This window comes from Streptomyces sp. NPDC056161 (assembly GCF_042268025.1).
Taxonomy (GTDB): Bacteria; Actinomycetota; Actinomycetes; order Streptomycetales; family Streptomycetaceae; genus Streptomyces.
Genome location: NZ_JBHJUV010000014.1, coordinates 111,603 through 168,517 on the forward strand (window position 1 = coordinate 111,603; position 56,915 = coordinate 168,517).

The 56,915-nt window shown below is 71.3% G+C and carries 57 protein-coding genes, 1 tRNA gene and 1 riboswitch (2 of these 59 cut by a window edge); of the genes, 53 read left to right on the forward strand and 5 right to left on the reverse strand.

Annotation, left to right across the window (positions count from 1 at the left end):
- From ACFC09_RS15535 to ACFC09_RS15680, 30 genes are all read left to right on the forward strand, one after another.
- Positions 1 to 156: the final stretch of a phage minor head protein gene (locus tag ACFC09_RS15535; protein ID WP_376527835.1), read on the forward strand. It extends 3,222 nt beyond the left edge of the window; only the last 156 of its 3,378 coding nucleotides appear in the window; its start codon lies off the left edge, out of view; its stop codon occupies positions 154 to 156.
- A 27-nt stretch (positions 157 to 183) separates the two neighbouring features.
- The gene (locus ACFC09_RS15540; RefSeq protein ID WP_376527838.1) at positions 184 to 603 is read left to right on the forward strand and encodes a hypothetical protein; all 420 of its coding nucleotides are present in this window, start codon (positions 184 to 186) and stop codon (positions 601 to 603) included.
- A gap of 99 nt (positions 604 to 702) precedes the next feature.
- Complete coding sequence (locus ACFC09_RS15545) at positions 703 to 2,409, forward strand: major capsid protein (protein ID WP_376527841.1); 1,707 nt, start codon at positions 703 to 705, stop codon at positions 2,407 to 2,409.
- Positions 2,410 to 2,489: 80 nt separating this feature from the next.
- A complete protein-coding gene (locus ACFC09_RS15550; protein WP_376527843.1) occupies positions 2,490 to 3,332 on the forward strand; it encodes a cupin in 843 nt (280 codons plus the stop codon).
- Positions 3,323 to 3,973 carry a hypothetical protein gene (locus tag ACFC09_RS15555; protein ID WP_376527845.1) on the forward strand — a complete coding sequence of 217 codons (651 nt, stop codon included), beginning with the start codon at positions 3,323 to 3,325 and terminating at the stop codon, positions 3,971 to 3,973. The genes ACFC09_RS15550 and ACFC09_RS15555 overlap by 10 nt, the downstream gene beginning before the upstream one ends.
- Before the next feature lie 54 nt (positions 3,974 to 4,027).
- The gene (locus ACFC09_RS15560) at positions 4,028 to 8,890 is read left to right on the forward strand and encodes a hypothetical protein (protein ID WP_376527847.1); all 4,863 of its coding nucleotides are present in this window, start codon (positions 4,028 to 4,030) and stop codon (positions 8,888 to 8,890) included.
- A gap of 59 nt (positions 8,891 to 8,949) precedes the next feature.
- Complete coding sequence (locus tag ACFC09_RS15565; RefSeq protein ID WP_376527850.1) at positions 8,950 to 11,040, forward strand: hypothetical protein; 2,091 nt, start codon at positions 8,950 to 8,952, stop codon at positions 11,038 to 11,040.
- An 8-nt stretch (positions 11,041 to 11,048) separates the two neighbouring features.
- Positions 11,049 to 11,699 carry a hypothetical protein gene (locus ACFC09_RS15570; RefSeq protein WP_376527852.1) on the forward strand — a complete coding sequence of 217 codons (651 nt, stop codon included), beginning with the start codon at positions 11,049 to 11,051 and terminating at the stop codon, positions 11,697 to 11,699.
- Between the two features lie 10 nt (positions 11,700 to 11,709).
- Complete coding sequence (locus ACFC09_RS15575; RefSeq protein ID WP_376527855.1) at positions 11,710 to 11,886, forward strand: hypothetical protein; 177 nt, start codon at positions 11,710 to 11,712, stop codon at positions 11,884 to 11,886.
- A 269-nt stretch (positions 11,887 to 12,155) separates the two neighbouring features.
- Positions 12,156 to 13,028 (forward strand): glycosyltransferase family 4 protein, encoded by an 873-nt coding sequence (locus ACFC09_RS15580; RefSeq protein ID WP_376527857.1) that lies wholly within the window; start codon positions 12,156 to 12,158, stop codon positions 13,026 to 13,028.
- 115 nt (positions 13,029 to 13,143) lie between these two features.
- Complete coding sequence (locus ACFC09_RS15585) at positions 13,144 to 13,845, forward strand: hypothetical protein (RefSeq protein ID WP_376527859.1); 702 nt, start codon at positions 13,144 to 13,146, stop codon at positions 13,843 to 13,845.
- Positions 13,845 to 14,555, forward strand: a complete 711-nt coding sequence (locus ACFC09_RS15590; RefSeq protein ID WP_376527862.1) for a hypothetical protein — start codon at positions 13,845 to 13,847, stop codon at positions 14,553 to 14,555. The genes ACFC09_RS15585 and ACFC09_RS15590 overlap by 1 nt, the downstream gene beginning before the upstream one ends.
- A complete protein-coding gene (locus ACFC09_RS15595; RefSeq protein WP_376527865.1) occupies positions 14,552 to 15,364 on the forward strand; it encodes a hypothetical protein in 813 nt (270 codons plus the stop codon). Before ACFC09_RS15590 ends, ACFC09_RS15595 begins: the two co-directional genes overlap by 4 nt.
- An 11-nt stretch (positions 15,365 to 15,375) precedes the next feature.
- Entirely contained in the window at positions 15,376 to 15,987 is a 612-nt protein-coding gene (locus ACFC09_RS15600; RefSeq protein WP_376527867.1) for a hypothetical protein, read from the forward strand.
- Positions 15,984 to 16,367, forward strand: coding sequence for a hypothetical protein (locus ACFC09_RS15605; RefSeq protein WP_376527869.1), 384 nt, complete (start codon positions 15,984 to 15,986; stop codon positions 16,365 to 16,367). The genes ACFC09_RS15600 and ACFC09_RS15605 overlap by 4 nt, the downstream gene beginning before the upstream one ends.
- A 229-nt stretch (positions 16,368 to 16,596) precedes the next feature.
- Positions 16,597 to 17,148 carry a hypothetical protein gene (locus ACFC09_RS15610; RefSeq protein ID WP_376527871.1) on the forward strand — a complete coding sequence of 184 codons (552 nt, stop codon included), beginning with the start codon at positions 16,597 to 16,599 and terminating at the stop codon, positions 17,146 to 17,148.
- Between the two features lie 408 nt (positions 17,149 to 17,556).
- A complete protein-coding gene (locus tag ACFC09_RS15615) occupies positions 17,557 to 20,931 on the forward strand; it encodes a phage tail tape measure protein (protein ID WP_376527874.1) in 3,375 nt (1,124 codons plus the stop codon).
- On the forward strand, positions 20,932 to 22,245 hold the full coding sequence (locus ACFC09_RS15620; protein ID WP_376527876.1) for a hypothetical protein: 1,314 nt from the start codon (positions 20,932 to 20,934) through the stop codon (positions 22,243 to 22,245).
- Between the two features lies 1 nt (position 22,246).
- Entirely contained in the window at positions 22,247 to 23,290 is a 1,044-nt protein-coding gene (locus tag ACFC09_RS15625) for a hypothetical protein (RefSeq protein WP_376527878.1), read from the forward strand.
- Between the two features lie 143 nt (positions 23,291 to 23,433).
- Positions 23,434 to 23,757, forward strand: a complete 324-nt coding sequence (locus ACFC09_RS15630) for a hypothetical protein (protein WP_376527880.1) — start codon at positions 23,434 to 23,436, stop codon at positions 23,755 to 23,757.
- A gap of 161 nt (positions 23,758 to 23,918) precedes the next feature.
- Positions 23,919 to 24,551 (forward strand): hypothetical protein, encoded by a 633-nt coding sequence (locus ACFC09_RS15635; RefSeq protein ID WP_376527883.1) that lies wholly within the window; start codon positions 23,919 to 23,921, stop codon positions 24,549 to 24,551.
- 326 nt (positions 24,552 to 24,877) lie between these two features.
- On the forward strand, positions 24,878 to 25,483 hold the full coding sequence (locus ACFC09_RS15640) for a hypothetical protein (protein ID WP_376527885.1): 606 nt from the start codon (positions 24,878 to 24,880) through the stop codon (positions 25,481 to 25,483).
- A gap of 9 nt (positions 25,484 to 25,492) precedes the next feature.
- Positions 25,493 to 25,837: a hypothetical protein gene (locus tag ACFC09_RS15645; RefSeq protein WP_376527888.1), complete on the forward strand. Its 345-nt coding sequence runs from the start codon at positions 25,493 to 25,495 to the stop codon at positions 25,835 to 25,837.
- Between the two features lie 63 nt (positions 25,838 to 25,900).
- A complete protein-coding gene (locus tag ACFC09_RS15650) occupies positions 25,901 to 26,737 on the forward strand; it encodes a hypothetical protein (RefSeq protein WP_376527890.1) in 837 nt (278 codons plus the stop codon).
- A gap of 8 nt (positions 26,738 to 26,745) precedes the next feature.
- Positions 26,746 to 27,027 (forward strand): hypothetical protein, encoded by a 282-nt coding sequence (locus tag ACFC09_RS15655; RefSeq protein WP_376527892.1) that lies wholly within the window; start codon positions 26,746 to 26,748, stop codon positions 27,025 to 27,027.
- A gap of 68 nt (positions 27,028 to 27,095) precedes the next feature.
- Entirely contained in the window at positions 27,096 to 28,004 is a 909-nt protein-coding gene (locus tag ACFC09_RS15660) for a hypothetical protein (RefSeq protein ID WP_376527894.1), read from the forward strand.
- 20 nt (positions 28,005 to 28,024) lie between these two features.
- Entirely contained in the window at positions 28,025 to 28,279 is a 255-nt protein-coding gene (locus ACFC09_RS15665) for a hypothetical protein (RefSeq protein ID WP_376527896.1), read from the forward strand.
- Positions 28,280 to 28,548: 269 nt separating this feature from the next.
- On the forward strand, positions 28,549 to 29,478 hold the full coding sequence (locus ACFC09_RS15670) for a LysM peptidoglycan-binding domain-containing protein (protein WP_376527899.1): 930 nt from the start codon (positions 28,549 to 28,551) through the stop codon (positions 29,476 to 29,478).
- 14 nt (positions 29,479 to 29,492) lie between these two features.
- Complete coding sequence (locus ACFC09_RS15675) at positions 29,493 to 29,723, forward strand: hypothetical protein (RefSeq protein ID WP_376527901.1); 231 nt, start codon at positions 29,493 to 29,495, stop codon at positions 29,721 to 29,723.
- A 3-nt stretch (positions 29,724 to 29,726) separates the two neighbouring features.
- The gene (locus ACFC09_RS15680) at positions 29,727 to 30,275 is read left to right on the forward strand and encodes a hypothetical protein (protein ID WP_376527903.1); all 549 of its coding nucleotides are present in this window, start codon (positions 29,727 to 29,729) and stop codon (positions 30,273 to 30,275) included.
- A 633-nt stretch (positions 30,276 to 30,908) separates the two neighbouring features.
- Here the strand turns inward: ACFC09_RS15680 and ACFC09_RS15685 are convergent.
- Both ACFC09_RS15685 and ACFC09_RS15690 read right to left on the reverse strand, forming a co-directional pair.
- Entirely contained in the window at positions 30,909 to 31,463 is a 555-nt protein-coding gene (locus ACFC09_RS15685) for a GNAT family N-acetyltransferase (protein ID WP_376527906.1), read from the reverse strand.
- Positions 31,460 to 32,467 carry a hypothetical protein gene (locus tag ACFC09_RS15690; RefSeq protein WP_376527908.1) on the reverse strand — a complete coding sequence of 336 codons (1,008 nt, stop codon included), beginning with the start codon at positions 32,465 to 32,467 and terminating at the stop codon, positions 31,460 to 31,462. Before ACFC09_RS15690 ends, ACFC09_RS15685 begins: the two co-directional genes overlap by 4 nt.
- 517 nt (positions 32,468 to 32,984) lie before the next feature.
- Between ACFC09_RS15690 and ACFC09_RS15695 the strand changes: the two genes are divergently transcribed.
- Together ACFC09_RS15695 and ACFC09_RS15700 are read left to right on the forward strand one after the other, a co-directional pair.
- Complete coding sequence (locus ACFC09_RS15695) at positions 32,985 to 33,524, forward strand: hypothetical protein (protein WP_376527911.1); 540 nt, start codon at positions 32,985 to 32,987, stop codon at positions 33,522 to 33,524.
- 1,232 nt (positions 33,525 to 34,756) lie between these two features.
- A complete protein-coding gene (locus tag ACFC09_RS15700; protein WP_376527914.1) occupies positions 34,757 to 34,969 on the forward strand; it encodes a hypothetical protein in 213 nt (70 codons plus the stop codon).
- A 304-nt stretch (positions 34,970 to 35,273) separates the two neighbouring features.
- Here the strand turns inward: ACFC09_RS15700 and ACFC09_RS15705 are convergent, their stop codons facing one another.
- The gene (locus ACFC09_RS15705; protein ID WP_376528010.1) at positions 35,274 to 36,386 is read right to left on the reverse strand and encodes a tetratricopeptide repeat protein; all 1,113 of its coding nucleotides are present in this window, start codon (positions 36,384 to 36,386) and stop codon (positions 35,274 to 35,276) included.
- Between the two features lie 310 nt (positions 36,387 to 36,696).
- Here ACFC09_RS15705 and ACFC09_RS15710 point away from each other — a divergent pair, with 310 nt between their 5' ends.
- The 6 genes from ACFC09_RS15710 (at position 36,697) to ACFC09_RS15735 (ending at position 41,199) form a co-directional block, all read left to right on the forward strand.
- Entirely contained in the window at positions 36,697 to 36,822 is a 126-nt protein-coding gene (locus ACFC09_RS15710) for a hypothetical protein (protein ID WP_344345829.1), read from the forward strand.
- A 155-nt stretch (positions 36,823 to 36,977) separates the two neighbouring features.
- Positions 36,978 to 38,816: an albusnodin/ikarugamycin family macrolactam cyclase gene (locus ACFC09_RS15715; RefSeq protein WP_376527918.1), complete on the forward strand. Its 1,839-nt coding sequence runs from the start codon at positions 36,978 to 36,980 to the stop codon at positions 38,814 to 38,816.
- Positions 38,800 to 39,096, forward strand: a complete 297-nt coding sequence (locus ACFC09_RS15720; RefSeq protein WP_376527921.1) for a PqqD family protein — start codon at positions 38,800 to 38,802, stop codon at positions 39,094 to 39,096. Before ACFC09_RS15715 ends, ACFC09_RS15720 begins: the two co-directional genes overlap by 17 nt.
- Positions 39,093 to 39,515, forward strand: a complete 423-nt coding sequence (locus ACFC09_RS15725; protein ID WP_376527924.1) for a lasso peptide biosynthesis B2 protein — start codon at positions 39,093 to 39,095, stop codon at positions 39,513 to 39,515. Before ACFC09_RS15720 ends, ACFC09_RS15725 begins: the two co-directional genes overlap by 4 nt.
- 88 nt (positions 39,516 to 39,603) lie before the next feature.
- On the forward strand, positions 39,604 to 40,614 hold the full coding sequence (locus tag ACFC09_RS15730) for a protein-L-isoaspartate O-methyltransferase (protein WP_376527926.1): 1,011 nt from the start codon (positions 39,604 to 39,606) through the stop codon (positions 40,612 to 40,614).
- 258 nt (positions 40,615 to 40,872) lie between these two features.
- Positions 40,873 to 41,199 (forward strand): MazG-like family protein, encoded by a 327-nt coding sequence (locus ACFC09_RS15735; RefSeq protein ID WP_376527929.1) that lies wholly within the window; start codon positions 40,873 to 40,875, stop codon positions 41,197 to 41,199.
- A gap of 204 nt (positions 41,200 to 41,403) precedes the next feature.
- Here the strand turns inward: ACFC09_RS15735 and ACFC09_RS15740 are convergent, their stop codons facing one another.
- The gene (locus ACFC09_RS15740) at positions 41,404 to 41,673 is read right to left on the reverse strand and encodes a helix-turn-helix transcriptional regulator (RefSeq protein ID WP_376527931.1); all 270 of its coding nucleotides are present in this window, start codon (positions 41,671 to 41,673) and stop codon (positions 41,404 to 41,406) included.
- A gap of 123 nt (positions 41,674 to 41,796) precedes the next feature.
- On the opposite strand from ACFC09_RS15740, the gene ACFC09_RS15745 reads away from it, so the two are divergent.
- The 10 genes from ACFC09_RS15745 (at position 41,797) to ACFC09_RS15790 (ending at position 50,956) form a co-directional block, all read left to right on the forward strand.
- On the forward strand, positions 41,797 to 42,357 hold the full coding sequence (locus tag ACFC09_RS15745) for a helix-turn-helix transcriptional regulator (RefSeq protein WP_376528013.1): 561 nt from the start codon (positions 41,797 to 41,799) through the stop codon (positions 42,355 to 42,357).
- A gap of 14 nt (positions 42,358 to 42,371) precedes the next feature.
- The gene (locus ACFC09_RS15750) at positions 42,372 to 42,530 is read left to right on the forward strand and encodes a hypothetical protein (protein ID WP_376527933.1); all 159 of its coding nucleotides are present in this window, start codon (positions 42,372 to 42,374) and stop codon (positions 42,528 to 42,530) included.
- A gap of 26 nt (positions 42,531 to 42,556) precedes the next feature.
- Positions 42,557 to 44,095: a tyrosine-type recombinase/integrase gene (locus ACFC09_RS15755; protein WP_376527936.1), complete on the forward strand. Its 1,539-nt coding sequence runs from the start codon at positions 42,557 to 42,559 to the stop codon at positions 44,093 to 44,095.
- Positions 44,096 to 44,776: 681 nt separating this feature from the next.
- A complete protein-coding gene (locus ACFC09_RS15760; RefSeq protein ID WP_376527938.1) occupies positions 44,777 to 45,973 on the forward strand; it encodes an ATP-binding protein in 1,197 nt (398 codons plus the stop codon).
- On the forward strand, positions 45,970 to 46,371 hold the full coding sequence (locus ACFC09_RS15765) for a roadblock/LC7 domain-containing protein (RefSeq protein WP_376527941.1): 402 nt from the start codon (positions 45,970 to 45,972) through the stop codon (positions 46,369 to 46,371). The genes ACFC09_RS15760 and ACFC09_RS15765 overlap by 4 nt, the downstream gene beginning before the upstream one ends.
- Entirely contained in the window at positions 46,368 to 46,742 is a 375-nt protein-coding gene (locus ACFC09_RS15770; RefSeq protein ID WP_376527944.1) for a DUF742 domain-containing protein, read from the forward strand. The genes ACFC09_RS15765 and ACFC09_RS15770 overlap by 4 nt, the downstream gene beginning before the upstream one ends.
- On the forward strand, positions 46,717 to 47,322 hold the full coding sequence (locus ACFC09_RS15775) for an ATP/GTP-binding protein (RefSeq protein WP_376527947.1): 606 nt from the start codon (positions 46,717 to 46,719) through the stop codon (positions 47,320 to 47,322). Before ACFC09_RS15770 ends, ACFC09_RS15775 begins: the two co-directional genes overlap by 26 nt.
- A 93-nt stretch (positions 47,323 to 47,415) precedes the next feature.
- Entirely contained in the window at positions 47,416 to 48,714 is a 1,299-nt protein-coding gene (locus ACFC09_RS15780) for a cytochrome P450 (RefSeq protein WP_376528016.1), read from the forward strand.
- Positions 48,715 to 48,821: 107 nt separating this feature from the next.
- Positions 48,822 to 50,087: a cytochrome P450 gene (locus tag ACFC09_RS15785; protein WP_376527949.1), complete on the forward strand. Its 1,266-nt coding sequence runs from the start codon at positions 48,822 to 48,824 to the stop codon at positions 50,085 to 50,087.
- On the forward strand, positions 50,084 to 50,956 hold the full coding sequence (locus tag ACFC09_RS15790) for an enoyl-CoA hydratase/isomerase family protein (protein WP_376527952.1): 873 nt from the start codon (positions 50,084 to 50,086) through the stop codon (positions 50,954 to 50,956). The genes ACFC09_RS15785 and ACFC09_RS15790 overlap by 4 nt, the downstream gene beginning before the upstream one ends.
- A gap of 363 nt (positions 50,957 to 51,319) precedes the next feature.
- On the opposite strand, the gene ACFC09_RS15795 is transcribed toward ACFC09_RS15790, so the two are convergent.
- Positions 51,320 to 52,006, reverse strand: a complete 687-nt coding sequence (locus ACFC09_RS15795; RefSeq protein WP_376527955.1) for a TetR/AcrR family transcriptional regulator — start codon at positions 52,004 to 52,006, stop codon at positions 51,320 to 51,322.
- A gap of 164 nt (positions 52,007 to 52,170) precedes the next feature.
- On the opposite strand from ACFC09_RS15795, the gene ACFC09_RS15800 reads away from it, so the two are divergent.
- From ACFC09_RS15800 to ACFC09_RS15820, 5 genes are all read left to right on the forward strand, one after another.
- Positions 52,171 to 52,815 carry an NADPH-dependent FMN reductase gene (locus tag ACFC09_RS15800; protein ID WP_376527958.1) on the forward strand — a complete coding sequence of 215 codons (645 nt, stop codon included), beginning with the start codon at positions 52,171 to 52,173 and terminating at the stop codon, positions 52,813 to 52,815.
- Between the two features lie 12 nt (positions 52,816 to 52,827).
- Complete coding sequence (locus tag ACFC09_RS15805) at positions 52,828 to 54,246, forward strand: DHA2 family efflux MFS transporter permease subunit (RefSeq protein ID WP_376527960.1); 1,419 nt, start codon at positions 52,828 to 52,830, stop codon at positions 54,244 to 54,246.
- Positions 54,247 to 54,597: 351 nt separating this feature from the next.
- Positions 54,598 to 55,728: a dihydrofolate reductase family protein gene (locus ACFC09_RS15810; RefSeq protein WP_376527963.1), complete on the forward strand. Its 1,131-nt coding sequence runs from the start codon at positions 54,598 to 54,600 to the stop codon at positions 55,726 to 55,728.
- A gap of 158 nt (positions 55,729 to 55,886) precedes the next feature.
- Positions 55,887 to 55,960: transfer RNA gene (locus ACFC09_RS15815), tRNA-Met, on the forward strand.
- Between the two features lie 323 nt (positions 55,961 to 56,283).
- A riboswitch (cyclic di-AMP (ydaO/yuaA leader) is annotated at positions 56,284 to 56,443 on the forward strand.
- A gap of 7 nt (positions 56,444 to 56,450) precedes the next feature.
- A protein-coding gene (locus ACFC09_RS15820) for a M23 family metallopeptidase (RefSeq protein WP_376527965.1) crosses the window boundary here: on the forward strand, positions 56,451 to 56,915 show its 5' end (the start). The gene runs 579 nt beyond the window's last position; only the first 465 of its 1,044 coding nucleotides appear in the window; it begins with the start codon at positions 56,451 to 56,453; its stop codon lies off the right edge, out of view.

The following is a 56,915-nucleotide window of genomic DNA, read 5'->3' on the forward strand; positions in this document are numbered from 1 at the left end:
GCCGCCGCCCTCTCCGCGCGGCCGGAGCTTCTGGACGGCCTCCTGGACGCCCTGACCCGCCGCCAGACCGAGCGCGATGAGACACGGCGCGCGGAGGTGGAGCGGCTTGCCGCGGCCTTCGCCGCCACCCCGGCCGGCGCCCCGGCCCGGTTCTGACCCCTACCCCGAGAAAGGAGCACCGCCATGGCGTGCGCGTGCCAGAACAAGCGCCAGACTTTTGAGGTCATCCCGAAGGCCGGCACGGCTACCCGCCCTGCCTTCACCTCCTCCTCAGCAGGAACGAGTGAGGCCGTAGCTGACCGCTATGCCTCCAGCGTGGTCCGGGACAAGAAGACGGGGGATGCCGTCTACTTCTCCTGGCCGAAGGGGAGTTACGAGGTTGTGCTCCACGGCGGTGACGGCCCGGTCGTTGTCGCCGCCACCCCCGTACGCAACGCCGGTGACCGCGTGCCGCTCAAGGCTGCCGCGGATGACCGCACCGTGGAGGGCGCCGTCGTCCGCGCTGCCGGTGAGGGGACCGTGGTGTACCCGTTGGGCGCCGCGCTCACCGCGTCAGGCTCCCCCCTCAAGGCCGCGGCCGGCCCAGCACCGGCCACCCGGTAGCAGCGTCCTGCCGTCGCACCTGGTCGACGGCTACTATTCACCCCTAGCAGACCGCTGGTTTTGGGCCGGGTCCCCAGTTCAACTCTGGAGACCCGACCCATGGCCGAGTTCGAGCTCCCGCAGGACCTCACCCAGCTTTCCGACTCTGCGTTCCTCACCACCCTCACGGACGAGGACCTGACTGAAGCGCTCAGCGTCTCCTCCTCGACCTTCGCGGCCCTGGCCGCACAGGACCAGGCCACCGACGACTCCCTCCAGCAGATGCGCGCGCTCGCCGCTGGCGCGGAGGCCATCCGCACCGAGCAGCGCACCCGCCGTGAGGCCGCCGAGGCCGCCGCCGCCGAGATCGAGGCCATGGCCGCCCGGGTGCGCGGTGACGAGCCCTCCACGGAGCAGCCCCCGGCACAGAGCACTGAGGGCGAGGAGACCGCCGCCTCCACCGACACCACCCCGCCCGCCCCGGCCGCGCCCGAGCAGCCGGCCGCCCCGGCGCCCACGGCCACGGCCGCCGCCGTCGCCCGCCCCGCGCTCAACCTCTCCGCGGTCCGCCGGGTCCAGCCGCGCGTCCTGCCCGAGGCGCCCGCCCCCACCACTCGCATCACCGCCGCGGTGGACGTCCCCGGCTACACGCCGGGCGCGCCGCTGGACTTCGGGGACATCACCGCCGGCATCATCAGCCGCGCCAACGCCCTGAAGACCGCCGGCGGTGGGGTGGGGCAGGTCATCAGCTACCGGCACCCGTACTCGCAGGAGCTCATTGTCACCGACAGCTCCAGCGCGCCGGAGGGGACCACCGTGTCCCTGACCGCCTCGAACCAGCGGCGCCTGCCGCAGGGGGACCTGGTCGCGTCCGGCGGCTGGTGCGCGCCGTCGGAGACGATCTACGAGCTGACGGACACCGCGTGCCCGGACCTCCTCTGGGACGCCCCCGAGATCCAGCTTGCCCGCGGCGGCCTGCGCTACTACAAGCCGCTCAGCCTGGACGTGGCCGCGATGACGTGGGTCCACACGGAGGCCGACGACATCAACGGCGCCGAGAAGCCGTGCTACCGCATCCCGTGCCCCGACCCGGTCGAGGTCCGCTGCGACGCCATCGGCGTCTGCCTGGAAGCCGGCATCCTCACCCAGAGGCATTTCCCGGAGCTCGTGAGCTGGTACCTGCGCAATGCGATGGTGGCGCACGAGATCCGCGTCAAGCAGTACCTGTTCCAGCAGGCCCTCAACGCCGCAACCCAGGTCACCCTGGACCCGTCGTTCGGTGCGCTGTCCGCGGTGTTCGCCGCGGTCGCCCTCCAGAGCGCCGACATGATCGAGCGTCACAGCCTCTGCGAGTCCACCGCGCTGGAGGTCGTGTTCCCGTACTGGTCCCGTCAGCTTTTCCTCGCGGACCTGGCCCGCCAGAACGGCGTCAACATCTGCGACCTGGACCCGAACTGCATCCAGGACACGTTCTCCAAGCTGGGCGTGCGCGTCCAGTTCGCGCGCGGCCTCAACCCGGCCGTGCCGGACGAGATCGGCGGCCTGACCCCGGCCACCGCGTTCCCGAGTGCCGTCAAGTTCCTGATGTACCCGAGCGGTTCGCTGGTGATCGGGCGCGGCGAGGAGGTGAACTTGGGGGTAATTCATGATTCAACCAAGTTCCGGTACAACGACTACACGGCCCTCTTCGCGGAGGAGTGCACCGCCCTGGTCGACCGCTCCGTGGACACCCGCCTGGTCACCGTCCCCGTCTGCCCGGACGGCGCGACCGGCGCCCAACTGGAGATGGTCTGCGCCGCGGGCGAGTCCGCCGGCGCGATGAGCTGACCTCCACCACCTGGTCTGTGGCGAGCCCGCGACCCGACCGCGGGCCCGCCACACCCTGATGACGTCCACGGAGGTGGAGCATGCCCGCAGGGATGCGGAAACTCGTCCAGCCCATTCCAGGCACCCCGCTGCCGCACGGCATCCTCAACGCCTGCACCACCGTGGACGACGTCGAGGACGTCCACGAGCTGATGGGCGTGGAGTGGATGGCGCTCGGCTGCTGCCCCGTCCTGGAATGGCAGGACCCGTGTCTGACGGACGACTCCCCCGGGGAGGAGTCGCCAGGGGAGCGGCCCGAAAAGCACTTCTGCCGGCCCACCGTGGAGCACGCTGCCCCGATCACGCTGTATGCCGGCGCCGAATGCTCCACCCTCGGCTGGACCTACACGGAGGCCGTGGCACACGCCCGCGCGACGATGGACCTCGGCGAACAGCACGGCCTGGAGGCCGCGTTCTGGTCCAACCGGCTCACCACCGACGTCGTGGACCTCACCCCGGCCGCAGGCCCGGTGTCCGTCGCCCAGGGCGTAGCGGCGCTGGAAGGCTGCCTGGCGGAGTCCTACGGCGGCATCGGCACCCTCCACGTGCCGGCCGGTGTGGCCGCGCTACTGGGCTGCTGCAACGTGCTGCGCGAGGACCCGGCCACGGGCACGCTCCGCACCCTGGCGGGGAACTGCGCGGTCATCGGCGCCGGTTACAGCGCGCAGAACACCGGCCCTGGCGGCATCCCCGCCGAACCGGGCACCGCGTGGCTGTACATCACCGGGCCGGTCCATATCCGGCGCGGCCCACTCGACGTCATCCCGGACCGGTCCGCGTCGGTGAACATCCGGAACAACGACCGGCGCGTGCTCGTGGAGCGGACGTACGTGGTCGGCACGACGTGCACCGTGTGCGCGATCCAGGTGGAGGCATGCGCGTGAACACGATCATCACCGTCCAGCCGGCCCGGCACCTGCGGGTGCCCTTCGCCCGGTGGGCCGTCGCGCAGCGTCCGAAGGTCCGCACCGTCAGCCATTCGGCATTCGGCGTACCGCCGCACCTCTTCACGGACATGCCGGAAGACCTGCTCCGCGGCTCCCTGGTCGACGGCCGCGCCTACGTGGCCGTGGAGGGGGAACCCACGCCGCCGGCGCCGCAGGGCGCGCCGGAGCTTACCGGTGTGGCGACCGTAGACGGCCTCCGGGAGGCGGCACCGGGCCAGCCGCTCCCGGAGGTCCCGCCCTCGTTGTACGGCCCGGACTCCGCCCCGCTCCCACCCCCGGATTTCGCGCCGCTGGAGGATGCCCCCACGTTCGAGGCTGGGGAGCTCCACACCCTGGAGGACACCGGGGACATCGTGGGGGACACGTCCGGGGACCCGCGTCCCGGACGGGAGGACACGGCCGGACCGGTACCGGCCGCGACCAGCGGGGACACCCACGCGGACACCGGGGACACGGCGGGGGACAGCGACTCAAGCGACCCGGCCGCGAAACCTCACCCGTGCCCGGCATGCCCGCGCTCCTTCGACTCACCCCGCGGCGTGGAGATCCACGCCCGCCGCGCCCACCGGGAGGTCTGACCCGTGGCAGTTGAGCCGATCCGGTGCGCTCCGGGGGGTGGCGGCGGGACGCCCGTGGACCTCACCGCCTGCTGCTCCCCGTCCATCGCCTCCACACCGCTGTGCCGGGCGGACGGCACCACCGTGCTCCTGGTCGTACGGTCCGGGTGCGCCGAGTGCGGCCAGGACGCCGGAGACCCGGCCGTGGCCGGCTGGATCGACCCGGCCAGCGGGACGTTCACGGCGGGCCCGGCACCCGCCGACGCCGGCCCGTGCGACACGGGCGGCTGCTGCTCCCCGTCCATCACCTCCACCACCCTGTGCCGCCAAGACGGCTCCACGGTCCTGGTGGTGGTGCGCTCCGGGTGCGCCGAGTGCGGCGAGGACGCCGGGGCCCCGGCCGTGGTCGGGTGGCTTGATCCGCTCTCCGGCGTGTTCACGCCCGGCCCGGCCCCGGCCGATTCGGGCCCGTGCGACGCCGGGTGCCTGGACACCGTGTGCCGGACCCGGTGTGACGACACGGACGGCGACGGCGCCGCGGACACCACGTACACCGAGCTGTGGTGCATCAAGCCGGACGGCTCCGCAGAGCTCGTCCTCACCTACCAGGACGACCCCTCCACCCCGTACACGCCCACCTCGCCGGTGGGCTGCGAGTACGGGTGCCAGGAGACGGAGACCCTGACCCTCTGCGACGACGGCGGGCCGTTCCTCCGCCGCATGACGTGGCTCAACGGCACGGCCACGTATGAGGACTTCGCCCTGGACGGCGTCACGCCGCACCCGGTGACCGGCACCGTCCGCGTGTGCGCCGAGGACAACGGCCAGGGTCCGGCGCCGTGTGAGGAGCAGACGACGCCGGCCGCGACGCTCGGCCTCTGCCTCCCGGACGGCACCCCGCTCGCCGTCCTGGTCACCCGGGACTGCGCGGGCACGGTCACCCAAGACGGGTGGCTCAACCTCACCACCGGCACCTACACCAGCGGCCCGCCCCCGGTCGGCGCCATGGCGTGCGGAGACTCCCGCGCGTTCGAACTCGCCGGGCTCCTCTGCGACACCGACCCCGCCAGCGGGGACGTCCTCGGCCTCGTCCTGGTCGAGTACTCCTACAACACGGACGGCTCCCTGGCCTCCGTGCGCCTGGTCGACCCGGGAACCGGCAACACGTACACGCTCCAAGGGGAGCTGCGCCGCTGCCCGGACGGAGGCAGCCAGCAGCAGCCGGAGCAGGACCTCACTGTCCTCTGCGACACCACGGCGGACGGCACGGTCACCGCCTTCGTACGGGACTATCGGCGCGACTCGGCAAGCGGGCAGATCACCGGGCACACCGACTACGGCCTGGACGGCGCCCCGTACGCCCCGGCCGGGGCCGTGGGCCGCTGTGCGAACCAGTGCCGTGACTGCGGGACCGTCCCGCTGTGTGACGTGCCGCCCAACACGGACACGGCGCCGATCCTCGCCCCCGCGAACACGGCCCTGGCCCGGTCCGGGACCCTCGCCAACGGGGTGAGCTGGTCGGTCGCGAGCGGCACCAGCTCCATCGAGAACTGGTGGCCGGTGGCGCTGCTCCCGTCCCCGAGCGCGGGACCGCTGCCGGTCACGTTCGACCGCGCGGTGAGCGTGGAGTGGGGCGCGCGCGTCGGCCGCCGGTCAACCGGTGTCGGTGTCCTGGTGATGCCGCCCGGCACCGTTCTGGTGTCGCTCGCCCCGGAACACCTCTGGGATCCCGCCACCCGCATGCTTTCCTCCGTAGCGACGGCCGGCCCGGTGTCGGAGACGTCTCCGGTCTCCCGGTTCATGCACCCCGGCCCGGTCACGGAGCTGGAGTTTGCGACTGACGGGACTGGCGGCCTCAACACCACGCAACGCGCTGTCGGGGATTTCCTCGTCACCCCCGTCACCACGGCGTTCCTGCGTACCGTCTGCCGCGACTGTGACGGTGCGGTGACCTCCGTCACGGACACGCTCCTGGATGGCGTCACCCCGCACACGCCCACCGGCGCGGTCGGCACCTGCACCCCGGCGGCCGAGCCGTGCCGGGACGCCTCCTCGACCTTGCTGTGTGACACCGTGGCCACCGACACGGTCACCGTGCTCGACCCGGCCAACCGGCCGAACGCGGACGGATGGGAGGTCGTCAGCTTCACCGGCGCCAACCCGGGCGCGGGCCCGGAGGCCGCGATGCCGTACCCGGCCCGCTACGGCACCACCATGGGGGTGCCCGCGCTCGCGCCCCGCGCCGACCAGAACGGCGGCGGGCCCGGATCCGGGACCGGCTATGACACCTGGTCCGTCCGCTGGGTGCTGCGGAAGACGTTCACGGCGCCGGAGGACGGTGTGGCCGTCGCCCAGTCCGTGGCGTTCCGCGGCGACGGCGCGGCCCGCGTCCGCATCAACGGCATCGACGCCGGGATGTACGGGCAGTGGAACCAGCCCGCCACCTCGGGTACGGCGCAGATCCCCGTCACGGCCGGGCCGAACACAGTGGAGATCGAGGTCCGCGACGGCGGCGGCCCGAACTACGTCACGGGCCGTCTCGACATCGCCCTGCCCCGCACCACGCAGTTCATGCGTCGTCAGACCGTGGACTGCGAGACCGGCGAGGTCATCGCCACGCACGACACCACCCTTGACGGGCTGCCTTACACCGTCACCGGTGAGGTGGGCCAGTGCACCCCCGCGCAGGAGTGCTGTGAGGCTCCGCCTCCGGAGACTCGCGTGGACGTCGAGACGGCGCTCCTGTGCGTCCGGGACCAGGCGAACGGGGAGATCACCGGCCAGGTCATCGCCGAGCGCGTCTATGACGACCAGAGCGGCGACCTGGTCAAGCAGCGGCTCACCGATCTCGCCGGCGACCCGTACACGCTCCCGGCCGGCTCCGAGCTGACGAAGTGCCCGAGCCCGGACCGGATCACGCGTCAGGTCTGCGTCGTCGAGTCCGGGAGCAGCGAGTTCCTGACGAACGAGGCCAACGCCGCCTCGGGCGTGGACACGGATTGGCAGTGGGCGCCGGACCTGACGGGCCTGTGGCACCCGATGTACCGGGTAACGCCCAACCCGGTGTGGACGGCGACGGACACCGCGCCGAACAAGGCGCACTGGGTGAGCCCGCACGCCAACCGCACCGTCTGCCCTACCGCGGGGGAGACGTCGCCGCCGGTCCCCGGCACCTGGTACACCCGCGCTTCGTGGAACCTGCCTGCCAACGTCGCCCCGGACACGATCCGGATCGCCGCGACGGTCCTCAACGCGGACAACAAGGTCCAGCAGTGGCGTCTCAATGACGGTGCGTGGCAGCCGGTCGCGGGCGGCCTCTTGGCCAACCCGGCATGGGCGTTCCCGCCGACCGCCGTTCCCGGAGGGCGCGCCGGTCAGAACGAGATCGTCGTGCAGATCCTGGAGACGCAGCCCGCCGTCTCCTGCCCGTCGCCCAACGAGGCCGGGATGATCCTGCACGTCATCGCCACCTACGACTACGAGCCGCGGGTGTGGACGCAGGTCATCGAGCCCGGCGGCCAGGTGTACTACCTGGACGAGAACGGCGACCGCCAGGACACCATCCCGGCCGGGCAGCGCCTCGTGCCGTGCGGGAGCGGAGGAGACGCCGCGTGCTGCCCGGAACCCGAGCCGTGCGGGGACACCGAGCTCACGCAGCTCTGTGACCTGGTGTACTCGCCGGCGCCGCCGATCCCCCTGCCCGCTGGCACCTTCACCCTGACCGGCAACGTGACGGCCGGGGGCGTCCTGGCCTACTCGGGCGGCGACGTGCCGCCGAACGGCGTTGCGGCTCGTACCGTCAGCGGCCTCCTCCCGGGCATCGGCTATCAGTTCCGGTTCTCGACCTCATGGGGTGGCATCGGCTTGCCCGACCCCGCCGCCCAGAGTGCGGTGTACCTGGTGGAGGTCCTGGACGGTACAACCGTCATCGCGTCGCAGACGCGGAACATCAGCAACGGAGCGGGTGCCAGCCCCGGGTTCGTGGCCGAGGCGCCCGTCCAGTTCGTGGCCCCGGCCTCGGGCGCGGTGACGGTTCGGATCTCTGACCGCAGCCCCGGGGTAGCGCTTAACAGGGACTTGCTGGTGCTGCCGGAGGACGTGCGCTCCGACGTCCTCACGGTCCAGTCCACTCCGTTCCTCCGCGCGATCGTGTTCGACTGCGCGGGCGCTCCGACCGGTACCCGGGACCTGGCCCTGGACGGCACCAGCCTGTACGAGGTGCGCGGCGAGGTCGGCACGTGCAGCGGGGACGGTAGCGGGGGCGGAGGAGCCGCGCCCGGCCCGGACACGGAGGTCGTCCAGCTCTGCGACCTGGCCACGGACGGCACGAGCGCGCCGTTCCTGCGGCAACTCACCTTCCAGCCCGGCGCGGACACCCCGACCGTCACGGACACCGCCCTGGACGGCGTCACCCCGTACACCCCGTCCGGCGCCGTGGGCGTATGCGGCGGGCCGGAGCCGGAGTGCCCGGCAGAGAACGTCCTCTCCGCGTGCCGGTGTGACGACACGGACGGGGACGGCCTCGCGGACACGGAGTACGTGGAACTCCTGGCCGTCGACTGCACAGGCGTCCTGACGAGCATCGGCACCTACACCTCGGACCTGGCCGCGCCGTACACGCCCACGGCGCCTGTGGACTGCACGTCCGTGGATGAGGGCGCGGAGCCCGCGCTCGGCGTCCAGGCCGGCCGCGTGGAGCTCCTCATGGGCGGGACGTGGGACGCCGCCACCGTGGCCGCGCTGCGCTCCGTCACCGCGACCGCCCACACGGGCACCGGCGAGATCACCACGGCGGACGGCACGTCCACGCTCTTCCAGGGCGAGTCCGTCACCTGGTCCACGCAGAAGGAGGGGGACGCGCTCCTGGCCGGCCCCCTGACCATCACGGCGGTGAGTGGGATCGTCACCGTCACCTACACCAGGGGAGTGACCCTGTAATGGCCGGATGCTGCGGGCAGGGGCCCGTCATTGTCTCGGGGGCGGCGGCTACGCCCCGCGTGGACGTGGAGACCGTCCTCCTCTGCGACGTCCTCCCGGACGGCACGGTGGCTGCCACCGTCCTCGTGGAGCCCGTCTACGACACCATCAGCGGCGACCGGGTCGGCACCCGTCTGGTGGACCCCGCCACCGGGGCGGCCTACGTGCAGGTCGGCACCCTCACCTCCTGCGGGGCGACCGCCGCCGAGCCGGGTAGCAGCGTCCAGACCTGGCCCCTGTGCGTTCTGGACAACGCCACCGGGAACGTGTTGCAGCACGTCCGGGCGGAGCAGGTCTACGACGCGGACGGCGCCGCGTCCGGGTTCCCGCGCATCGTGGACGCCGTCTCCGGCGGGCCCGTCGCCCTCCCGGGCGGGGCGCACATCGGCGTGTGCCCGGACGGCGCGCCGTGCGCCTCCCCGACGCAGCCCACGGCCACGGTCGGACTCTGCCTCCCCGACGGCACCCCCATCGCCGTGACCGTGGTCCGGGACTGCGCGGGCACTGTCACCAGCGAGGGGTGGCTCAACCTCCGCACCGGCGCGTTCTCCGCGGGCGCGCCGCCGGCCGGAACCGTGGCATGCGGGGACTCAGGCACCATCACCGTGAGCGGAACGTTCTGCGACGTGGACTCCGCCACCGCGGACGTCCTCGGCCTGGTCCTGATCGAGTACTCCTACGCGGCGGACGGCACGATCGCCGGCGTGCGCCTGGTGGACGCGACCACCGGCGCCACGTACACCCCGCAGGGGGAAGTGACCGTGTGTCCGGCCGGGGTGGAGCAGCCCGAGCAGGACATCGTGCAGCTCTGCGACGTCCAGGCGGACGGCACGGTCGTCCAGATGATCCGGGACTACCGGAGGGACGAGGCCGGGGCGATCACCGGCCACACGGACTACCTCCTCGACGGCAGCCCCTACCAGCCGACCGGCACCGTGGGCGTGTGCGCGGAGCCCTGCCGCACGGTGACCACGGAGACCCTGTGTGACTCCACGCCGCTGCCGCTCACCGTCACCGTCGCCAACACCGATCCGACGCCTCTGCACAAGCGGTTCCCCAATCTGACGTGGGACACGCCGGTCGACGGGACGGCGTTCTTCGACGGCGGATCGGTCGTCCTGCCCGAGTCGGCGACGGGCGGCGCGAACGGCACGTTCCGGGCGACCGCCTGCCTCGTCACCGTCGAGGAGCCGTGCTGCGACACGGACACCGTGACGCTCACCATCAGCACGCACGTCACGAACGACGGGCCGGACGCGGGCGTACTGGCCGACGGCACCGTCGGCCTCTTCAACGGCCCGACCATGGTCCACAGCGTCGCCGTGGCCAACAACTTCCCCGTCGGCCGGTCTCAGACCGTCGTCCTCACCGCCGACGTGGCGATGGCGGAACTCCTCGCCGGGCGCATCATGTACGCGGTCGGCCTGGAGACCAACCAGGACGGCGCCCGGAAATCCTGGACGCTTGACCAGTTCGGGATCACCGCCGTCCCCGCAGCGCCGGCAGCAGGCTGCGGGAACCGTTTCGAGCGCGTGAGGGTGCTGGACTGCGCGAACGGCGCCATCGTCACCACCGTAGACCGCACCCTCGATGGGCAGCCGTACACCCCGGTCGGAGCGGTCGGCGATTGCCCCTCGTGCACGCAGGCCCCGAGCGTCGCGGAGGTGGACCGCATCGTCCAGCCTCTATGCGACGTTGCCCCGGCCGGCACCAGGCCGTTCCTGCGGCACTGGACCGTGGACAACACCACCGGGCAGCTGACCCGGCTCCTGGACACCGGGCTCGACGGTACGACCGCCTACACGACGACGGGCACCGTCACCGTCTGCGGCCAGCAGCCCGACCAGCCCGTTCTGACCGGCGTACGCAACGTAACGGGCACTGCGGTGCAGAACCTCGCCGGCGCCTTCCCTGGCTTGCAGAGCGTCAGCATCGCGGCGTTGGTGGACAGCGTCCTGGTCACCATGTCGGACGGCACGAGCGTCCCCATCCCGGCCGGGGTCACGATGACGTGGTCCGTCTCCAAGGATCGAGATCAGGCACTGGCGGTGGCCTCGTTCACCGGGGCCACCGCCAGCACGGCCTACCTCCTCAACTGGACCTATCGCTAGGCGGAGAGATGGCAGGAACCGACGCATCACTCGTGAGCAGCGGCACGCCCGCGGTCGACCCGCAGGCGTGCAACGCCCTGACCGTCTCGCCGGACGGGCTGCTGGTGCCCCGCACCGTCCCGTCCGGGATCGCCCCCGGCGGGAACGTGGGCGCCTCCCGGTCCGTGGACGTGGATGTGACGGACACCGGCGGCCAGGACTGCCCGGACACCTGGCAGATCGGCGCCCGCCTCACCCCGGTCAACGGAGAGATCAGCGGCGCGCAGATCAGCCTGCCACTTACCGGCCAATGGGTCGCCACCGGCGCCGCGGCCGTCCTCCCGGAGCCGGGGGTGTACGAGGTCACGGCCACCGGCCGGGGCCAGGTCTGCGTCAACGTCGACCCGAACGTCAACGCGTGGGTCTCGCTCGGCCTCCAGATCGACGGCCAGGGTCTGATCGGGTTCGACGTCCTCTGCCAGGCGCAGTACGCCCTCAACACCGGTACGTCCATGCAGACCTGCCACAGCGGCCAGGGCGCCATCACACGCCGCGTGCAGACCACGGGCGGCATCATCGTCCGCACCGTCGGCGCCCTGTCCGGCAACATCGCGGGCGGCACGTTGCAGGCCGCGACGATCAACAACCCGTACGTGTTCTTCCACAAGATCTCGGACTGAGGGGGCCGATGTGAGCGACAACGCAAGCGGGGCGCGGTACTTCACCCGCCCCGGCGAGGGAGTCCAGGCCGTCTACAACCTGAAGAACGCCACGCCGTACGCCGAGCTGGGCTACGAGGAGGTGGACGAGGCCGCCTACCTGGCGAGCCTGGACGAGACCGCCGCGCCGCTCCCGGGCGTCGAGTGATGGCGGGGGCTGCGGACGTACGTACCGCGTGGACCCGCTCCGATACCAGCCCACCGCCTGACCCCAACTGGCGGTTCCTTCGCACCGCCCCGTAGGAGATCACCAGCTATGGGAGAATTATGACCACCGAGATTGCCCGCCCCGCCCAACATCCTGCGCGTCGGGCGGGGCGCCGGGCCCCCATGAGGATTGTGGCGATCCTCCCCGTCTATGGGCACGGCGGGTTGCCCACGGGCGCGTTCATCACGACGCGCGAGTACATTCGGTATTTGGCTGCGGCCGGGCATGACGTGCAGGTGGTGACCACCATCCGGGAGCCGGGTGAGCCGCGCACGGTCGACGGTGTGACGGTCTGGCCGCTCCGGCACTGGCGCCGCGCGATCCGGTCCGCGCGGCCGGAGCTCCTGATCACGCATCACGGGGACCGGCGCGCCGCCCGGATCGTCGCCCAGGTGCCGCACCCCGGCCACGTTCTCATGGTCCACGGGATGTCCGAGAACCGGGAGTTGGGGAGCCCGGAGGCCGCGTGGTTCCCCTCCTGGGCGTGCCGCCGCCACTACGGGGACGTTCCCGGCCGCGTCGTGGTGCTCCCGCCGCCGATCGACCCGGACCGCTACCGCACCGAGTCCGGCCGTCTGGTCACGCTGTCTGGGTCCACGGTGGCAAAGGGCGCCGACGTGCTGGCCGCGGTCGCCGCGCGCATGCCGGAGGTGGGGTTCCTCCTCGTGCGCGCCGCCGGCCACGCCGTGGACCTTCAGCTGCCGAACGTCGAGGTGGTTGACCGGATGGACCCGCGTGCGGTGTACGGGCGGACACGGGTCCTCCTCATGCCGTCGACCACCGAGTCCTACGGTCGCGCGGGGGTTGAGGCCATGCACTGCGGGATTCCGGTCATCGCGTCCCCGCTCCCCGGGATGCGGGAGGCGTTCGGTACCGCCGCCGTGTACGTCGACCGGGACGACACCGCCCGGTGGGTAGCCGAGATTCGCCGCCTGGACGACCCGGCCGCGTACGGGGCGGTGTCGGCTGCTGCACGCGCGCACGCGGGCACCCTCGACTACCAGGCCAACCTCACGGAGTTTGAGGCCGTGTGCGCCCGCGTACGGGCCAGGAGGGCGCGCCCCGGGGCCCGAGGGGCTTGACCCGGGTGAGCGGAGCGCGGCCCGGCTAGACTCCTGGTAGCCGCTGGTGTTAGGCCGGGCGTCTTCGCTGCTGGTTGTGGGCCGAGCCGTCCAACTCCCCTGTTGGAGGGCCACCGTGGCAGCTCCCCTCATCTCGAACGCGGCTACCGTCCGGATCACCCGCGTGGACGGCTGTGGCCGCCCCGTCTGTGGTGACGACTCCTCCTACGTCACGGACTGCTTCGCGTCCGTGCAGATGGCGGCGAACACCGAGGACGGCACCGACGTGACGTTCACCGCCGCCAACGGCCGCCAGTGCGGCTATAAGAAGGGATGCCCGACGCTCAACGGGTATGACCTCACTTTCACGTTCTTCCAGGCATCCCCGGAGCTCATCGAGATGATGACCGGCAGCCCGGTCTACTTCGACTGGGAGGGCAAGCCGGTCGGCTTCGACTCCTGCTCCATCCCCTGCAACAGCGGTTTCGCCCTGGAGGTCTGGACGGACGTCCTCGGCGAGGACGTCTGTGAGGACGAGGCCGCCACCGGCAGCTGGGTGTACTTCCTCCTGCCCTGGGTCGCCGGCGGTCTCCTCGGGGACCTCGAACTGGCCAGTGAGGCCGTGAACTTGGAGCTCACCGGCTCCACCCGGGCGGGCGGGAAGTGGGGGACCGGCCCGTACGACGTCCAGGCGCAGGACGCCGCCGGCACCCCCGGCCCGATGCTCGCCCCCCTCGGCCCGACCTGCCACCGCCGAACTTTCATCACGTCCACGCCGCCGCCGGAGCCGTCCACCACCTACATTCCGGTGGCCGGCGAGTTCTGCATGGCCTCCTGATGGGTGAGTTGGACCTCGTCATCCCCGTGCGGGAGGGCGGCTCCGGGGAGTCGCTGCGCTACGCGCTGCGCTCCATGGCGGCCAACCTCCCGCACCGGCGGGTGTGGCTGGTCGGCTACCGGCCGCCGTGGGCGGGCGGCGTGGAGCACATCCCCACCCACCAGGCCGGGAACACGAAGTACAAGAACACCACCGCGGCCATGCGCGCCGTGTGCGAGCACCCAGGCGTCTCCGACACCTTCATCTACGCGAACGACGACTTCTTTCTCATGGAGCCGGTGGAGTCCATGCCGGTGTTCCACCGCGGGCCGGTGCGGGAGGTGGATGCGTACTACGCCACCCGCGGCAACGGCTCGTATCTGCGCGGGCTCCGGGAGACGCGGGACCTCCTGGTGTCGCTCGGCCATGAGGACCCGCTGTCCTACGAACTCCACGTCCCGCTCCCGGTGAACAAGCGCGGCATGCTGGCCGCGCTGGAGATCGGCCGTCACCTGGACGTGCTTCATAAACGCACGGCTTTCGGAGTTCTGGCCGGGATCGGCGGGACGCGGATGCGGGACGTCAAGGTCCTTCACCGCGGCCCCAACTTCAACACGACGAGCCCGTTCCTCTCGACCATGCCGGACTCCTTCACCAACGGCATGGTGGGCCGTCACATCCGGGCCACGTTCCGCCGACCGAGCCCGTACGAGACCAGGAGGCGGCGGTGAGTCTCCAGATCGGGCCGTGCGAACCCTGGCCCACGGCCCTGTGCTGCGACGTGAGCGAGCAGGACCCGGCCGACGTCGAGCGGTGGACCCGGGTGGCGTCCACGATCCTGTGGCACCTCTCGGGGATGCGGTACGGGCCGTGCCCGGTGACGGTGCGGCCGTGCTCCCGCTCCTGCCTGGACACCGCCGGCCCGATCTCGTTCCAGGCCGTCACCGGTGCGTCCACGGGCGGGTGGGTGCCGTACATCGACGCGGGCGGGGTGTGGCGCAACGCCGCCCTGTGCGGGTGCAAGAGCTCCTGCTCGTGCTCGGAGCTGTCCGAGATCTACCTCCCCGGCCCCGTGTATGACGTGCTGGAGGTCAACGACGGCGGTCATATCCTCGTCCCGGGCCTGGAGTACCGGGTGGACGCGCCGGGCCGCCTGGTGCGCCTCGGCGGCCAGCAGTGGCCGAAGTGCCAGGAGATGCACGAGCCTCCCGGCGCGCCCGGCACGCTCACCGTGACCTACCGGTGGGGCCTGCCGCTGGACGACGCCGCGGTGGCGGCCGTGTCCGAGCTCACCTGCCACTTCCTCAAGGGGTGCGGTGGCGGCTCCTGCGGGTGCCGCGCGAACCGGAACGCCACGAAGGTGGTCCGCCAGGGCGTGGAGATGGACCGCCAGGACCCGACGCTCCTCTACGCCGCCGGCCTCACCGGCCTCCCGGTCGTGGACACCTGGCTCATGGCCATCAACCCGTACAAGCTGCGCTCGCCCTCGCGCGTGTACTCGCCGGACCTGAAGCGTCCGCGCGTCACCACCTGGCCGTAGGAGGCCCGTTCATGCCGCTCACGCCGTACTCCGTCCACGACCTGGCGGAGGCCGTCCTCGGGTGCGTGTGCGCCGCGCTGGACGCCGCGAAGGAGGAGGGCGTGGACGGCGCCCTCGGCTGTCCCTGCCGCGCCTGCGTGATCCCCGGCGCTGTGGCGTGGGATGGCTGTGACGCCCTGGAGGGGTGCGGCGGAGTCTTGGGCGGCGCGCCGGGGCAGCTGACCGTGTCCGTGGCCCGGGTCTATCCGGCCGGGGACCGGTTCCCGGCCATGGACACCACCGTCCAGGGCGTCCGCGGCTGCGTCCCGCCACAGCTCACCGCCGCCGAACTCGTCATCACCCTCCTGCGGTGCGCGCCGGTCATGGACGAGGAGGGGTGCCCGCCCTCGTGCGAGGAGCTGACCGAGGCCGCCCGCGCGGTGCACGTGGACGCGGCCACGGTCTACTCCGCGCTCTGGTGCTGCCTGCCCGGCATCGGCCCCAACCCGCGCCGGCCGCGCCGGTTCGTGATGGGCGCACAGACGATCGTCGGGCCGCAGGGCGGGTGCGTCGGGCTGGAGCAGCGGGTCACCGTGGCGCTGCCGGGGTGCGGGCGCTGCCCGGGAGAGGACGGGACGTCATGAGCGTGGAGGTGCGGATCAACCCGGGCGCCCTCGCGCGGTTGCTCCGGCTCCGCAACGGCCTGGTGGAGCGGCGCCTGGAGGAGCGGACCCGGAAGGTGGCGGAGATCGCCGCCAGGGAGGCGCCCGGCTCCATGGGTGCCTACGTGGACTGGCGGGTGGAACCGGGCCCGGGCGGTGCCCTCCGGGGCGTGGTGACGTGCGATCACCCGGCCGTCCGCTTCACGCTGGAGGGTACGAGGCCTCACCTGATCCGCCCGAGAAAGCGAAACGGCGTGCTTCGGTTCGAGGCCGGCGGGGATGTCGTGTTCACTCGCCTGGTCCGGCATCCCGGGACACGGCCGAACCCGTGGCTCCAGCGCGCGTTGCGGCTGGGGCGGTAGTTGACCCTCCCGGGTGGGCGTGTCAGCCTGCTGGGAGCTGGTCAGTGCAGCGGCGGAGGCCGCTCCCCTCTACCCCGGCCTGGCCGGGGGCCCCTCATGCCGGGAGGGCGGGGAGCGGCCTCCGTGCCGTCCACGGCCACGCGCGGGCCCGGCTACCCTTCGTCTCCTGGACGCGTACGCCGCTGGTTGTGGGCCGGGTGATGGCGCGTCGCACAGAAGGACTAGGCCCGTGAGGAAGACTTTCGCGCTCAACACTGAGCCGCACGTAGCGGAGATCCCCGGCCTCGGCCTGGAGCTGCAATTCCTGGCGGAGGTGATGGGGGACGAGTACCTGGACGCCTACGCGGAGATGCGGGAGACGCAGAAACGCGAGTCCGGCGTTGACGTGGAGGACCTGGACGCGGCGGACGTGGAACAGCTGCGGAAGGTGACCACCGGCCTGAGGGTGTTCCTCTCCCGGCTCATGCTTCCGGAGTCCGCCGCGCTCATCACCCGCGTGGACGTCGTCGAGGCCGGGAAGACGCTCAAGTCCTTCCAGTCGTGGGAGGAGGCGCGGGAGCACGCGGACGGCGTCGAGGGCGGCGGAGCGAAGCCGGCATGGAACCTGCGTCTCCCGGACCGGACGCTCCTCCAGCTCCTGGACTGGACGGTGGAGCTTTACACGGGAGGCCGCCGCCCTCCTACGTCGTCTGGCGGCTCTGCCGGGCCCTCGCCGAAGGCTGGGACGCGTGGGACGGGAGCCTCGCGCTCAAGGGGATCAGCCCGCACGACTGGCCGCTGAGGCGGCTTCTGAACGCGGCGGAGGCGCAGATCTACGCCGCGGCGGAGGATGAGACCGCGCGGGAGCGGGCGCGGCTGGAGCTCTACGCCCCGCCGGGCGGTCCGGCCGGCCGCCACCAGGTCGGCGCTACCCGCCCCGCCGGGGCCTCCGGGCCGCACCCGGCCGGCCCGGGGGGCGCGCCCGCCCGCCAGGAGCCTGCTGCCGCGCCGCCTCCCGGTGGGGGAGGGGTGACCATGTCCGCGGCGCAGGCCCTCATGGCGCGGGTGGCGGCGGAGGACGGCCAGTTCTCGGGGTCGCGCTCCTGACCTGCTCCACCGGCTAACCTGGGGGCGTCCGGCCGCCGCGGCGCCGGCGCGCCGTCTGGTTTTGGGCCGGGCAACCAACACGCACACTCTGTGGGGTTGCCCGGTGGCCGGTGACGAGGTTGATTACGGGTCCGCCAGGATCACCCTAGACCTGGACGTCGAGGACGCGGAGCGTCAGGCCCGGGACGTCGGCACCGGTATCGAGCGGGCGTTGACCCGGGCCATGCGGGACGTCGGGCGCACTGTCCGGAACAGTATCAACGGCGGTCTACGCGGTGCCGCCGCGAACGTCCAAGTCGCCCCGGACCTTTCCAGGTTCGAGCGGGCCCTACGGACCGGTGTCCGTGGCATCACGGACCTGACGGTGCCGGTGGTCGCGGACCTCCGGTCCCTCCAGCGGAGCCTGTCCCGCCGCGGCGTCCTGGACTCCGTCGCCCTCCCCGTCACCCCGGACGTGAGTGGCTTCGGCCGGGCCCTCCAGCGGGCCATCCGCCAAGTCCGCGCGCAGGTGCCGGTGGCCGCGGACTCCCGTGCCCTGGTCCGGGACATTCAGGCGCAGCTGCGCCGCGTGCGTGCCCCGCGTATCTCCGTCCAGGCCGACGTGGACGTGTCCCGGGTCCAGTCGCGTCTGCGGTCCCTGGAGGTTCCCCGGATCGATGCCACGGTGGTCCTGGACGTCGGCCGGATCGAGGCGCGGTTGCGGGAGCTTGCGCAGCGGGAGATCACCATCCCCATTCACCTGGGGGAGCCCGGCGGAGGCGGCGGTGGCGGGGAGGTGGCCGAGGGGCTGCTGTCCCGGCTCCGGTCCTCCCTGGCCGGTGCCGGTGAGATCGGGTTGGGGTTCGGCGCGGAGGCCATGGCCGGTATCCGGGCCGGTCTGACGGCGGCCGGCCCCTGGGGCGCGGTCATCGCGGCGGTCCTTGCCTATGCCGCGCTCATCGGCAAAGCCCTGATGACCGGCATTGAGGGCGTCATCGAAAAGCAGAAGCTCACCGGTGCCCTCAGGGCCGCGCTCGGCCTGGGGACGAAGGACGCCGACGCGGCTGGCCGGGTGGTGGGGCAGCTCTACGCCCGCGGTGTGGTGGATTCCGTGGAGGAGGGCACCGCGGCGGTCCAGGCCGCGATCCGGGCCGGTCTGGCCGCGCCGAGCGACTTCCCCGGCCTGGAATCCCTCTCCACGAAGATCGCCGACCTCGGGACGCTCATGGAGGAGGACGTGGGCGCGGTTGCCCGCGCCGTCGGCCAGATGGTCAAAACGGGGCTGGTCGATAACGCCTCGCAGGGCATCGACCTCCTCACCAAGAGCGTCCAGCAGGGCGGCAACGCCGCTGAAGACCTGCTCGACACGGTTACGGAGTACGGCACGCAGTTTCGGCAGCTCGGGCTTTCCGGACAGGAGGCGTTCGGGCTGATCCAGCAGGGCCTACGTGGTGGTGCGCGCGACTCGGACGTGATCGCCGACACCCTCAAGGAGTTCTCGATCGAGGCCGCGCAGGGCGGTACGCGGGTCGTGGACGCGTTCAAGGCGATGCACCTGAACGCGACGCAGCTCACCGAGGCGTTCGCCAAGGGTGGCCCCTCGGCGCGGAAGGCGCTCGGGGAGATCCTGGACAAGCTCCACGCCATCAAGGACCCGCTGAAGCGAAACCAGGCCGCCGTGGGCCTGTTCGGTACGAAGGCCGAGGACCTGGCGGGGGCCATTGAGGCGCTGGACCTGAAGACCGCGGCGAAGGAGATGGACGATTTCGGCGGCGCTGCCACGCGCGCCGGCGACGACCTCCGCAACAACCTGGGCAGCAAGTTCGAGACGATCGGCCGGGAACTCAAGCAGGCATTTCAGGGCCTGTTCACCGGCGACTTCAGCCAGTTCGCGGACATCGGCAAAGCCATCCAGGACGCGCTCCCACTCCTCAAGTCGACCGGCGAGCAGATCGCGGTGTCCATCTCCCAGGGCATCGTCCAGTACGGCCCGAAGGTGTTCGAAGCCGTCTTCGACCTCGCGTCCCAGATCGGGGAGAAGGTGGACATCTGGGGGCCTCTGCTCCTCAAGGTCGCGGCCGGGGCAGCCGCGATCCCCGCGCTGATCGGCGGCCTGATCCTGACCGCCCTCATCGGCGCACTCCAGGGCCTGGGCGGCAAGATCCTGCCGTACCTGGAGATCGCGTGGGATGCCGTGGTGAACTTTTTCACCGAGACCGTCCCGGTGTGGGGCTCGCAGCTCGGCGGGGCCATCTCGGACGCCCTGTCCTCCGCGTGGGAGTCGGCCAAGAGCGCGGTGTCATCCGGGATCTCCGCCGTGGTGGGCTTCTTCGCCCAACTGCCCGTGAGGATCGTGGAGGCTGCGGGCGCCGTGGGCTCCGCCGTCGGCGACCTGTTCGTATCGGGGTTCGACCTCGCGGTTCAGACGGCGTCGGCCGGCGTCCAGGCGGTGGTGGACTTCTTCGTCCAACTGCCCGGCCGGATTGTCGCCGGGCTGGCCGTGCTCCCCGGGCTCCTCCTCGACGCTTTCACCTCCGCTATCGCGTACCTGGCGATCGGGGTACTCGCCGGCATTGCCGGGATCGTCTACATCTTCACGGAGCTGCCGCAGAAGATCGGGGCCTCCCTGGTCTCCCTGGGCACGCTGCTGCTCACCGCTTTCCAGGTCGCGTGGGCCACTGTGACGACGTGGCTGAGCACCGCGATCACCACCACGGTCGCGTTCTTCCAGGTCCTCCCGGGCCGCGTCGCGAACGCCCTCTCCTCGTTCGGGACGTTCCTGGTGAGCAGGCTCGTGACCGGGTTCAGCGCCGCGAACTCGCGGATCACGTCCTGGATCTCCTCGGCGGTCGCGTTCTTCCAGGCGCTCCCGGGTCGCGTCGGCAGCGCCCTCTCCTCGTTCGGGACGTTCCTGGTGAGCAGGCTCGTGACCGGGTTCAACGCCGCGAACTCGCGGATCACGTCCTGGATTTCATCGGCGGTGGGGTTCTTCCGGGCCCTGCCCGGCAAGATCGGCAGCGCCCTGTCCAGCCTCGGCAGCCGGATCGGCGGCGCGTTCTCCAGCGCGGCCGGCAGCGCCCGCAGCGCCGTGTCCTCACTGATCAGCGGGCTTGTCTCCCTCTTCGGGTCCCTACCGGGCCGGATCGTGGCCGCCATCGGCAACGTGGGAGGCCAGATCATGTCCAAGATCAAGTCCGGGATCCCGGCCTCCGTACGGAAGTACCTCCCCTTCGCCAACGGCGGCCTGGTCCTCGGCCCCACCCACGCCCTGATCGGCGAAGCCGGTCCGGAGGTCGTCATCCCCCTCACGCGGCCCAAGAGGGCGGCGGAGCTCGCGGAACAGTCCGGCCTCCTCGACATGCTCCGCGGCACTGCCCAGACGCGCGGCACGCAGCCGGCAGTCGTGAACCAGTACGTGACCATCAACGAGGTAGGGGACGCGCGTACGACGGCGCACCGCGTCGCCTCCCGCCTCGCCCTAGCCGGAGGGCTGCTCTAGATGCTGCTCGACTACTTCACGCTCGGCGGGGTGGAGGTCGCCAACCACGCCCGCCTGGCCACCTACCTGGAGACCGTGGGCTCCCCCCTCACCTCGGCCACCGTCTGCAAGTGCGAGACGTTCACCGCGGCCACCGTAGGAGATCTCCCGTACACCACGCCGACCGAGGACGGCGCACCCTGGTACGACCCGGATGTCCCGGAGTCCGCTGATTTCGCCGGGCTCTTGGTCCTGTCCATGGAGGGCCTGGACGCGCACCCGGTGAAGCGGTCCGTGACGAACGCGGTGACCGGCGGCGGCAGCTTCGGCCCGGCCCGGGCCATACCTCGCACCATCACCGTGACCGCGGTCCTTCTCGGCGCCACGTGCTGCGCGGTCGAGTACGGCCTGCACTGGCTTGCGGAGGTACTGACCGGATGCACCAGCGGAGAATGTGACGGCGACTGTCTGACCCTCTTCAACTGCTGCCCGGGCGCGGAGGAGGACCCGGGCGAGTTCGAGGCGCGGCACCGGCGGAGCCTGCGCCGCGTGGCGCTCGTGGACGGGCCGGAGGTGACCGCCCGCCAGGGCGACGGCTGCGCCACCGGGACGTGCCAGTCCGGGGCGGATGTCATCACGGTGGAGTTCACTCTCAGCGCGGCCACCCCGTGGCTCTACACGGACACGATGCCCGTGCTTGAGGTGGACCCGCCCGTGGACACCTCCACCGATTGCGTCACCTGGTGCCTTCACGGCACCGAAGACGGGTGCGGGGGGACGTGCCGCTTGGCTGCATGCGAGGACCCGACGGCGGCGTGCGCGGACCCTCTGTGCCGCCCCACCCCGCCGCCGAGCATCACGGTCCCGGAGACGTGCTACTGCCTTCCCCTGGCCGTCGAGAAGGAGTGCTGGGAGGTGGACCTCACCGGCCGGCCGAGCTGGTCCGTGGACGTCCCCGTGATCACCATCCGGGCCGGCTCGGGCGGGGACCTCCGAAACCTCACGCTCACCTTCTACCAACGGACCGCCGGGGACGATGCCTTGAGCTGTGAGGAGATGGCCGATCTTCAGCGCTGCAACCCGCACTCCGTCTACCACGTGCGCTACCTCCCGGCCGGCGGCGCGCTGACCCTGGACGGGCAGATCAACCGGGCCGTGGTGGAGTGCGGCGGTGTGTGCGAGACCAGCCCGGACGTGTACGGGCGGGACGGGCTTCCGCCGTCCTGGCGCCCACTGGACTGCGCAACGTACTGCCTGTGTATCGAGTCGGACGTGTCCAACCCGCCGCCACCCGGGACCGTGATCACGGTAGGCGTCTCCGGACGGGGGTGGTGACGTGGCCGCCGGCTGCGGTACGCACACCGCGCGCATCGTCACCCGCCAGGGTGCCACGGTCGCGGAGGCGGACGTCCTCACGGAGTGCGAGTGGACGCGTGAGCTGGACGAGTTCAGCTCAGCGAGGGTGCTCATCAACCCCTCCGGGGACTGCTGTAACCGACTCCAGAACGTCCGCTCCTGGCTCCATGAGCTCCACATCTTCCGGGACGGCAAACCCGTCTGGTGGGGGCCGATCATTCAGCCGCAGTGGACCGTGGACGGCGTGGAGATCTTCGCCGCGGACCGCCTGGCCTGGCTGGACCGCCGTGTCCCTCACGACTCCATCGCCTTCAAGGACACGGACCTCACCGACATTGCGGCCTGGCTCATTCAGGACGGCTACCAGCCCGACGACCCCGGGCACTCCGTCTACACGGTGGGCCCGGCCCTGGTGGCCGGTGGCCGCTCCTACACGAAGGATGTGGGCCAGACCCTGGACCATCTCCGGGACCTGGCGGATACCGGGCTCGACTTCACGTGCGTGGGCTCCAGGATCATCCTCCTCCCCGAGTCCTACTCAGCGAGCGTGGGCACCGTGTCTGATCAGGACCTTCCGGAGGGGCTGGTGGTCGCGGAGGACGGCTCCAACCTGATCACGCGGTGGATCGTGGCCGGGAATGAGGAGTCCGGGGTGATCGCCGCGGACGGCGGCGTGGACGACTATTACGGCCTCCTGGAGCGGTATGTGGAGCAGACCTCCATCACTACGGCGGCCTCCGCGCTGGCCGCTGCCCGTACGAAGCGGCGCGGCTCCCTCCCGGCGCCGGTGTTCATCGACACGCAACAGGTGACGATCTCCCCGGACGCCGCGGTGGACGTGCCCTCCCTGGTGCCCGGCTGGAGCCTGGACGTGATGTCCACCGTCACGTGCCGGACGGTGACGCAGCGACTCAAGATCGTGGGGCTCAAGGTCGAGGAGACCGGCGGCACGGACTCCGCGCCGGGCTCGGAAAGCGTGCAAGTGCAGTTGGCCGTGACCGGCTCGGAAGTGGCGGGGGTGTAGCGGTGGCGATCCGTGGAGGACCTGGCCGACTGGTCACCGGGAACCCGCTCGGCGGGATGCTCAGGGACCTGAACCGGCAGGCGAGGCGCACCACCAGGAGGAGCGGTACGCCACAGCCAGCGGAGCCCGTGGAGGGCCGCCCCGTGGCCGTATCCGGGCCCGTGACGCCCCCGCCCGTGGTCCACCAGGCCGGGCCGGTCGCCGCGGTCGTAGTGACGGGCGCCGACGGCCGCGCCCGCTGGACGTTCCCGGCCCCCCTCTCCCGTACACCCGTGATCGCCGCCGCCCCGGTCGACCCGGCCCCCGAGGACCAGGATCGTACGGTCACCGTCGCCCTGGAAAAGGTCACGTCCGCGTACGTGGTGGTGAGGGTGTGGCAGACGAGGCCGCGCCGTGGGGCGGGCGTTGTGAGCCCGGCCGGTGAGGGCGTCTACGTTCACCTCACCGTGTCCCCGGCCGCCGGGTAGGTGCGGTTACCCTCTGGTCGCGCGCCGCTGGTTGTGGGCCGGGCCGCCATCTCTTCCGAAAGGGCCGGACCGTGGCGTCTGTGTGCGTGTGCGATGACTACTTCACTGTGACCGAGTCCGGGGAACTATGCCTCATCCCCGGCCGCCAAGGACTGCGGCAGGTGGTGAGGTTCACCGCGCCCGGTTCCTACCAGTTCGCGAAAGCCAGCTATCCGTGGCTGGCCAGGGTGCGGGTGCGCGTGCAGGCCGGTGGCGGTGGGGCGGCGGGCGCGGCGGCCGGGTCTGGTGACTTGACCTGCCAGCCCGGTGGTGCCGGGGGCGGCTACTCGGAGTCTCTGCTCTCAGTGACCGCGCTCGGTGCCGTGGAGACCATCCTCGTCGGGGCCGGCGGTAGCGCTGGTGATTCGGGTACGGACGGCGGGGACGGAGCGAACTCCAGCTTCGGCGGCCTGGTCACCGCGTTCGGCGGTGCGGGGGGTAAGGCGGTCATGGCGTCCGGGAACACGCCTCTGTGCCACTCCGGGACGGCCGCTCCGCTTGCTGGGTCGGGGCAGATCGCCATGGGCGGTGGGGCGGGCGGAGGCGCCATCCGGATCAACGGGAACCAGGGGCTGGCCGGTGAGGGCGGTGACTCCCACCTCGGCCACGGCGGTTGGCAACGTGCCTCTGATGGCGGGGGCGGTGGCGGGCGCGGATATGGCGGCGGGGCGGCTGGCGGCCTGGCCCATAACGGCACCAGCCAGAACGGCACCGCGGGCGGAAACGGCATTGTGATCGTGGAGCTCTACGGCTGACCGCGGTGCTCGGCCCGCCGGGCGCGCGTCGTTAGACTCGGCCTGCGTGCCGCTGGTTGTGGGCCGGGCCGACATCATCCCCGTGAGGACGGTGGGCTCCCATGGCTCGATGCGGCTGCGGCGGCGGTCAGTGCAACTGCACGGTGATCGCCGGTGAAAACGTCACGGTAACCGGCACCGGCTCCGCCGCGAACCCGTACCGGGTGAGCGCGGAGATCCCTTGTGAGACGGTCCGCGGGTGCTTCACCGCCGGGCCCGGGATCGACCTGGACCAGGCAACCGGGACGATCTCAGCGAACCTCTCTGAGCAGGCCGGGAACAATGTCGTGATCAACCCGGACGGCGGGCTCTACGTGCCCACGGCTGGAGGCTCGGTCCTGACCGGGTGCGGCCTGACCGGTGACGGCTCGGCGAGCGCACCTGTGGAGGTCGCTACGGGCTCCTGGCCGTACTCGTGCGACGTGGAGACGTACGGCAGCGTTATCACGTGCGATAGCAGCGGAGTGCTTCGTGGGGAGCCGCGTGGCACAGCTCAGTTCACCACCTATTCCGAGCAGCGGGAGTTCAACGACCCGGTTGTCCCCGGTGACTTCCAGACGGTGGACAACTACGCGGTGACGGTTACGAACCCGAACCCGTGTATTCCGGCCCTCGTCATCGCGTCGGAGGAGGTGGACGTGTTCCTGGTCCTCCCCTCCGGCGCCGGGGCGGCGACCGGATTCAACGGAGATGAGACCTATTACACGCGCAACACCGGCACGGGCACCATCGTTGGCGCCCATTCACAAGCCACGAAGGTCGTGCCGCGCGGGGTGCTCGCGCCAGGCGCTTCCACCTCGGTCGGGTTCGGGGCGGCGGTCGGCCGTGGCACCGGCGGCGCCTACTACTACCGCATCAATTACATCCTCCGCGTCCTCCTCCTCTCCATGTGAGGTCCCGCCGTGACTGACCTACCAGACTTCCCGTGGCCCTTCCCGTGGCCGGACCATGAGCCCAACCCGACGCCGGTGAAGGCGTGGGCGCAGTATGAAGACGGCTCCCTCGGAGCCGTCACCGTGACCGGTGGGGAGCTCCCGGCGCTCGCGCGACCGGGCCGGTACATCCCTCACGACGAATACCAGTTGCTCATCGCGGAGATGACGGCCACTCGTAACGCGCGACTAGAGGCGATGGGGGAGGAAGAGGCGGCCCGCCAGACCCGCGAGTACAACGACCTGACGAAGGCCGGCATCACGGAGGAGACCGCCCGACGCCTGTCCGGCTACACCGGTCCCGGGGCCGCCTGACTACACTCCCTTACGCCGCTGGTTCTGGGCCGGGCGTCCTTCCGCGTCACTCGGAGTTACCCCATGGCTCAATTCGGCTGCGGCGGCTCCCGTTGCACCTGCCAGGTCACCGCCGGCCCCGGCGTCACCGTCATCGGAAACGGATCCCCTGGCGCGCCCTACGTCATCGGCGTGGGGCCCGGCGCGGTCACCTGCGACCAGGTCAGGCCGTGCATCTCCGCCGGGGGCGGCGCATCGTACGACCCGGCTACAGGCGTGATCGGCGTAGACCTCAGTGAAACACCTGGGAACACACTCGTCCTCGGCCCGGACGGGCTGTACGTGCCTCCGGCGACGGTCGGGTGCGGCCTCACCGGCAACGGCTCGGTGTCCTCACCCGTCCAGGCCAACACGGGCTCATGGCCCTATCCGTGTGACGTGGACGCCGCCGCAGCCGGCGTCTACTGCGACAGCGGCGGCCAACTCCGCGGTGAACCGATCCCGAAGGCCCGGTTCCAGCAGAGCACGCTCGGCAAGGCGTACCCCGGGGCGCCGCTGGTCCCGACGACGGCGGAGGAAGTAGTGGAGGAACTGCAACTCCCCATCGTCAACCCCGATAAGTGCCGGGCGGCGGTGACGATCCTCTTCCAGGAGGTGGACGTGGACCTCAACCTCCCACGAGGCGGGGCGGGCGGGGCGGGCATCGACGGCGACGACATGATGCACCTGGCCAACGAGGGCTCCGCCACGATCACCCGGGAGCACGTCCAGGTAGGGAAGCTGACGAACCTCGTTCTGTCGCCCGGCGAAACACTCACGCGCACGATGCAGATCACGATGGGCCGCGGCGCGGGCGGCGCGACGTATACCCGTATACAAGCCACGCTCCGTGCGTGGGTGTTCTCTCTCCCAGTCGCATAGGGGCAGACATGGACGAGACAATCTTCTACTACCTCAACCCGGACGGAGCGGTCAGCCTCCGCGCGTACGTGGGCGTTGATGAGATCACCCACCCCCAGGACGCCGTGATCCTGACCCGCGAGGAGTACGAGTCACGGCTTGCCGCGATCGAGGCCCAGCACGAGGCGGAGGCCGCCGCCACGCGGGACCAGGAACAAGCACAGAAGCGCGCTGACTACGAGGCCCTGATCACGCTCGGGCTCCCGGCGGAGTCGGCAGCCCGCATCTCCGGCTACACCCCGCCGTCCTGACGCTCCGTAAACTCCGTATCGCCGCTGGTTCTGGGCCGGGCATCGACTCCCCTTCCTGGAGTGTGCTCATGGCTCAATTCGGTTGCGGCGGCTCTCGCTGTACATGCCAAGTCACCGGGGGCCCCGGCGTCACCGTCACCGGCAACGGCTCTCATGGCGCCCCCTACGTGATTGAAGCGGATGGCGGCACCGTAAGTTGTGACCAAGTCCGCCCCTGCATCTCCGCCGCCGACGGTGCCGCCTACGACCCGGCCACGGGCGTGGTTTCCGCACGGCCGTCCGCGGACGCCGGGAACCAGCTCAGCATGGGCACAGACGGCCGTCTCTTAGTACCGCCGCTTGAGGCGGGGTGTGGCCTCCGGGGAGACGGGACCACCGGCTCCCCGCTCGCGGCGTACGCCATCGGCGGCTCCGACGCATGGACGGACCGCTGGGGCTGTGACGCCCCCACCCACTCCACGCTCAAGTGCGACCCGGACACGGGCGCGCTCTGGACACCCCCAGAGCACTACACCGCGGCAGACCACCTGTACCAGGAGCATATGGACCCGTCCATCGCGTCCATCGGGCCCACCGGCGGGTGGGTCGTCCTCCAGCCCGGCGGCACCGCTGCCGTGTTCCAGTTCAACGTCCCGGCCAACTTCCTCGGCAACGACTGCCGGTTGTGGACATATGACGCGCAGGTACACGGTGCGTTCGATATCAACTGGAGCTCCACGGCAACGTTCGAAGTGGGGTACATCATCACGAAAGACGGCGGTCCGGCGATGGTCCGCCCGCTGTTAAGCCTCCTCACCGCCACCGGATCGGCGCGGCGCGAGCGCCACACCGGCTCCGTGTCAGAAGCCCTGTTCAACATCCCGGCCGGCAACGCGGCGCAGGTGCTTTTCTTCCCGGCCGTCAACGTCACCGCCGGCACCATCGGCATCAACTCGTGGACCAGTGACGGCACGATCCGCACCACCACACAGGCTTGACCGCCAGGAGGACCCTTCTCATGCCGCGCTACTTCGCATCACCGGACGGCTCGGCCGTCGCCATGGCCGCAGACGGCCCTATCGCCGCGGCCTCCCTCCCGGAGGGCTGGGCGGAGATCACCGCCGAGGCGTACGCCACGAAGCAGGAGGAGCACCGCCAGGCGGCCGACGCGCAAGCCGCGGAGTTCATCGCCAACGATGGCGAGATCCCGAACGGCGGCGCCGACCAGGCCCACGGGCTTCCCCTGGCCGAGGTCGGGACGCTCCTGGGCTGATCCCCCGTCTCCGCGGCCGGGCTCGTGCGCACCCGGCCGCGGTTACACTCCCTGCACGCCGCTGGTTGTGGGCCGGGCCAAGGAACGTCCCTCACGGGAGACCTCTTGGCACCCGATAGCCACCAGGCGGCCCCCGCCGTACGCGTCTCGCGCGGCTCCTCCTGGTCTCTCCGCCGGCTCCCCGCCATCCGCCACCCGGCGGCCCGCTATGCCGTGGGCCGCCGCATACCCCTGCCCTTTTTCGACCGGCCCGCCTGGAGGTGGTCACGGTGAAGTTCATCCAGCGTGAGGACTGGGGCGCTCCGGCCTCGTCCCCGGCCGCCTACCTCCCCTCCGCTCACGGAGTGAAGATCCATTACCTGGGGACGGCGTACAGCTCCCGCGCGCACGACAAGTGCGACGACTACGTGAGGAGCATCCGCGCCGAACACCTCGCCAACAAGCAAGAGAACTACGTTGACATCGCGTACTCGGCCGTCGTGTGCGAGCACGGGCACGTGTACGAGGGCCGCGGTGCGCACAAACGCACCGGGGCCAACGGGAACCAGGAGCTCAACATCCGGGACTACGCGGTGTGCGCACTCCTCGGTTCCTCCGGGCTCGTCACCCCGCCGGACGCCATGCTCAGCGGCCTACGGGACGCGATCGAATGGCTCCGCCGGGACGGGTCCGCCGGGGACTGGATCGGCGGCCACCGGGACGGCTACGCCACGCTCTGCCCCGGAAACCGACTTTATGCGTGGGTGCAGAAGGGCGCGCCCCGCCCGGGCGGGACCACGACGCCGGCGGAGGGCGTCTACACGGTGAAGTCCGGGGACACCCTCTCCGCCATCGCTCGCCGCCTGGACGTCTCCTGGCCGGAACTCGCGAAGGCCAACAACCTCCGCGCCCCGTACACGATCCACCCCGGCCAGGAGCTCAAGATCCCGGCGGGTGGCATCGGGAGGGAGGCGCCGGCGTTCCCCGGCACGAGTTCGTTCGTGCTCGGCAAGAGCAACCCGGCCGTGACCACGCTGGACGGCGGACTGATCCGAAAGGGCTTCACCCGCCACCACGACGGCAACGGCTACCAGGCCGGGCCGGTGTTCACCGAGTACACGCGCCTGAACATAGCGGACTTCCAGCGCTCCCGCTCCGAGCTCTCCGGGGACCCGGACGGCTACCCAGGCCCGCTCACCTGGCAACTCCTCCTCTCGTAGAAGGGACACCGCTCATGTCGATAGAGGCGAAGCGCACCGCGCGCACTGTCCTACAGACAGCCGTCGGCGTGGCCGTCGCGCTGCCGCTCCTCTTCCAGGAGGGCGGCATCCCCGACACCTGGCCGTGGGCCGCTACCGCCCTCGCGGTGGCCGGCGGATTCGCCCGCGTGATGGCCCTCCCGTCCGTGCAGGCCCTCCTCCCGGGGTGGCTTCGTACGGACGAGGGGACCGGACAGAGCGGGTGAGCGATGGCGGCTGAAACGGGCATCCCCGCGCTGGACACGATCCTGGTATGGGGAGGAGCGTTATCGCTCGCCGGTGGTCTGGCAACCGGCGTGTGGCGCATCGCCCGCGGAGGGGCCCGCCTCGGTCGCCGCGTGGACGAGTTCATAGACGACTGGCAGGGGGAGCCATCACGGCCCGGGGTCCCCGCGCGGCTCGGCGTCATGGAGCGCATGGTGGGCCTGGAGTCCCGCATGGGAGGAGTGGAGCAGGATCTCCGGCGGATCAAACACGAGCTCTACCCCAACAGCGGCGGGAGCCTGCGGGACGCGGTGGACTTGGCGAACCACCGGCTCTCCCTCTTGTGCCCGGACGAGACCGGCCCGACCGGTGTCCCCGACCTCCCAGGGACTGCTGTCCCCCCGAGGGACACGGCGGGGGAGCCTGGTCCCGCCGCCGGGGACACGGGAGAGACCACGCTGCACATGACCAGCGAGGACCCGACGGGGGACAGCCCAGGTGACACGGGAGACAGCGGGGACTCCGACGGTCCGGCCGTCCCCACCACCGGCTGATCCCGTCCCCCGCACTAACCGTGCGCCCGCCCTCCACCGCCCCGGAGAGCGGGCGCTCTGCCGTACCATCCCGGCCTCGTGACGACGTATCGGAGCACGGGCGGATGAGGACCTTGCCGAGTTGGAGGCGGTCATCCAGCCTGCGGCGTCCACCACGCTGGAGGACATCCGGCAGACACCTCCGCCGAGCGCCCGGAGGCATCCGCATCTGATCACGAGCCGGAGCTAAGGTCACCAGCGTCCAGTGCTTGAGCTACCGAGCGCGGATGACCTTGATGCGAACGCCCCGCCGGACGGAACCCACCGGCGGGGCGTTCGTGTATCTGGGGCGTCAGGCTGCCGTAGCCGGCCGGGGGTTGCAGTGGTGGCAGTCGTGGCAGACCTCCGCCCACTGGTCGAGGAGGCCGGCGTACGCCACGGCGCGGGCCGCGGTCGCGGGTGCGGTCATGAGTAGGCGTATGGATGCGTTGACCTCTTCCCGAACAGGGCAGAACCGGGCGTCGTGCCTGGTGGAGGAGGGCATGGCCGTAGGGTACGGCCGCATGCTGACATCGGAGAACGTCAACGCCCCGTGAGCTTGTGGAAGTCACGGGGCGTTGACGGAGGCGCGGCCGGTGACCGGGTCGTCTCGGGTCAGCGGAGGGAGAGCACCATGCAGTCGTAGAAGGGGGCGTCTTCCCACGGGTGGGACGTTCCGACGCGTTGGTATCCCCACTTGGCGTAGGCGGTCTGTGCGGGCGCGGCTTCGGGCTCCGGCCGGACGGTGAGCGTCACGCGCTCGGCATCTATGCCGTCCAAGAGCCGCGCGTGGAGGGCCGCGGCAACGCCACGGCGGCGCCACGCCTTACGGACGGCGAGTTCGATGATCGCGAACGTTCTACGGCCGTCCTCACGCGTGAACTCGTCACTGAGCGTGGCGTCCCGAACGTTGCCCCACCAGCGGGCGTCCGGGGCGAGGGTGAACCCGTACGTGAAGCCGATCAGCTCGTCTCCGTCGTGGGCGAAAACGAGCCGCATGCCGGGCCGAGCCGCTTGCACCGCGTAGTGGTCGATGAACTCGGCGACGTCACGGGGGCCCTCCGAGTACGGAGGCTCTACGTAGACCTCTTCGTAGGCCGGCAGGAACGCATCGAGTTGGCCGGCGGCGTTCGCACCGTCGTAACGGGTGAACGTGATCTCCTGCCTCATGCGGCTGTCCTCTCCTCCACGTACTCGGTCAGGGCCTCGGCCGCCTCGCGGGCTGCCGTGGCGTCGGTGATGTTGAGTAGGTCCAGGACCTCGCCGAGCCGCTGCATGACCCGGCCGGACTCAACCTCATCGAGGTGCTTAAGGCTGTTGACGGCCTGCGCTGCACCTTCATCCACCTCACCGGCATGGATCAGGCTACGGGAGAAGGTGAGGCGGTAGAGGGACCGGTTACGGCCGTAGATGCGGTCCTGATGCTTGAGCGCGGCGCGTAGGAAGGGGACGGCCCGGTTGTGGTGGTTGAGCTCGGCGAACAAAAGTCCCTGGTGATAGTCGAGTTCAGCGTGTCCGTGAAAGGCGGCCCACTCCGGGGCGGGCCTGCCCCGGTCGGCCTGCTCGATCAGGCGGATGGACTCGGTGAGCTGGTGGCGGGCGGAGATGTCGTCATGCAGCACTGCCAGCGCTCGGGCCTTCCGGGTCGCCATGATGCTCTGCAATAGCGGTGAGCCGTACGCCTTTGCGCGTTCCTGTGCGGCCCGGGCGAGGTCGTACCCGTCGCGGGGACGTCCTTCGTAGCTCGCCTGCAAACTCAGCCCGGACATGACCTGAATCTCCAGGGACGCGTCCTGGAGCATGGCGGCCGTGGTCAGTGCCTCACCCCAGTAGGCGCGGGCCTCATCCTGACGACCGACGTCATAGGCGAGCCATGCGCAGTGCTCGGCGGTCTCCCCGGCAAGGAGCTGCAACTGCCGGCCTATGGTGTCCGCCATGCGGTCGCTGTTGATGATGCGGCGGACGCGCCGCAGGTGTCGGCGGGCGAGGTTCAGGACGTCGCCGCCTCCGTACGCGTTGTCGAGGTGATAGAGCGAGCGCAGGCCCTCGCGGAGTTCCAGGAGGTGGGGCGTTCCGACGGTGCCTGATCGGCCGAGTGGTGTCCTCAAAGTGGCGTGAGTCGCCAGGCCGGCGGCTACGCCGGACGAGTCGAATAGAAACTCGCGTCGATCCACGCTGGTTCTGCCTTCCTGTACGAGACGGGGCGGAGCGCTGCCCATAGTGACCCCGGCAGGTGGGCCAGGAAAGCCCAGCTCTATCGGGTCCACTCCGAACATGGCGTGCAAGATCCGCCACGCGCGCGCCCGGGGAGCAGGCGGCGAGGGAGAACGCCACCTCCGTAACTGGCGGTCCGTCAACGCACAAGGCTCCCCCAGCACTCCGGCAGCTACCTCGAATGCTCTCAGGAACTTAGACGGCTTGTCCCATCCGTGCTCCAGACACGCGTATTCGAAGGGCGTGAGGTCGACCACTTCTACCTCCGGTGTTCCGTCGTCTTTCGACGGTAGCGGTGACTCACCGGCGGAAAGACCGGTCATGCTGAAAAGTCCGCTCAAAAGTCCGCCCCATTGTCCGGCGGGCGCCCGTCTCCGGGAGTTGCCTTGAGTGAGCAAGGACTTGCGCTCGCTCGACGCCCGGTGCCTCTGCGTCGTGTGATGCCCGTGTCCGCACATGACGAAAGGGGGCATTCCCGTGAACGGGGAAGCTGAACACTTCGGGCCTGCTGGGTCGGCTGTGGTGACAGGGAATGAGCGGAGGCTTGCTGTCTCCCACTGGCTGCTGTCTGCCGCTCTGGATCGCAAAGAGGCTCAAGCGCAGTGGGATGAGCACGGCGTTGCCCTTCTGGCGTGCGGTGGCATTCTCTCCGCGATCCGGATCCCCGCGCACCTGGTGTGGGCGGCGGCTGGCACGGAGAACCTGGAGGAGGTGGACAGGTTCCTCTGTCGGTTCTTCGATGGCGGGGCGGTGTTCATTGACCTCCACGCTTGCCTCTACTACGCCCTCGTGCCGGGGACCGCCTTCTGGAAGTGGAGTGCGTTGGAGTTTCCCGGGATGGAATTCCTCGGTCAGGACACTTTCTTGGGCGTTCCTTCACCCGGGCTTACGGAGCGGCGCGGGCGCGGGTACTGGTGCGTCCCCATGGATTCTCCGGGAGACCTGACGTATCCGGATGAGGTCGCGGACCTCGCTCGCCGAGCCCGAGACGCCCGGGCCCAGGGAGGCCACCGGTGACCGTAGAGGTCTTAGCAGACGCGCCCGTGATCCCCAGGCCCCGTCCTGCCTCCCGAGCGGAGGCGATCACCGCCGCTCTGGGACCGATGCCGTGGCTCACGGCTACCGGCCGCCTGGAGCAGGTCCTCGCGGCGTGGGGCCGCGGGCACCTTGCCGAGGCCCCCACCGGCCTCGGGTTCGATGTCCTACTGATCCCGGGCTCCCTCGCCCTGGACGTCCTGGCTAGGATGCGGGGCGCCAACCTACCCGCCGGCCCGGTTATCCTCGGCCCGTCCGGCGCGGAGTTCATCCTCCGCCCCCACTCCGCGGCCTTGTGTCAGACGTCCGGCGCCCTTGCGCTCCGGCCCGGCACCCTGGCCCTCTTGCCTCCGCCGACCGTACGCGTGCCTGAGCTGGTGGCCGCCCGCGGTTGGCTCCGGCCGCCGGCGAACGGCGCCGCCCTGTCCTCCGGCGCGGATCTCCTGGAGCCGGTGCGTGCGGCGGTCCAGGCCGCGAAGGCGTCAGGAGACATTGCCGCCGGAGACCAGATAGCCACGCGGTACGGGCCGAATACACAGCCGACCCCCGTGCTCTGATCATCGCGGTTCTGGCCGGCGTCACCTACTGACGTCACCCGTCAAGACCCTCCGGGGCGTCATCCGCACAGGGGAAGATCACGTGACCACGGCACCTGACCGCCCGCGCCCGCACTTTTCGGCGCCGCTGTCCGGTAGCGGCCGTCCGCCTCCGCCCGGCGTAGCGCCAGGCGTTGCGGGCCACTGCCAAGAACAGATCATCATGCCGAGCCTCGCCCAAGGACCGGAGTCGGCAGCCGCCTTCGGGGAAGAAGCACTGACCTGGAGGTACCCGATCCCTCCTGAGCAGTGGCAGCCGGGCGAGGTTCCGATATGGAACACCCGCTTTGCGCAGGCTATTTACCTCGTCGTCCTGCTGACCACGATAGGCGCGCTCGTGTACGGAGTCGTGTCCGGATGACAAGCGAGCCTGCCACGGCGCTCACCAAGTGGATCACGGATGACTGCTGGAAGTGCGGGGGTACCGGCCTTCCTGTGACGTGGGTGGGACCCGCCCGGTGGCTGGGCCAGCATGCGCCCATATATCTATGCGAGGACTGCCTGACCGCGGTTATCGGCCACGTCAGCCGCTATTTCACGGAACGCCGCCCGGACACTCCACAGCCCGCCACCGGGATCCGGCTGTACACCGTCGCACTCCCCCCGACGAGGATTCCCATGGAAGACACCCGCCAAGATCGCCCGCACGTACAACTCATCTCAATCTCCGTTACCGGATTCGGTATCCACGCTCATGCCAACGGCCGTACGGGCTTGGAAGCGTGGCGGACCATCCGCAAGCGGCACCCGCGCATCACGCTGGCCGCCGCCGTATACGGGCTGCTGCTCGGCGGCCTGGCCGTCGCGACGGTGATCCGCCTCATCGCCTGACCGCCTCCAGACTCCCGCCCCAGGTCGGTTGGGGCGGGCCCCGGCTGCCCCTTGTGAGAGAGCGACGGCAGTCCGGGATGAGGGCCCCGGGCACCCCGTACCGGGGCCCTCACCTCCCTCTGCTCACGACACAGCGTGCGTGATGGGCTCGAAGGCCGCCCCGGCTTCCCACGGGCGCGGGTGCGCTGGTCGGATTGTCCGAGTAGCTGCCATGTCGTCGACCGGGCGCTCGTCGACGTCGCGGACGAACAGTTCGTCCCAGCGGGCGGGGTCCTCGGTCTCCCGGACGGCGGTCACGGGCGCCTCACGCACGGGCGGCGATGCGCTCGCCGAGCTCGGCGGCGGCCGGGCTGTCGGGGATCGAGGGCAGGCGGGCGGCGATGTTGGTCAGGCCGTCGTCGATGCGGACGGACTGCACGCCGTCGGCGCAGTCGAGGAACTCGCTCCAGCTGGCCAGGGCCGTCTCGGTGTTGCCGCGCTTGAGCTGGACGTGGCCGAGATCGGCGAGCACGATCGCCCGGGTCCTCTTGCGGTCGAGGCCGTGGATGTCAAGGGCGAGGTGGAGGTGTTCCTCAGCGGCGGCGAGGTCGCCGAGCTTGGCGTGGATCATGCCGGACTCGTGGGCCCACCGGCCGTGGCTGTAGTGGCTCGCCCAGGACTGCCCCGGCAGGGCCGGCGCGTGCTCGATCGCGGCCTGGGCGGAGGTGAGGAGCTTCGCGGCGGTGGTGTGGTCGCCGTCGGCTGCTGCCGCGCGGGCGTAGGTGTTGCGGTAGTACGCGAGCGCCTTGGGGTTGGTCAGCTTCCTGCCGCGCTGTTCGCACGCTTCGGCGAGCCGTACGGCGGTGGGGATGTGGCCGAGGTCGATGGCCTGGTCCGCCAGGCCGCGCAGGGCGGTGGCGGCGAGTTCGTTCTCACCGGCCTCGGCGGCGAGGCGGTAGCTGTGCAGGTGGTACTTCTGGCTCAGGCCCTGGTTGCCCTCGTCGCGAGCCATCCAGCCGATCAGGTGCACGAGTTCGCTGGTGGCAGCGAACAGCTCCCGGCCGGTCTTCTCCGTGTAGCGGCCGTCCAGCCAGCGTTTGACGTCCACGGTCAGGTAGCGGACGGCGAGGTGGCGGGCGTGGCCGCCGCCGAGCTCGGAGGCGGCATCGCCGAGGGTGGTGGTCATCGTGCGGACTGCGGCGACCTCGCCCATGCCGACGGCGACGGGGCCGGGACGGTTCGCGCGGCGGGTGACCGCCTCGGCGTCGGGCAGGTCGAGCGCGGCCAGGCCGACAGCGGCGGATGCCGCGAGGAACTGCCGTCGGTCCACGTCGGTGCCTCCCAGGAGCATGACCGCGGTCACGGTATCGGCGAACTGGCCCCCATTGTCCTCGGACAGATCGATGTTGAGGACCTGTTCGATGAACGGCAGCCACACCCGGGGAACCCGTAACCCCTTCTCCCACCGGTAGACCTGCTGCCTGTCGCAGAACCCCGTCTTCCCCCAGCGCGCCACCGATAGCTCGTCCGCGAGCTTCTCCTGGCTGCACCTGGGCCGCCGTGCTTCGCGTGCGGCGCGGATGCGCTCCCCGATGGTCATGTCCGGCCCGATCGTCGGTCCTGGTTCACAACTGGCCTACAGCTGGCAGACATTCTGGCAGCTCCCCACGGGCCGCGTCTGCGCGTTGACTGATGGTCACCAGCCCGGCGATACAGACAGCCGGGCAACGAGCGGAAGGAAGTCCGCCATGGGCGAGAACACCACCCCGGTCTACCAGGCCCCCGTCGTCCTCGACGCCGGCGCCGTCGTCGTGGTGACGCTGGGCACCAACAACTTCGACACCGCCGACGACACCCAGTACAAGAACGCCTGACCCGGGAACGGCCGGGGCCCGGTGGGGAATCGAGTGCCACGCCCTGACCCCGGCAAGGAGGCGCCGGGCCTGCTTCGTTCTCGTGCTGGGGCACGGGGGCGGGCGGGCTCGGCGCCTTCGCCTTTCGACACGTATGGAGAAGGGAGAGGGCACCGATGAGGTGGAGCGCGGGGTGGTACGGGGCCGCCGGGAGCGACCGGCGGCCCGCCGGAGGCCGGGCGGTCCCCGGACTGGACAACACGTGGACCTGCGAGTGGCCCGCCGCTCGGATCAGCACGGTGGGCGACGAGTGGGCGGCGCTGGCGGTGATCGGCGAGTGCGGCGCTGACGAGGCCCGGCTCCGGGATGCGCTGCCGGTCGTACGGGCGAAGGGCTGGGGGGCGCTGACGCGCTGGCCCGGCTCGTACCTCGTCGTGGCCCGCAGCGGCGAGACCCTGGCGGTGATCGGGGACCTGGCCGGGCAGCACCCGGTGTACTACCGCACCGACGCGGCCGGCACGTGGTGGTCGACCGCCGCGTCCGCGCTCGCCGCGCTGGATGGCGCCCCCATCGACGTGACCGCGCTCGCCGCCCATCTCGCCTTCGGGCAGCCCGACGTCCTCGCCGGCCGGAGCCTGTTCCGCGACGTGAAGCGGGTGCCGGGCGGGCATCTGCTGCTGCTCGGCCCGGGCGGGACGGCGGTGGAGCGGTACGAGCCGGTCTCCTACCCGCGGGCCGGCCTGCGCGAGCAGGCCCCGGTGGTGCGGGCCGCGCTTGCCGAGGCGGTCGCCGTCCGGATCGACGGCCGGCCGGTCAGTGCCGACCTGGCGGGGCTGGACTCCACCACGCTCGCGTGCCTGGCCGTCCAGCGGGGGCCGGTGGCCGCGGTGACGTTCGCCGATGAACGCCTGCGTGACGACGACCTCACGTTCGCCGCCCGCACTGCGGCCACCGTGCCGGGGCTCACTCACCATACGGTCCCCGGCGCCGCGGGCACGGTGTACTACGCGGGCCTTGACGACCTGTCCGCCCTGCCGGTGACCGACGCCCCGAATGCGTATGCGGTGACCGCTTCGATCAAGAGGGCCGTCCTGGACACCGTTGCCGCGAACACCCGGGGCCCGGGAGTGCACTTCACCGGCGCGGCCGGCGACGCCGTCCTGTCGGCCCCCTCCTCCTACCTTGTAGACCTGCTGCGCGAGCGGAGGTACCGCCGGGCCTTGCAGCACGTCCTCGCCCACGCCCGGCTGCGGCACACCTCCGCCTTCCACATGCTCGCCCGCACCCGCCCGGCCTCCCGGACCAGCCTGGCCGGGGCCTGGTGGCAGACGGCCGCCGAACTGCGCGGTCCCGCGCGGGACTGGGTTCCCCAGGCCAAGCGCCCGCTCGCCTGGACGCCGCTGCTGGCCTCGGCGGACTGGATGACCCACGGCGCCCGCCTGATGCTCGCCGCCGCCCTGGACGAGGCCGCGGGCGCGCTTACCGACGCGCCGGCCCGGCTGGCCGAGTGGTCCGACCGGCAGGACCTCGCGCGGGTGGGCGCGGACAGCGCCGGGTGGCGGGCGCTCGCGCTCGCCGGGCACGGCATCGAGCTGGCTGCCCCGTTCCTGGACAACGAGGTGATCCGGGCCTGCCTCGCCGTGCCCGCCGACGAGCGCGGCGCCCCCGGCACCTACAAGCCGCTGCTGGACGCGGCGTTCGCCGGCAGCGGCGTCTTGCCCGGCTTCGTGCTGGCCCGTACGACGAAGGGCGGGTTCAACGCCCTCGCCTACGCGGGCCTGCGCGACAACGCGCCGGTCCTCAAGGACCTGCTGGGGACGTCGTCGCGGCTGGCCGCGCTCGGGCTGGTCACCGAGCAGCCGGTCGCCGACGCGCTGGCCCGGGCCGCGGCCGGGCAGCCGACCGCCCAGGGCGCCCTGCACCTGGTGGTGGCTGCCGAGGTGTGGTTGCGGCAGCACGCCGCCGCCCGGGCTGCGTGGTGGGAGGAGGTGGGTGGCCGTGTGGCGGCTGTGTGAGGGCACGCACCCCGTGCTCACCGACGAGGGCGGCGCGATCCTCAGCGAGCAGACGGGCCGTTGGGCCTACCTGACGCCGACCGCGTCGGCCGCGGTGATGCTCCTGCTTGCCTCCACCAGCCGGGAGGAGGCCGCCGACCAGTACGCCGAGCGGTACGGTGTCGGTGCCGAGCAGGCCGCCGCCGACGTCCGCACGGTCGCCGAGGCGCTGGCCGCGCAGGGCCTCGCCCACAACGGCCAGGCACCGGCCCGGCCGCGCCGTCGGGGGTGGCGGTCGTGACCAGCACGGAGGCGTACTCCACCGTCCGGACCGGCACCTTCCCCGAGCGCCTGGCCGCCGCGGCCGGGCTCGCGCTCGCCCTGGTGCTGCTGCGGCTGCCGTTCCGGCACACGGTCCGGGCCGCCCGCCTCGCCCGCCGCCTGGGCCGGCGCGAGCTGGGCGCGGCCCGGGCCGAGGCCCTCGTCGGCGCCGTACGGCACACCGCCCGCTGGTGGCCCGGGCGGGCCGCCTGCATGGAGACCTCGCTGGGAGCCGTACTCGCCGCCGCCCTGCTCGGCCGCCGCCTCGACTGGCACCTGGGGGCCCGGTTCGCCCCGCCGCCGGTCGAGTACCACGCCTGGGCCGACCTGCCCGGCCACGGCCCCGTCGGCGAGTACACCGCCGCCGGATGGCACCACCACACCGCCCTGACGATCTGAGCCCCAAGCCGCAGCCGGGCGCGTGTCCTACACCCGCCCGGAGCAGTTGTCGCATGCGAGTGCCCGTAGCCCCTCGAAGGAGTGAGCAGTGACCGCCGTCGCCGACGCCGCCACGACCGTCCCCGAACGCCACTACACCCACCACGACGGCCGCGGCGCCACCCCGCACCGCTCCAACCCGGTCGTGATCCACCGCGAGCTCACCACCCTCGACGTCCACGACGGCATGAACGTCGTCGAATTCGGCACCGGCTCCGGCTACTCCGGAGCCCTGCTCGCCGAACTCGTCGGCCCCACCGGCGCGGTGACGAGCCTCGACATTGACGCCTACCTCGTGAGGTGGGCGAACCTCATCCACCACAAGCGCGACCTCGACAACATCCGCTGCCACGTCGCCGACGGCACCACCGGCTTTGCCGAGCGGGCCCCGTACGACCGGATGGTGGCCTGGTGCACCCCGCCGCTGCTGCCGAAGGCGTGGGTGGACCAGGTCGCCGACGGCGGCCTGATCGTCGCCCCACTGCCGATCGCGACCGTCCCCAACATGACGGTGGTCGCTAAGATCCGCGTGAGCGGCAGCGAGCCGGTCGTGGAGGCGGTGTTCACCGGCGGGTACATCGAGGCGACCGGCTCCCCGAAGGACAACCTCGACCTGCCGGGCCGGTGGGTGGACTGGGAGAACCGCACCCCCGACCCGTCGTGGATCTCCATCGCCTGGCGCGAGCGCGACGACCACCTCCACACCGGTGGCCGCACCGCACTCGCCCGCCTGCTCAAGGACGCCCACACCGAGCCGTACGACGGGGCCGAACTCGACTGGCCGTCCTGGCGGACCTTCGCCGCCGCCCAGGCCGACCCGCAGCTCACCATGGCCGGCCTCACCCCGGACCTGTGGGCCATCGGCCACTCCACCGCGACCACGGCCGCCGTCCTCCAGCAGGACGGCACGATCCTCGCCGACCGCCCCGACTCCTCGTCCCTCGCCGTCCTCCGTGACTGGCTGACCGCCTGGGAGAGCGCCGGCCGCCCCGCGCCCGAGACCTACACGCCCACCCTCGCCCGAGGCGCGGAGGGCTGGCACCTGCGCCTGACCCGGTAGAACCCGGAAGGCCCTGCGGACTCAGGGGCTCGGGCGGGGAGTGTGACGGCCCCCGCCCGGGCCCCTGGCAGCCTCCGATGCGCGCTTATCTCCGCGGCTGCTCGTACGTCCACGACGTACGGACCGGACCGGCTGACGGATCACTCCGCCCTGACGGTGTCGCTGGCCCTTGGGCCTACGGCGCCGCTCACCATGACCACCGCCGACCGGGCCGCCGACCCTGCCCCGGCACTGTTCTGACGATCGAGGAGGACCTTTATGGGAGACCGGACCTGGGAGCAGGTCGGCCGCTTGCGGAAGTGGCTGGACGACGAGACCGCGGATGCGGCGCCTGCTGATGTACGGCTGCTGCGCGTGCTGAAGATCGGCGAGGAGTACGGCGAGGTTGCCGAGGCGCTGCATGGTGCGCTGGGAGCCAACCCGCGTAAGGGCCGCTCCCACACCTGGACCGACGTGCAGACGGAGTTGGCAGACGTCATCGTGACGTCCATGGTCGCTCTGGCCACCATCGCGCCGGATGCCGACCACGTACTGGATGAACGCCTCGACGCCCTGGTGGCCCGGGTGTTGCCGGAGCTGGACTGACCCGCGTCATGGGGTTCCGTTGAGGGCAGGGAGGACCGCGCGGGTCCGGCTGGAGGCGCTTCCTCCGGGCGGCCCTGGCGGTGGCATAGAAAGGCGTAAGGAAGCGGGCCCGGCCTCCTCGGGGGTGGGGAGGCCGGGCCCGCTTTTCGGCGGGGTTCGGCCCCCTAGGGGAGTGGAAGGCCGGACCCGCGGTCGGGAGGTATGTCAGACCGCCGCCGTGGCGGCGGTCTCGTTGGCAGCGGCGGCCTGCTCCTGGATGCCGAGGATGCGCCGGAGGTCGGCTGTCACGACGCGGAAGGAGCGGCCGGCGCGCAGTACGCGGCAAGGGAAGTCGCCGGTGCGGGCCAGGTTGTAGCCGTGGGAGCGGGAGATCCCGAGAACGCGGCACGCGGTCTCCACGTCGACCACGGCGGGCAGGTCCAGGAGGTCCCGCACCGTGAGTTCCTGCACCGTGGCGGTGGCCTCTTGCGCCATTTCCGCTCAACTCCTGCCCGTAGTTGGGTTGTTTCGAATGGACTGTATGGCACGCGTTGATACTGCGCAACACCCGCTGTACTTTGAGCCGTCGTGGAGCAAACACCGGAGTGGCCCGCCCGGGTGAGCCAGACCATCGCGAGCGAGCTACGTAGACACAGACGGGCGCGCGGCATGAGCGCGCAGCAGCTCGCGGACGAGTGCGCCCGCCTCGGCCACCCCGGCCTCCAGCGGACGGTGATCTCCAACATGGAGAACGGCCGCCGTAGGGACGTATCCGTGGCGGACGTATTGGTCTTGGCGGCGGCCCTTGAGGTAGCGCCGGCGGCGCTCATCTTCCCGGCCGGGTACACCGCGGAGGTGGAGTACCTACCGGGGCAGACCGGTGCGCCGCTGGAGGCCGCTGAATGGTTCGCCGGGGCGGGCGCTGCGGAGGAATCCGCCCTTGCTCTGGAGCGTCGGCACCGGGACCTGGAGCGCCGTATCCGCGGCGTCTACCGGCGTATCTGGGAGCAGGGAATCGCGGAGCAGCGCTACGCCCTGGAGCTGGAGGACGCGGAGGCGGATGCCGGCCGGGCGATGGCGCGTGAACTCACTGACCAGCTCTACGAGCTCCGGGAGCAGATGGCCCGCCACGGTCTGGAGCTTCCGCCCCTGGCGGGCCTGGACAAGTCGAGTACATGACGGGAGGGGGCGCCATGCCCGCAGAGCGCATGACCGTATCGGAGTGGGCGGACGGGTGGCTGGCCGGGAGGAGGCCGAGTGCCGCCACGCGCAACGCGTACGCCGCGCACGTCCGCCAGGACGTCAGGCCGCGGCTCGGACACCTACGGCTGGACCAGCTCAAACGGCCGTAACGGCACGGAGAAGGGAGGGGGGCGTCATGCCCGCATTACGCCGCGCCGGCGGTATCAGCAAGCGCTGTGAGTGCCGTGACCCGGAGACCGGACGGAGATTGGGCGGATCCTGCCCGCAGCTTGAAAAACGGGCTCACGGGAAGTTCCGGTTGATCCAGGAACTCCCACCTGGGGAGGACAACAAGCGCCGACGGTTCGAGCGCACCGGATACGCGACGTCCAAGGACGCACAGGCCGACCTGGACAAGATCCGGGCGATTCTCGACCTGGCCGGTGAGGAGGAGGACTGGCTCCGGCGCGTCGGAGACCTCCTGGCCGGGGTGCAGAAGGAACGCCGGGAGATCCCAGACCCCACGGTCGTCTCCCGGAAACTCGGGGTGGGCGTTCCCCTGGACGGCAAGATGACCGTTGGGGAGTGGCTGGACACGTGGCTGGCCGGTAAGAAGACCCGGGCCACGACGAACCGCGGCTACGGCTCCCACGTCCGCGTCCACCTCCGGCCGCACCTCGGGCACCTCCGGCTGGACCGCCTGAACATCGGGAACCTGGAGGACATGTTCAACGCCATCGACGACCGCAACGAGACGGTAGTCGCGGAGAGCGCGGCGCGGCGGGAGCAGGAGGCCCGGTGCACGCTCGGCCGGCCGGGCGCACCGAAGGCGAAGGACCGGGCGCGCCTGGCGGAGGAGCGGGCCCGCCTGAAGGAGATGCCGCCGTATCGGAAGGCCACCGGCAAGAGCTCTCAACAGGCGATCAGGCGCACGCTCCGGACGGCGCTCAATGCGGCGATCGCGCGGCAGCTCATCACCTTCAACCCGGCCTCCTTCGTGGAGTTGGAGACGACGGGCCGGCCGAGGCCGATGCTGTGGACGCCCGAGCGGGTGGAGCGGTGGCAGGGGACCGGTGAGAAACCCGGCTCCGTCATGGTCTGGACGCCGGCGCAGTTCGGGGCGTTCCTGGATGAAGCGGAGGGGGAGCGGCTGTACTCCCTGTTCCACACGGTCGGCTTCCGGGGGCTCCGCCGCGGTGAGGCCGTGGGCCAGGGGTGGGAGGACGTCTCCCTGGAGGACGCTCTCCTGACCGTGTCGAAGGAGATCGTCGTCGACGGGTGGACGCCCGTGGAGACGGTGCCGAAGACGGCCGGGTCAGTGGGCACGATCTCCCTGGACGTGGGCACCGCCCAGGCCCTCCGGGAGTGGCGCGCGCAGCAGTTGCGGGAGCGGCTGGCCGCCGGGCCGAAGTGGGAGGAGACGGGGAAGGTCTGGACAACGGAGACGGGCGGGTGGCTTCATCCGGACAAGGTTTCCAAGACTTTCCAGCGGATCTGTGCCCGGCTACCGGAGCTCCCGCCGATCAACGTCAGGGATCTCCGGCACGTGGCCGCGACCATCCTTCACGCGGGTGGTGCGGACATCCACACCATCAAGGAGACGTTGCGCCACTCGACCATCAAGCTCACGTCGGACACGTACACGAGCCTCCTGCGGGAGGTGGACCGGGAGGCGGCGGAGAACGCGGCCCGGATCGTGCCGAGAGCCAACCGGGTGCGCCGGGCGGCCGAGTGAGCTCGGTGGAGCGGGTGTTGAGGGTCCGTCATCGTCGCAGGTGGCGGGCCCCTTCTGCTCCACCGGTGCTCCACCGGACGTGTTGAAACGGTGTGGACTGGAACACACGAGACACCCCACGGGGACCCGAGAAACCCCCGGTGACCAGGACTGGAGCGGACGGGGCGGACTGAGTGGAATGGGACGGACTGAGCCGCATGGGCGGTCCGTAGTCTTTTAATCCATTGGTTGTGGGTTCGAGTCCCACAGGGCCTACGGCTGGGCAGGCGGGGGACATGGCCTCCGACCTGCTGTGCGGCGTCCGGGTCGGCTTCGGTCGGCTCGGGCGTCGGTTTGTTCCGGGGCCGCGCGTGAGCGATCCCGTGCCGCGCGCCGATGCTCTTACCGTCCTTTACGGGCCTTTGCGGACGACCCCGGCGGACGATCCGGACGTGAGGGCAGGGTCATGTTGAGGAGCGGTGAAGTCTTGGCCGTCGGCCCATCGCCCCTGATACGATCATCGCACTTTTCGTAGGCTGACGGCGCGTCATGTACGCGTACGGGGGACAGTCTCTAAGGCCCCATCGCTAAGGAGTAAGGCTTGGTCCGCCTGTAGGTCCGCAGAGCTTCTGCGGACCGGGCCTTCCGCATACGCAGCGGACCAACCGCGCATCCCGCGCGATGCGAGTTGAAGAGAGTCTCATGAAGTCAATTCTCCAGGATCCGCTTCTGTGGATCCTGATCGTGGTGCTCGCCGCCGCGGCGTTCGCCCTACCGCGGGCGCGCAGAACCAATCTCGTACTCCGAAGAAAACAAGGTGACTTGGAGAGCGGCCTGGGCCTCGCCCAGGGGCAGGTCGCGCAACTCCAGGGTCACATCACCACCCTGAACGATCAGCACCACCGCGCCCTCGCCGACGTACGCGCGGACGCGGAGTCGGGGACCAAGGCCGTGCTGAAGTCGGCCATGGGAACGCTCCAGTCCCTCGCCGAGGAACAGCAGCTGATGCTCGACCGGCTGCTGAAGAAGTACGGCAACGAGTCGGAAGTCCTCGCCGACCTGATGGCCGTCGACCACACCGGAAGCCAGTTCGGCCGCCGTGCCAAGGGCATCGCGGTGCTGTGCGGCGGTTGGCTGGGCCGGCGTGACGGCCTCGCCACCGTGTACGACGTCGCCCGCAGCGCGCAGGGCCGGATCAAGGACTTCAACCGGGTCAGCGTCCACTCGCAGGTCAGCGTGTCCGTCGCCAGCAAGGCGGTCGAACCGGTGGCGGTCGTGCTGGCCGAGCTGCTGGACAACGCGACCACGTACAGCGCGCCGGGCACCCCGGTCGAGGTCAACATCCAGGCCGTACCCACCGGCGTCTGCTTCATCGTGGACGACGCCGGTCTGGGCATGGACCAGGAGACCAAGGACCGGGCGGCGCGTCTGCTGTCCGCCGAGAGCACGGTCGACATCACCGGCCTCGGTGATCCGCCGCGCTTCGGGTTCGCGGTGTGCGGCATGCTCGCCGCGCGCTACGGCTTCTCGGTCTCCGTCGGTTCGGTTTCCCCCTATGGAGGAGTGCGTGCCGTGATCCGTGTCCCGGAAAGTCTCCTCGCGGTGGACGTTCCCGCGCCCGCCCCGGAAGCCGTGGACGTCGAGGAGGACCAGCCCGCCAGGCAGCGACTGGCCCCGGTCCCGGTCGGCCCCTCGCACGTCGTGGGCACGACCACGGGAGGTCTCCCGAAGCGCCGCCGGCGTCCGGGCCCCATCGCGGTGGTACCCACGCCCGACCCTGCGTCCTCCGAGTCGGCTCCCGAGCCGGCCAGTGAGGTGACCGCATCACGTCTCGGAGCGTTCGCGCGCGGCACCCGGAGCGGGCGGACCCTGAACACCACGGAAGGACCTCAGCAGTGAACACCGACCTGTCGTGGGTGCTGAACGACGTCCTGGAGGTCCGTGGAGCCCGCCACGGGATCCTCGTCTCGGGCGACGGCCTGCTGCTGCACCGCTCGGACGACATCTCCCGGGACGACGCCGAGACCAACGCGGCGGCGATGAGCTCCATGCAGTCGCTGAGCCGCGCGGTCGCGGGGTTCTCCGGCGGCGGACACGGCTTCTGGAAGCAGACGCTGCTGGAGTACGACGACGGCTGGATCTTCCTCATCGCGGCGGGACAGGGCTCCTACCTCGCCGTCTCGGCCGCCCTCGACGTGGACATGGAGGCGATGTCCTTCCGGATGCAGAAGACGGTGACCGCGCTGAGCAAGGCGATGAGCGTGGCACCCCGTTCGGACCATGGTGTGGGCGCATGACGACACCCAACGAGGAAACGTCTGTCACCAGCGACTTCGTCCGCTCCTACGTCATCACCGGCGGCCGGTCCCTGCCGTCGTCCGATGAACTGGCGCTGCACACCCTGGTCATCCTGGCTCCCGAGCGAACCCTTCCGCTGGGGGCGAGCCCCGAGGTCCGGGCGATCTGGGACCTGTGCTCGGGCGGCTATCTGGCGGTCGCGGAGGTGGCCGGTCACCTGGGTCTGCCGGTGGGCGTGACCCGGTTGCTGCTCACCGACTTACTGGAACAGGGGTACCTGCTCCGCCGCGCGGAGCCGCCCCGGGCCGAGAACGTTGACAGAGCGACCCTAGAGAAGGTTCTCCATGGGCTCCAATCCCTCATCGGCTGAGACGGCCGCCGGATCATCCATCTACGTCTCCAGCGGGGTCACCAACGCCGCCAAGATCCTGGTCGTCGGCCATTTCGCGGTGGGCAAGACGACCCTCATCGGCTCGCTGTCGGAGATCGCTCCGCTGCGCACCGAGGAGAAGATGACGAAGGCGTCGCTGCACGTGGACGACCTCAAAGGGGTGACGGACAAGACCACGACGACCGTCGCCCTGGACTTCGGTCGGCTGACGCTGAGCGACGAACTGGTGCTGTACCTGTTCGGTACGCCGGGTCAGCAGCGCTTCATGCAGCTGTGGGAGGACATGGCCCGCGGCGCGCTCGGCGCGCTGCTGCTGGTCGACCCCGCCCGGCTGGAGGAGTCCTTCCCCGTCATCGATCTGATCGAGGGGTACGGCCTGGAGTACGCGATCGCCGTCAACGGCTTCCACCCGGAGAAGGTGTACGAGGAGGCGGAGGTCCGGGAGGCCCTGGACCTGCTGCCGGACACTCCCGTCATCTACTGCGACGCCCGGGACCGCGTCTCGTCGGCCCGCGCGCTGATCGGACTGGTACGTCACCTGCTTGAGCGCGCAGCCTGATCCGCGGCTCGACGACATCCCGCTCCCCCCCACGCACTAAGGATCTACATGGACCGTCAGACAGCGCCCGCTGCCACCGGCGCCAGATGCCCCATGCACGACGCCACGTTCGCCGCGGACCCGCAGCGGGTCTACGACCAGTTGCGCGCCCACGGTCCGGCCGGACCTGTGGAACTCGCCCCGGGAGTCGACGCAACCCTGGTCGTCGGCCACGAGATGGCGCTGCGCGTGCTCCAGAACTCGTCCCTCTTCGCCCGTGACGCCCGCCGCTGGAAGGCCCTGAACGAAGGGCTCATCGGCCTGGACAGCCCCGTGCTGCCGATGATGGCGTACCGGCCCAACTGCCTGTTCACCGACGGTGCCGTCCACCTCCGGCTGCGCAAGGCCGTCACCGACAGCCTCGCCAAGCTCAACATCACCCGGATCCGCCGGGACGTCCAGCCGATCGCCGACTACCTCATCGACCAGTTCAGCGAGCGAGGCCGCGCCGACCTCCTCAACGACTACGCGAAGCTGCTGCCGCTGCTGCTGTTCAACAAGATCTTCGGCTGCCCCGCGGACATCGGTGACACCCTCACCGCCGCGATGTCGGCGATCTTCGACGGCAAGGACGCGCTGCGCGCGAACGAGCAGCTCAACTCCTGCCTCATGGAGCTGATCGCCCTGAAGCGGCGGCAGCCGGGCGACGACGTGACCTCGTGGCTGATCCAGCACCCGGCCGGTCTGACCGACGAGGAGCTGAAGGACCAGCTGGTCATGCTGATGGGTGCCGGTGTCGAGCCGGAGCGCAACCTCATCGGCAACGTCCTGCTCCTGCTGCTGACCGGATCGGGCGGCCGGCAGAGCGGCATGATGATCGAGGAAGCCATCGATCACGTGCTGTGGAACCTGACGCCCATCGCCAACTACGCCACCCACTACCCGGTCCAGGACGTCGATCTGGACGGAGTAGTGGCCCAGGCCAACACTCCGGTGGTCATCTCCTTCGCGGGTGCCAACAGCGACCCGGCGCTCGCCGAGGCCCGCCGCGCCCACAGCAGGGGCGCCCACCTGGCGTGGGGAGCCGGTCCGCACGCCTGCCCGGCCAAGGACCCGGCGCAGGTCATCGCGATCACCGCGATCGAGCAGCTCCTCAACGCGCTGCCGGACATCACCCTGGCGGTGCCCGAGGAGGAACTCCAGTGGCGCCCGGGGCCGTTCCACCGCGCGCTGGTCACGTTGCCGGTGGCCTTCAGTCCCACGCCGGCCAACCGCATCGCGGCCGCGATCCAGAACCGGCCCCAGACGGCCGGGGCGGACCCGGCCCTCCAGGGCGCTCAGGCCGCGTCCCAGTGGCAGGAGGGGAGGAAGAAGGGGTTCTGGAGCAGCTTCCTGGACATCTTCCGTGCGTAATGAGCGGCATGTGACCGGAGCAACACACTGGGGTGCATGACGGCAGAGAGGGGAAGGGTAGGTTCCGGCGGTACCGGTAACGCCCAGCCTGCCCTAAGGAGCTTTGCGTGACCGCCGTTGGCGACATACGCGGCACCACCACCGCCCGCCGAGCCGTCATCTCCCTTCTCCGCCGCCTCCGCTCTCCAGAGGGACAAGCCAACCCCCTGCCCCTCTGGCAGGAACTCCGAGCGATGGGTGACGTCGTCGCCGCCCCGTGGGGCGGCGCCTATTTCGTCACCGGATTCGATGCGTGCGACCAGGTTCTGCGCGGCAGGACCTGGCTCGCACCCGACTTCGCCTGGCAGGAGCGTCAGCCGAACCCCGAGCGCTGGCAGGCACCCGCCACCCGAGAGATGACCCGCACCCTCTCCCGCCTCAACGCCCCCGCCCACACGATCCATCGCCGGTCCCTGCACAACCCGTTCGACCGTCGCGCCCTGGACGGCCTCGGTGCTCAGATCGCCGTCCACGTCACCCGCCTCCTGGACGACCTCGACCGGCGGCTGCGCGCCGACGGCGAGGCCGACTTCGTGACGACCGTCAGCGAGCAGCTTCCCGTGCACACCGTCGGCCAGTGGCTCGGCATCGAACCGGAGCACTTCGCGCACGTCCTGGACTTCACCCACCGGCAGGTGTTCGCCCAGGAACTACTTCCCACCAAGAGTGAGTTGGCGGTCTCGGCCCAGGCCACCCTTGATATGCGGGCCTTCTTCACCGACCTCATCCGGCAGCGGCGCGAGCGGCCCGGCGACGACGCGCTCACCGGCCTGATCCGCTTCTGGGACGACCGGTACCCCGACGACCGGGCGAGGGCGGACCAGGCGCTCTACGACCTGACGATGTTCGTCACCATCGCCTCCCTGGAGACCACCGCGACGCTGCTGACCAACGCCGTGGCGTTCCTGACCCAGGACCCCGCGCGCGCCGAGTGGCTGCGCCGGAACCCCGACCACCTCGACGACGCGATCGACGAGACGCTGCGGTACGACCCGCCCATACACCTCAACTCGCGCGTGGCAGGCGACGACACCGTCCTGGCCGGGGTGCCCATCGCCAAGGACACCGTGGTCCACGTCCTGTACGGAGCGGCCAACCACGACCCGCGCCGCAACGAGCACCCGCACGTCTTCGACATCCACCGGGGCGGCAGCCACCTCACCTTCGGCGGCGGCGCGCACTACTGCCTCGGAGCGGGCCTCGCGCGCCTCGAAGCACGCCAGTTGCTGACCCAGACGCTGAACCGATTTCCTACGCTGCGGCCGGCCGCATCCCCCGCCTACGCCCCCCGTATGGTCTTCCGGCGCGCGACTTCCTTGAAAGTGACGCTATGACGGCCCCCTCCACAGACCTCTCCACAGACCTCTCCACAGACCTCTCCTCGGATTCCTCCGCGGATCTTCCCGCCGACCTTCCCGCCCATCTCCCTGCCGACCTCCCCGCGGATCGGACGCTCAAGACCCTGCGCACGTACCGGCGGGGACCGTTGCAGACCATCGAGTTGCACGTACCCGAACAGGGCAACGTTGTCAGCGAGGCCATGCTGGACGACCTCCTGACCGTGCTCGGCGACCAGGACGAAGCCGTGAAGGTCGTGGTGCTCGCGGCTGCCGGTGACGACTTCTGCCTGGGCGGCGACCGGACCGAGTACGCGCAGCACCTGGCCGGCGACCCGGCGGGCAGCGGCATCCGCACCTCGGTCGCCAAGGCGCGGCGCGTGTGCGACGCCCTGGCGGCCAACCCGGCCGTCACGATCGCCCGTGTGCACGGCAAGGCCGTCGGCGCGGGGGTCGGCCTCGCCCTCGCCTGTGACCTGAGGGCCGGATCCGACACCGCGACCTTCCGGCTGCCCGAACTCGCCCTCGGGCTGCCGACCGCGTGGGGCGGGCTGCTGCCCCGCCTCATCAACGAGGCCGGCGCCGCCCGGGTCCGCGAACTCATCCTCTCCGGCCGGACTTTCGGCGCCCACGAGGCGCTGAGCATGTCGATCCTCCAGAGGGTCGTGCCCGCGGACGGACTCGACGCCGCCGTCACGGCGTGGGCCAAGCCCGTGATACGGCGCCCCGCCCCGGCCCTGCGGGTCACCAAGGCACTGCTGAACTCCCTGACCGCCCCGGCCCGGCTCGCCGACGCCTCCGTACTGGACCCCGAACTCATGGCGGCGGTCGCGACGGAGGTGTACCACGCGCGCGGCGCGGACTGACGCACTCCGTAAGCACGTGGGGTGCTCCGCAAGCGCGCGGAGTGCTCAGCGAGCGCGCGTGGCGCTCCACAGGCGCGCGTGGCGCTCCACGGGAGGACGACGAGCGGCGTCGCTCACCGGCAGACGGCTGTCCGGACCGGCGAGCTGCGCCGCTCGCCCGTTCCCACCGCCGCGAACGACCGCCGCCCGGAGTGCCGGTTCCGTCGTCTCCCGGCGTCGTCTCCCGGCGTCGTCTCCCGGTCCGTCGTCTCCCGGTCTCTCGTCCCTCGGCCCCTCGGCCCCGCGGCCCCTCGGCCCCGCGGCCCCTCGGCCCCGCGGCCCCGCGGCCCCTCGGCCCCTCGTCCCCTCGGCCCCTCCGGTCCGTCAGCGCGCGGCGTACGCCCGCAGGAACGCACCCACCCCGCCCCTGATCAGCCGGTCCGTGTCCGCCCGGGGCAGCGGCCGTACGCCGTAGTGGGAGAGCTGGGTGATCGAGTGGGAGATCAGGGCCGTGAAGTGGGCCCCGGCCAGGGCCGCGTCCCCGTGCACGTCGATCAGCCCCGCCTCGGCGAGGGCCGCCATGGCGTCGGCCAGGGCGCGGCCGACCGGCACCGGGCCCGCGTCCTGCCAGGCCGCCAGGACGTCGGCGGGTACGTGGTCGGCCTCGGCGTGGATATGGCGGACCAGGGCGAAGTGGTCGGGGAACTCGGTCATGAGGTCGATGAAGGCGCGGGCCAGGGCGACCAGGTCGCGTTCCAGGTCCTCCGGGCGGGGCGGGCGCCCCGGGTCCAGCACGGCGTGCAGGCGGTCGAGCTGGGCGTCCCGCACCTCGGTCGAGGTCCAGGTGACGACCGTGCGGAACAGGTCCGCCTTGCCGCCGGGGAAGTGGTTGTAGAGCGTCCGCGTGGAGACGCCGGCCGCCGCCGCCAGCGCGTCGACGGAGGCACGGGTGTAGCCCTCGCGGCCGAAGACCGGGCAGGACGCGCTCGCGAGGGCGATCTGCTTCGCCAGCCTGCGCGGCGGGACCTCGCGCCGCGCCTGTTCCAGCCGGGCCTCGTTGCTGCTGCCCACGCGCCGCCTCCTCGGGGTGGATGGGGCGTACCGCCGGTGGCGCACGACCGCCGGGGCGTGGCCACCGAAGTACAACGGGCGTTGTAGTTTTACAACGCCCGTTGTACTTTACCGGAGGGCGGCCCGATGCGGGCCACCGGTAGGCCACCCAGAGGGGGACACCCATGCCCGTACCCACGTCAGCCGTCGCGCCCGCGACCGTCCGTCGAGACGCGTCCGACGAGTCACCGCTCCGCCTCGCCGTCGTCGTCGGCAGCGTCCGCACGGGACGCCAGGGCCGGGCCGTCGCCGAGTGGTTCACCGGTGCCGTCGCCACCGACGCCGGTTTCGACCTCGACGTCGTCGACCTCGCCGGCCTCGGCCTGCCGCTGGTCATGCCCGACTGGGGCGGCACGCCGAGCGACGAGGCGGTCGCCGCGCTGGCGGACGTCTCACCGCGCATGGCCGACGCCGACGCCTTCGTCGTCGTCACCCCCGAGTACAACCACAGCTTCCCGGCCGCGCTGAAGAACTTCATCGACTGGCACCACGCGCAGTGGCAGGCCAAGCCGGTCGGCTTCGTCTCGTACGGCGGCATCGGCGGCGGCCTGCGCGCGGTCGAGCAACTGCGCCTGGTCTTCGCCGAGTTGCACGCGGTGACGATGCGTGACTCGGTCAGCCTGCACGGCCCCTGGTCGGGGCTCGGCGAGGACGGCACACCACGCGACGCGGCCGTGTGCACGGGCGCCGCGAAAGGCATGCTCGGTCAGCTCTCCTGGTGGGGACGGGCGTTGCGGACCGCCCGCGCCGACCTGCCCTACGCGGGCTGAGGGCGGGTCGGCATGACAGCGTCCGAGGCCGGCCAGGTGCCCTCCCGCGCCGCTCCGGCCGACGCCGCGCCGGACGGCACCGCGCTCCGCCGGATCCTCGCCGTCGTCATCACCGGCTCCATGATGTCGGTGCTCGACATGACGATCGTCAACGTCGCGCTGCGCAGCCTCTCGGAGTCGTTCGGCGCGCCGCTGGAGACGATCCAGTGGACGGCGACCGCGTACACCCTGGCGCTCGCCGCCGTCATCCCGGTGGCCGCGTGGGCGATGGGCCGCGTCGGCGCCCGGCGCACCTATCTGACCGCGCTCGTCCTGTTCACACTCGGCTCGCTGCTCGCTGCCTGCGCCCGGGACGCGGCCGGCCTGATCGCCTTCCGCGCGGTGCAGGGGCTGGGCGGCGGGCTGCTGATGCCGGTCGGGATGGCGATGGTCATGCGCGTCGCGGACCGTGCGCGGCTCGGCCGGTCGATGGCGCTGCTCGGGCTGCCCGTCCTGGTCGGCCCGGTGGCCGGGCCGGTGCTCGGCGGCTGGCTCGTCGACGTCGCGTCCTGGCACTGGATCTTCCTGGTCAACCTGCCCGTCGGGGTGCTCGCCCTGGTGCTCGCCGTCAGGCTGCTGCCGGCCGACGTACCGCGCCGGGCGGCGGCGCCCGCCCTGGACGTCCCCGGCCTGCTGATGCTCTCCCCGGGCCTGGCCCTGCTGCTGTTCGGGCTCGCGCGGGGCGGCGAGCGGGGTGACTTCGCCGCGCCGGGAGCGCTGGTGCCCGCCCTGGCGGGCGTGGTGCTGGCCGCCGCCTTCGTACGCCGGGCGCTGACGGTCCGCGCACCCCTGCTGGACCTGCGGCTGCTGCGCGACCGCACGTTCGCCGCCGGGATCGCCACCCTCGCCCTGTTCACCTGCGGTTACTTCGGCTCGGCCCTGCTCGGGCCGCTCTACTGGCAGCAGCAGCAGGGCGTCAGCGCGACGGACACCGGGCTGCTGGGCATCCCCGTCGGGCTCGCCGTCGGTACGACGATGCAGGTGGCGGCCCGGATCGTCGACCGGGTCCCGCCCCGGCGCATGGTCGCCGCCGGGACGGCGGTGGGCGCGCTCGGCATGGCGCTGACCGCCCTTCAGGTCGGCGAGGACGGCGTGCCGCTCTGGCGGGTCGTGGCCGCGGCCGCGGTGATGGGCGTCGGCACGGGCATGGTGCTGATGCCCACGATGACCGCGGCCACCCGCGACCTGCCGAACGACCGGGTGGCCGCGGCGAGCACGGCGCTGAGCATCAACTCGCAGTTGTGGGCCTCCGTGGGGACGGCGCTGCTCACGGTGGTGCTGGGCGCCGTCGGCCCGGACCCGGCGGGTTTCCGGACCGCGTACGCCGTCGCGGCGGCCCTGCTCGCCCTGGCGCTGCTGCCCGCGCGGCTGCTGCCGGGACGGCGGCGGTGACCGAGGCGGTGACCCGCGGCCGTGACCGCGCCGGTGGCGGAGATCGAGGCGGTGACCCGCGGCCGTGACCGCTCCCGCGGCGGCCGGACCCGTGGGTCGGCAGGTGGCCCGTGTAATTTTGCTTCAACCTTGAAGCAAGCCCGTCGTGAAACAAGCCCCGATCCCCAGCCCCCGATCCCCAGACCCTGGTCCCCAGACCCAGACCCAGGCCCGGACCCCAGACCCCAGACCCCAGACCCCAGACCCCGGCCCCGTGTCCCGCCGCCCGGACCGATCGCCCGCCCGGACCGATCGCCCGCCCGGACCGATCGCCCGGCCGCCCAGCCGCACGTCTCCCACTGGAGCACGCAGATGCCCTTCCCGTACGTCCTGCTGTCCGCCGCCGTCTCCCTCGACGGCTGTCTGGACGACACCGGCCCCGAGCGGCTCCTGCTCTCCTCCCCGGCCGACTTCGACCGGGTCGACGCGGTGCGGGCGTCCGTCGACGCGATCCTGATCGGCGCGGGCACGATCCGCGCCGACAACCCCCGGCTCCTGGTCGACGCGGCCGAACGGCGGGCCGCCCGGCTCGCGGCCGGCCGTCCGGAGTACCCGCTCAAGGTCGCCGTCAGCGGTTCGGGCGACCTCGACCCGGACGCCAGGTTCTGGCACACCGGCGGCGAGAAGGTCCTCTACACGACGGACGGGGGCGCCGAGCGGGCCCGGCGCGCCGGACTCGCGGCCGACATCGTCCCGCTGGGCCCCGGCCTCGACTGGCGGGCGCTCCTCGGGCACCTGCACACCGAGCGCGGGGTGCGGCGGCTGATGGTCGAGGGCGGCGGGACCGTCCACACCCAGTTGCTCCGGCAGGGCCTCGCCGACGAACTCCAGCTCGTCGTCGCGCCGCTGCTGGTCGGGGACCCCGGGGCGCCCCGGCTGTTCGGGCCGGGGGAGTACCAGCGCGGACGCCTCAGGCTGCTGGAGACCCGGCGGATCGACGACGTCGTGCTGCTGCGCTACGAGCCGACCGCGCCCGGAACCGGTCGGACGGCCGCCGCCGCGGACCGGCACTGGATGCGGATCGCCTGCGAACTGGCGGCGCTGTGCCCGCCCTCGCGGACCGCGTTCAGCGTGGGCGCGGTGGTGGTGGCCGCGGACGGTACGGAGCTGGCCCGCGGGTTCTCCCGGGAGGCGGACGACCCCGTGGTCCACGCGGAGGAGGCCGCGCTCGCCAAGACCGACCCGGCGGATCCACGGCTGGCCTCGGCGACCGTCTACAGCAGCCTGGAGCCGTGCGCCCGGCGGGCCTCGCGCCCCGCCCCCTGCGCGCGGCTGATCCTGGACGCGGGGGTGCGGCGGGTGGTCACCGCCTGGCGGGAGCCCGACACGTTCGTGGCGGGGGCCGACGGGAGCGGGCTGCTGACGGCCGCGGGCGCCGACGTCGTCGTACTGCCCGAGTACGAGGCGGCGGCCAAGGAGCCGAACCGCCATCTGCTCGACTGAGCGGGAGCCGCACCGCCCCCTGTGCGACCGGGCGGGAGCCGATCGGCCTTCTGCTCGGCCGAGCGGGAGGCCGAGGGCCATCCGCTCGGCCGGGCGGGAGCCGAACCGGCGAGTGTGCGTTCGCTGCCCTGCGCATGGCGTATAGTTGTCATCACCGACGCGGGGTGGAGCAGCTCGGTAGCTCGCTGGGCTCATAACCCAGAGGTCGCAGGTTCAAATCCTGTCCCCGCTACTGAAGGCCCAGGGCCGGAATCCCATTCCTAGGATTCCGGCCCTGAGTGTTTTCACCGACCCGCGCATCGCCCCTTGATCATTGTCACGGCGGGTGATCGGGCGACCTCCCTCCGCATAACAACTGAAACACCGTCAAGTCCGCCGGGTCTTCGGACTTTCCATGCGGCCGAGGTCAAGTCGCCCGATTTTCGCCGGTCATGACCGCTAAGTCCGCGCCCGATCGCGTTAAGGATCAAGCCGAACGGCTTGGAATCTGGCCGCCGAGTCTATTAACGTTCGATAACGCAGCGCGGTCGTCCCAGCCGTCACCAGAGGCGGCTCCGTGCGCACGCGCCGAATCCCGCAAGGGAACCGGGGAACCACCACCTTGGGGTGAATCACGCGGACACCACCGTGGAGACACGGCTGGTATACGCGCGTAGGAGACCTTCCTGCTCCGAACCCGTCAGCTAACCCGGTAGGCGGAGGAAGGAAAGGAGTACGCCCGAGTGGCGTCCAATCGGCCTGCCCCCGAAGCCCCCTACGCGCCCAACCAGTACGGCACCGAGACCTTTGCCTACGGCGGCTACGGCGCCGACGAGGGCCAGGGCACCTGGGGGGAATGGAACCCCACCGAGGACTCCGTCCGCCCGATACGCGGCCGGCACCGCGTGGCCAAGCAGCGCGGCGGACTCGCCCGCAGTTCCACGGTCCTCGGCGTCGGCGTCATCGCCGCCGTCGGCGCGGGCGGCATGGCCAGCGCCAACACCGGCAAGCCCCCGGTGTCCATCTCCATGCCCGACCTGCCCTCCGTCGGCTCCCTGCTGGGCGACGACTCCTCCGCGCAGCCCTCCAAGGGCTCCACGACCGCCCTGAGCAGCGTCGGCGTGACCGAGGCCGACAGCGCCGACGGCACCACCGACGCCGGTGAGGTGCTGCGCAACCGCATCATGGCCCAGGCCGAGCAGCAGCAG

What these genes read in the sequence shown, in the direction of transcription:
- ACFC09_RS15740 (WP_376527931.1), bottom strand. Translation starts at nt 41,673, where the DNA reads ATGGCGCAAGAGGCCACCGCCACGGTGCAGGAACTCACGGTGCGGGAC.
- ACFC09_RS15680 (WP_376527903.1), top strand. Translation starts at nt 29,727, where the DNA reads ATGGCGGCTGAAACGGGCATCCCCGCGCTGGACACGATCCTGGTATGG.
- ACFC09_RS15675 (WP_376527901.1), top strand. Translation starts at nt 29,493, where the DNA reads ATGTCGATAGAGGCGAAGCGCACCGCGCGCACTGTCCTACAGACAGCC.
- ACFC09_RS15780 (WP_376528016.1), top strand. Translation starts at nt 47,416, where the DNA reads ATGCACGACGCCACGTTCGCCGCGGACCCGCAGCGGGTCTACGACCAG.
- ACFC09_RS15555 (WP_376527845.1), top strand. Translation starts at nt 3,323, where the DNA reads ATGCGCGTGAACACGATCATCACCGTCCAGCCGGCCCGGCACCTGCGG.
- ACFC09_RS15620 (WP_376527876.1), top strand. Translation starts at nt 20,932, where the DNA reads ATGCTGCTCGACTACTTCACGCTCGGCGGGGTGGAGGTCGCCAACCAC.
- ACFC09_RS15710 (WP_344345829.1), top strand. Translation starts at nt 36,697, where the DNA reads ATGGGCGAGAACACCACCCCGGTCTACCAGGCCCCCGTCGTCCTCGAC.
- ACFC09_RS15605 (WP_376527869.1), top strand. Translation starts at nt 15,984, where the DNA reads ATGAGCGTGGAGGTGCGGATCAACCCGGGCGCCCTCGCGCGGTTGCTC.
- ACFC09_RS15655 (WP_376527892.1), top strand. Translation starts at nt 26,746, where the DNA reads ATGGACGAGACAATCTTCTACTACCTCAACCCGGACGGAGCGGTCAGC.
- ACFC09_RS15790 (WP_376527952.1), top strand. Translation starts at nt 50,084, where the DNA reads ATGACGGCCCCCTCCACAGACCTCTCCACAGACCTCTCCACAGACCTC.
- ACFC09_RS15550 (WP_376527843.1), top strand. Translation starts at nt 2,490, where the DNA reads ATGCCCGCAGGGATGCGGAAACTCGTCCAGCCCATTCCAGGCACCCCG.
- ACFC09_RS15685 (WP_376527906.1), bottom strand. Translation starts at nt 31,463, where the DNA reads ATGAGGCAGGAGATCACGTTCACCCGTTACGACGGTGCGAACGCCGCC.
- ACFC09_RS15600 (WP_376527867.1), top strand. Translation starts at nt 15,376, where the DNA reads ATGCCGCTCACGCCGTACTCCGTCCACGACCTGGCGGAGGCCGTCCTC.
- ACFC09_RS15650 (WP_376527890.1), top strand. Translation starts at nt 25,901, where the DNA reads ATGGCTCAATTCGGCTGCGGCGGCTCCCGTTGCACCTGCCAGGTCACC.
- ACFC09_RS15770 (WP_376527944.1), top strand. Translation starts at nt 46,368, where the DNA reads ATGACGACACCCAACGAGGAAACGTCTGTCACCAGCGACTTCGTCCGC.
- ACFC09_RS15800 (WP_376527958.1), top strand. Translation starts at nt 52,171, where the DNA reads ATGCCCGTACCCACGTCAGCCGTCGCGCCCGCGACCGTCCGTCGAGAC.
- ACFC09_RS15755 (WP_376527936.1), top strand. Translation starts at nt 42,557, where the DNA reads ATGCCCGCATTACGCCGCGCCGGCGGTATCAGCAAGCGCTGTGAGTGC.
- ACFC09_RS15700 (WP_376527914.1), top strand. Translation starts at nt 34,757, where the DNA reads ATGGAAGACACCCGCCAAGATCGCCCGCACGTACAACTCATCTCAATC.
- ACFC09_RS15570 (WP_376527852.1), top strand. Translation starts at nt 11,049, where the DNA reads ATGGCAGGAACCGACGCATCACTCGTGAGCAGCGGCACGCCCGCGGTC.
- ACFC09_RS15660 (WP_376527894.1), top strand. Translation starts at nt 27,096, where the DNA reads ATGGCTCAATTCGGTTGCGGCGGCTCTCGCTGTACATGCCAAGTCACC.
- ACFC09_RS15775 (WP_376527947.1), top strand. Translation starts at nt 46,717, where the DNA reads ATGGGCTCCAATCCCTCATCGGCTGAGACGGCCGCCGGATCATCCATC.
- ACFC09_RS15805 (WP_376527960.1), top strand. Translation starts at nt 52,828, where the DNA reads ATGACAGCGTCCGAGGCCGGCCAGGTGCCCTCCCGCGCCGCTCCGGCC.
- ACFC09_RS15715 (WP_376527918.1), top strand. Translation starts at nt 36,978, where the DNA reads ATGAGGTGGAGCGCGGGGTGGTACGGGGCCGCCGGGAGCGACCGGCGG.
- ACFC09_RS15665 (WP_376527896.1), top strand. Translation starts at nt 28,025, where the DNA reads ATGCCGCGCTACTTCGCATCACCGGACGGCTCGGCCGTCGCCATGGCC.
- ACFC09_RS15590 (WP_376527862.1), top strand. Translation starts at nt 13,845, where the DNA reads ATGGGTGAGTTGGACCTCGTCATCCCCGTGCGGGAGGGCGGCTCCGGG.
- ACFC09_RS15540 (WP_376527838.1), top strand. Translation starts at nt 184, where the DNA reads ATGGCGTGCGCGTGCCAGAACAAGCGCCAGACTTTTGAGGTCATCCCG.
- ACFC09_RS15810 (WP_376527963.1), top strand. Translation starts at nt 54,598, where the DNA reads ATGCCCTTCCCGTACGTCCTGCTGTCCGCCGCCGTCTCCCTCGACGGC.
- ACFC09_RS15760 (WP_376527938.1), top strand. Translation starts at nt 44,777, where the DNA reads ATGAAGTCAATTCTCCAGGATCCGCTTCTGTGGATCCTGATCGTGGTG.
- ACFC09_RS15750 (WP_376527933.1), top strand. Translation starts at nt 42,372, where the DNA reads ATGCCCGCAGAGCGCATGACCGTATCGGAGTGGGCGGACGGGTGGCTG.
- ACFC09_RS15545 (WP_376527841.1), top strand. Translation starts at nt 703, where the DNA reads ATGGCCGAGTTCGAGCTCCCGCAGGACCTCACCCAGCTTTCCGACTCT.
- ACFC09_RS15735 (WP_376527929.1), top strand. Translation starts at nt 40,873, where the DNA reads ATGGGAGACCGGACCTGGGAGCAGGTCGGCCGCTTGCGGAAGTGGCTG.